Genomic DNA, 57,671 nt, shown 5'->3' with positions numbered 1-57,671 from the left:
GAAATTAAAAGGGAGCTTGAGAAACTTATTGAAGCAAAAAGAGAAGCTAAAGAAGACTATGAGGAAGCAGAAAAGGAACTCGCTGCAATAGAAAGTCATATATCCGTGTTGAATAGCATGTTATCAGATGTGCAGTTAGCTATTGATTGGCTGAGATTAGGACATAATCCAGGACCACGGCGTGGCATACATCGGTTATCAATCGATCAACTAACAATTCCAGTAGATCCACTGCGAATGCAATCTTATGCCCAACCAGCAGCGTGTGGAAGCCCTACGACTTTAACGGATTCAGAACGATTTCAAATAGATGATGCTTTATCCACTTTATCCAAGAGAGAAAAAGAGTGCTATGTTTTAAAACACGGGATGTGTTTTTCTCTTAAACAAATTGCTGAGGAACTATCAATATCTAAGAGCACAGTTCAAGAATATGTAGGAAATGCAGAAAGGAAAGTAAAAGATTCAACGGAAAACAGCCTGTTTCTCATTAGCAGTTAAAAAAGCTAATTTCCCCATCCGGCTGCCACATATATATAGGAGGAACCTATTAACGGTTTGACTCTTATAATGAATGACGTGTAAAACCCACGCCAACCGTTGAGCTCACGGTTAATTGAGCTCAACCACATAAAACATTAAACGGTATGCCGACAATGTCCTACGGGCGTTAGAGCGGCATACTTTTTTAATATTCCCAAGCGGTTGGAAATTGGAGGTGAAATCTATGAATTTCACAGAGGCGATTAGGCTTTCAAAGAAGTATGCTGAGTGCCCAAAGTGTGGGAATGGAAATATTGGAGCAGGTGAAGGAACAATCAATATTGACGAAAACTCATTTGAACGCACCTGTAAGTGTGGCTGGAGCAAAACGATAAAGGTTAATCCAAATTCACAGCGCTTTACATTTTAGTTGTAAGGTTTTTGCCTAAATCATGCTGATTTGTAAAGTGATAATCCTGTATATGGTAGTGTGGTTGTTAAATATCCGGTAATAAGGCGAAATGGTTGTATTGCTGATGGCAGGAAAAAATTTCCTTAGTCGAGAATCGCTGAAAGCGGGAAATTTATTTTTTTTATTGTAAATCAGAAACAGATCACAAATATTAATAATAAAGGATTTATACTAAAATTTGCTATATATCTAAAATATGATAGCATTATACAGATAATAAAATACATTTTAGGAAGTAACAACGAAGAAAAGTGAAATTTCGAGAATTGTTGTCATGACTCTAATGTTTTTATCACTGATTATTTCGGTTGTTCCAAGCGGTGCTTCAGCGGCAGATTGGCCAATGGGTTATGAGGAGGCAAAAGCGAATGGTACGCCTTCACCTTACGGACATTCGGTCCAATCAATAGGGACATCTTTACCGGTAAGGAGTCAAAGTGCATACAGTAGTATGGACTTAGTAGTAAGTGGCGACTTGATTCAAAGAAGATATTTCGATTCTGAAGGAAAAGTTTAAATGGATATTTATTATACTAATCATGGGAATCCGGTGTTACATCCGGTAGTTCCACATAGACATAACTGGACCTTCCCTAATGGAGTATTCGGAAATCCAGTACGAGGACCTTGGTATTAAATAGAATTTATTGTATAATCAATAGATTTTAAGATTGGGGGTGGTTTAATGGATTATGGTATAACTGATTTAGAAAGCGATCTTTCTATTGGCAGGGAAATCGAATTTACTTTTGAGAATGAAAGATATTCAATAAGTAGGGTTAGTACTGGATTTTCTTTTACAAAATACAATGAACCATCTACTATGCAAAATTATACCGACCACACTGAGCTTTTAGGTAATGCAAAGATCGGGAATGAGTTATTAACTGATATTTTTAAGGAAAGGAGAATTAAAATTGAAGTAATATTTTGAACTCGGGGAGTCGCTGAAAAGCGACTCTTTTTGTATTGTAAATAACCCATAATCTAAACCCCAAAAGCTGCAGGGGTGACGGCGAAGTAAGGTACATGGGTATTGAATAGCAGGTGAATTTTCCTTGTGCGTCGATTTATGACGATGAGGGGGGTGATCATTTTGAATTGGGCAGAAAATATACAAAAAGCAATAAAAGCACACGAAATACTGGCTCAAGAAATTGAATTAGCGTTAAACGAAAGCATATCTGAATTAGAAGGTTTAGGCTTGGCTGCTCGTTATGAATATCTTACTCTGCATCCGCTTGAATGGAAGGTCTCTATTAACAATAAAGAAGTTATAATGACTAAAAAGAACGTTCTGGATTACAAGGAACAGCATGAAGCAGGTAGATTTGTTAATTATGATGGAGACACAAAACAAGCAGTTCAAAAATTCTTAGAGAATAGATTTGCATAGGCACCTTCGGGTGCTTTTTTCATGCCTTAAATACGGGGGGGATAATATAATGCCAAGAGCACGTGATCCAAACCGGGACCGCTCACTAGAGATATGGCGTGAACACGGTGGGAAATAACAAACAGGCAGATAGCCGAGCAACTGGACATTGACGAAAAGAAGGTAGTCGTCTGGAAGCAGCGTGATAAATGGAGTGTTGTACAACAATCATCAAATAACGTTGTACAACAGCCAAAGAAAAGTGTTGTACAACAAAAGAAACCGAAATCCAACAAACAGGAAAAAATAGTGGCTCGAGGCGATCCACCAGAAGTAGAAGCTGATCTAACTGACAAGCAAAGAATGTTTGTACTTAAATATATGGATGAAGAGACTAAGCTCCGCGTGAAGAAGATGCAGCTTGAAGTTGCGGGCCATCAGTAAAGAAGTCCAATCTGAGGTTGTATTCATAAAGGATGATCTTCATGAGTAAAGTTATTAGCTTACAGGAGAGCGTCGGCAAGGGATACGCAAAGTTTTGGCATTTTAAAGGGCGTTACCGGGTAGTCAAAGGCGGTAGGGGTTCGAAAAAGAGCACTACAGCCGCTTTATCTATTATTGCAAAGATGATGGAATATCCTTTAGCGAATACTTTAGTTCTGCGTAAGACGTTCAATACTCATAAAGACTCTACCTGGGCACAGCTTAAATGGGCAGCTAATAGGCTAGGAGTGGGTAACAAGTGGCAATTTAAGAAAGTGCCACTAGAAGCTATATATAAGCCAACAGGTCAAAAGATATTGTTCCGAGGTCTAGATGATCCGATGTCAATCATCTCTATTACGGTGGACACCGGATATTTGTGTTGGGCATGGTTTGAAGAAGCCTATCAGATCCTTAATGAGGATGATTTCGATAAGCTGGATATGTCAATTCGTGTTCTGCTGCCGGAAGGATACTATAAGCAGCTAACGATTACTTTTAACCCATGGAATGAAAAACATTGGTTGAAACATCGCTTCTTTGATACCGAGAACCCAGATACATTTGTGGATACTACAACATATCGATGTAATGAGTTCCTGTGAGACGAGGACCGCAAGCTATTTGAGTGGATAAAGAAGCATAAATAAACCAAAGCATCATAGGGTTGAGAGTGACTGAGATTGGGGTATCGCTGAGGGTGCTATATATGAAGACTGGGGGGAAGAAGAGTTTGATTATCGAGTTATTGCCAGGCAGTGATTAATTGAGTGCTACAAAGAAAGTCTTAGAGAGCGATACGGAATTTTTGACAGCAGCTCTATCCCAATCCAAGGTATCCGTATGGTTCGGCTGGAACCTGATCCAATTGGCCATCTTATAGATTATGGTGGGATTGTAGAGGGGGATACACCGGAATCAATAAGATCAGCGGATCTCGTTTATCCATGAAAGGTTCGAGTTTAAAGTGTGCATAAATAAGACCTCCCTATAGTAAAGAGAGGTCTTATTTTGATTATTATTTAACAAGAACTATATAATACATTGTATTTCCATTTCCAAAATCTGCGGCTACAGTGCTTGCCCCCGGAGACAAAGCTGTAATCAATCCGTCTTGCCTTACTTCAATACTACCATCCGTATGGATATACCAAAAGTCATACCCTGTTACCCACATTGTATCCCCGACTTTAAGATTAAGAATAGCCTGATAATATTCTCCCGCAGCAACTACCTCGTTTGCGGAAGGTGATGAATTCGGAACTGTAGAAGTACTGGATGCAAAAGAGGTCGACCCTAACGAAAAACAGGTAGCAACAGTTAATAGACCAGCTAAAATTTTCTTTTTCATAATCCAACCCTCTTTCCTAATTTTGGAACACAAACCAATTATGTAGTATAAATGTATAAAAGTAAACATATATAGTAGATTAATAGACTATTGAATATTAATTTAGGATATATAACAATTAAATGGTTTGTTTTTCGTGGAATTGTCTTATTGTGTGACATAAAGCTTGTTTAAATAATGTTCTAAATAAAGTTAATTTAACAGTTCAGAAACACCTAAACCCTGCGGAGTGGATGGGTATTTTATTGTTTAGGGAGTTGATTAATTGAGTGCTGCATAGGATTATTCAACAGATTCTATTAAGCTCGCTGGAGCTCATTTTGATCGGGGGTGGTTTGAATTCAGAACATACCTAGAATAACCCGCCGGGCTTATGCCTGCGGGTTATTTTATTGAGTTTTATTAATAAAAGATATTTTTTTAATAACTTACATGGAACCTAAAAAGAAATACAACGGCATTGCCCATCTCTGCGCTTACAACGGTAATACCAGGTTCAACCGGAGTAACTACGAAGCGATCTGTTCCTACAATAGTAGAGCCATCATTATAAATTACATTCCAAGTTATACCCGAATATTCAGAACCAAAATCTCCTACTTTTAAGTAAATGTCTTTCTCATAATAAACATAAGGTGTCACTTCAGAAGTTACCGATGGTGAAGAGTTAGTAGGCGTTGGAATTGTGGCATCAGCAGCAAATGAAGTAGATCCTAAAGCAAAACAAGCAGAAATAGTTAAGAGGCCAGCTAAGATTTTCTTTTTCATGATTCAACCATCCTTCCTATATTTGGGATACAATCCAATTATGATGTACTTATATCCAAAAGTAAACATAAAATGTATAATTATATATTATTAAATATTAAAATGGGATAATAGATAGAGAAAGGGTTATTAAATTCATTTAATACATACTATCTTCTAGTAGTACATGAATTTAGGAAATGTCTATCATTAGGTGCAGTCCACGTAGATCCTTACCTTTGTACATTAAGATATCAAAGATGGCATAATACACTGGGAGAGTCCCTGTGAGTTGAGTTATTTTATCAGTTCGTCTCGCTTGAAAGCGACTCATAACAGCTTCGAAATCTGATACTCCAGTTGTAGGGTCAACACAGGCTACTTCTCCATCCAAAACAACATCTTCAGCAAATGGGAGATGTAATTCAGGATACTGCCGAGTGCAATCATTATTGTGCCGTGTATATAGCCGGATTTTTCCGGACTCTTGAGAATAAATAAGACGATGCCCATCTATCTTTGGTTCATATATAAAATCGCTATGACTGAATGGTCCAGCAGTAGTTTGTAATAACATAGGTGATATAAACATAAAAAACCTCCTTCATCCAATTATAGCTTCTGGCTACTAAGGCTGGAGGAGGGAAGTGATAGGAAAAGCTATTTTGTTAAGGTATATTCACTAACTTCAAATGTAAGTATCTTATCGTGTACAACATATTCAGTACGTTTGCTAAAAGGGCCTTTGTTGTTCTCGTGCTTATCTATTCCATACTTAGCAGATCCCGAAGCACCGTCGTACCAATTTAGGAATGTAGTAACTTCTGACATTGGTAGATCAAACTCTTTTTCTAACCCAGTGGTTAGAGTTACTGTCAAAATTGCTCTGTCACTTGTTGGAACTTCCGGAGTAGCAGATGGAGTTGGTACAGGTGTGATAGTTGGTTCTGGAGCAGGAGTGTAGTTCATTTTTATTTCACCAATAGTAACAAAATAAGAGTATCCATTATTTTCTGATATATTTAATCTGTATTTTTTATACTCTTTTTCATTATTAAACGCGAATACTTTGTTCACTGATGTAGTCCAACCAGTAATATTGTTTTGAGTATCAAGAACAACCCAGTTTTCCCCATTCCATCCTTCGAAAGTCCAATTTTTAGGTGATTCTTTTGCTACATTCTCGTTTTTGCCACGACCTGTTAGAGAGTAAGAGTTAACAATTTGTGGACTTTCAAATTCATAAGCTATCCATCCATATGGCACACCTTCTTTAGAAGCCCACCCATAGTCGTTGTTGTTATTGTTAAATGCGTTGAATGCTTGATGGTCAATCCCCCATTCGCTACTTGCACTTACCACTCCAGATGGAGAAGTATTAGATGTCATTACCGGAATTAAACTTGATACTGTTGTGGTATTTGCTTTAGTAATAGAAACAAAACTAAATAGCAGAAGTAAGGATAAAATGATAGGTACGTAAATTTTCTTTTTCATATGTATCTCCTTTAGTATGTTTATAGGAATCAAAGATACATAATGCAACAAGAACCGTCTAAACAATATTTTTTAAATATGTAATAAAAAGAGTGTTATATTTATTAATTCATAATAATTACATTTGGTGATAGGATTTCTATTGATTTAAGAAGATATGTTTGATTATAATGCGAACAAAGGTTCTTGTTTTTTAGGGGGTATCAACATGCAAATAAAGAGTGGTTAAACTGTTGAAATTGTTTACTTAGATAAAGTTGGCAAGATTACTCAGCGTAAAATTAAAATTAAAGGTATGAAGGACGGCAAGATTTGCGCAACTTGCTTAAACACTGGTGTCCCAAGAGTATTTCTAGCGGAAAGTATATTAGCTTGGCAGGCAAGTGATAAAGGAGCAATTGCATGAAACCATTAACGGATAAAAGAAAAAGAAGTCCTTGAAGCGTTGATTAAGATGATCAAAGTCAATCACTATCCACCTACTTTGCGGAGGAGTCGACGAAGACAATGAAACCAAACAGCGTAAGAAACTTGAAGGTAATGCATGACGCTTTACTAGAATCTTAAAACCCTTAACGTCTTTGGCGTTGAGGTTTTTTTTGTGTGTAGGCGTGGGAGTAGTAAGGAATCTCTGTAATGACGGTGCCCACAAAATGCCCACAAAAAATTAGTGGATGCTAATCGAGGATAGATCTTATGTGAGCTTTGTACTTTTCTATACTGCTTACTTCAATCTTCTTGGAAATGTGAGAATAGACATCAGATGTAATTGTAATACTGCCATGTCCGATTCGCTCCTGAACATACTTCATATCATTGTCTGCTTCTAGTAGGAGCACTGCATGAGTGTGTCTTAGTGAGTGAATCGGCATAGGTGGGAGACCGATCCGTTTCTAAATTCGGGAAAATGGATTGAATAAAGAAGAATTAATACACGATAGAATATCCAATAAATAAAGCGCCGAATACTTTCGTTTCAGGAACATCACAAAATGACAGGGTGATGTGGGCAACTGATAAATAACTTTGGATATAAAATCCTGCACAATTATGTATATCTAGATGTCGAATAACAGAAATAGACGTTTTTCATTTTATATTTACACTAAAGGACAGTATTTGCGATATTCTATTAAATAATTTGGAAACTTATGAACTATATGTATATTTTCTAAAGAATGATAATATTAAAATGTAATCGGCCGATTAACTATCTTATCGAAGGATGGAAGCATAGTGAAAATAAAAAAATATCTATCTGTACTTCTTGTTGCAGCAGTAGTTTTGATTCCATCGGCCTCCGCATTTGCTGACGAGAATAGTTCAACGTCCCAAATCACTCCTTATGTTGTTGGAGTTGGCGATAGTAGAGCGAATGCAATAACAATAACACCTAATGAATATGGCGGCCAAATTTTTGATCTGTTCATCCAAAGTGCTACCGATCAAGATTGGTTTAAATGGACAAATACATCAGCAAATTTCAAAAGAATTGTAGTTAATGTGGGAGGGTATAGTGGTAATGGTCCCACAAGAGCAGGTGTGATAGTTAGTTATAACGGCGTCAGTGAACTGGGACCTATATATACTGCTAAAGCGGGAACTTGGGAGACTCAGTCTTTTAGTAATATTATACTTCCACCTGGAGCAAGCATTTATGTTGTTGTAGACAATCCAAACTTTACTTCTATGTCGCAGTATCGTTTGAACTTTTCTCATTACGATTACAGTATTTAATTTTAGCAAAGAAGCATCTCAATAATAGATTGAGGTGCTTCTTTTTTTGATACTAATAATTATATAGACACGCCCATTGAGGCTTTTTTTATTTTGCTCTCTGAACTTAAAATAATAGGTGCCCGAACCGTCCTAGAACAATTTGAATTTCGAGCACAACTCCATAGCTGTAAATAAGAACGAGTCGATTGTTTGAAATTTTTCAATCCGTAGCAATAAAATTGAGAAAAGGTTTGAAGAATAAGAGGACACGTCACTCATGTGGGTAATAACTAATATAGTAATAAGGAGGTGCGTAATGAAAAAAATAATATTAACTACAGTTACTAGTATTCTTCTGTCTTCCTCAATTCTCGGTGCATGTAGTAACAATAAAACAACAGACGAGGCAAAACCTACAGCGTCAAGTGCAGCAACAATGCCAGTTGTTGAAGCTACAAGCACTCCTGAACCTTCTGCTACTCCTTCTATGGAGGCGCAGGAGTCCGCCAGTCCGGAGGCCACTGATCCTCTAACATCCGATCGGCCAAAGACCAAAGCATTTGGTGAACAGGAGGGAGGGGTCTCAGGGCAAGAAGGTACACTTGGGAAAGGTGATGGATATTCCCTGTATGTTTTTCAGGGTTTCACACTAGACTCACAGTCTGGTCGTTTATCATTAACTGAGGATCCAACCTATTATGCCGAAATTAAACACTTACCTGCCGATTACGATCTTACAGCTTTGAAGCAGCAGGGACAAACCGAGCTTTCTGCAATTGGCAAAGCAAACGACCATAGCGGGGAACTAATTGAACATCCTCTAGGTTTTGCTGAACTATATCTGCAGGCAACTGGTGATAAAGGGATAGAAGATTATATGGTCTGGAAGAATCAGGCGGGGGAAGCTTTTCTTTTTCGGATACACAATCCTAAGGGGGATTCGTCGAATAAGTTTGCACCTTGGGTGATGGTTTCACTTGCAACACTTGAACTTGAAGGGAATTAAGTGTAAACAGAACCGAAGGGGTTGTATGGAGTAGAAGAAGTGTGCCATAACCATAATCAAAAAAATGGTTGTTGGCACACTTCTTCTTTTTTGGTACCTTACTTCATTCGAACGCCAATTTCCGTTTGCTGAGGTTGCAAATTTCGCGTATGAGCCCGCTATAGGACCCAGTAGACCTTATATGAAGCTTTACCCTACATTTGGGATAATAAAGGACTCCATAGTCGCCATTGGCATTGAAAACACTCAATATGAGCCTCATCCTTAGGAATAACGTCACTGGAGTCCGAAACCATGCTCCAAAGGCTGAAAATTAGCAAATAGCGTCATCTGGGTCCGAAAGTCATGGCACGTAGTAGAGGGATTTAATGTTAAAATATCTTATATATAGATAACTAATTCTTTCCTGGGAAGGAGTAAGTTCATGCAAATTTTTATTTACATAGGATTGGGCTTTTTTATAATTGCAGGTATATGTGTTGGAGCCTTCACGACAGGTACACAACAAAGAGGTAACTTTTATTCGGAATCCAAGCGAGACCGTAAAGCTAAAAACAAAGTAGCTAATTGGTCCGCTTTAGGTGGTCTTATTTCATTAGCTATAGCTGGGATTCTTTATTTGTTGTAATTGAACGAACAGCATAAGGAGAAGCAGTGTTGCAGATGGTGAAGATTTTTAATGAAAATACGGTCTCATTTACTCAAAAACAGTCTCCGATCCCAGAGTTTGCTTGGCATACGAGTGAAAGATTAGCTGAAATGGTGGGTTCCAAGCATTTGGTTTTTGATATCAGATCTTTAGGTTACTGAAGGGGATGTAATATTTTTTGAAATGGGACCGGAAGGGGCGCACCAGCTTTATAATCATTCCGATGCACCATGCAGGTATCTGGATCTCCGAACGAACCAGGGAATAGATATTTGCGAATATCCAGACTCAGGCAAAATCAACATTTTGCCCTATCAAGAAATCTATCAAGCAGATGAACAGGCGGATTATTGTAAGGGAGAAGAGCATGTAAGGGAAAAATGGAATGGGGGAGCGTAATTGATTAAAGATCGTTGGTTTACAGTAACGGAAATTGATCCGACCACCTATGCAATCAGTGAATATGGACATTGGGAAAAGGTGCATTCTTTTTTACTCTTGGGGCAAAAACAAGCCGCGTTAATTGATACGGGATTAGGTATTGATAATATTAAAAGAATAACGGATCAGTTAACGGATTTACCTATCGCTGTCATAACTACGCATGTGCATGCAGATCATATTGGCAGTCATGGACAAATCGAGACAATCTATGTACATAAAGAGGATGCGGATTGGCTGATTAACGGAATAAAAGGCTTGTCCCTTGCCCAGATTCGTAAAGATATGAGCCGGGACATCAGCCTTCCTGTTCCTGAAACCTTTGATCCTAATACCTACATACCTTTTCAAGGGAAACCAACAGCTTTTTTACAAGAAGGGGATGTGCTCGACATAGGCGGGCGCAAAATAGAAATATACCACACACCAGGTCATTCGCCAGGTCATATCAGCCTTTTTGATCATGCCAACGGATATCTGTTTACAGGTGATTTATTGTATGACGTTACGCCAATCTATGCCTTTTACCCTTCGACTAGTCCGGTTGATTTAGTGGCATCCTTAGAAAAGATTACGGAAATTCCAGGAGTTACCCAAGTATTCGGTTCTCATAATACACTGGGTTTAGATCCATCTATTTTACAAGAGGTCAAAAAGGCGGTTCGTGAGTTACGTGAGCAAAAGGTAGTAGCACATGGTACGGGCATTCACCAGTTTGATGGGTTTAGTGTGCAATTTTAGATTTTTCTATGTCGAAAACAAATGAGAGGTATGGCGATATGGTGTCTACATCAAAGGCTTTTACTAAATCAATAGATTCCTATTTAAACTACATTAAAATGCCTTGGGGGAGATTGTTTTATCATTCCGCTTGGCAGCAAATTGACAATCACTGCAGCTCTGATGAGGCAAAATCTATTTTAGATATCGGCTGTGGTTTTGGGATAACCAGTCGTGAATTCGCAAAAAAAGGTTATACAGTTACAGGGATAGATCCGACTCCAGAGATGATAGTCATTGCGCAAGAGTCTGCATGTAAAGACGGTCTTAACATAGCCTTTAGATCGGCAACGCTACAAGATGCAGATGTATTAGCGGACGGATATGACTGGATTTTTTGCCATAATGTGCTTGAATATCTCGATGATCCAAAACAATTGTTAATGGACATTAGTAAAAAACAAAATGAAAACGGAATGCTTTCTCTTATAACTCATAATCCAGTGGCAAAAGTGATGAAAAAAGCCGTTATGAATAAAGATCCTATGGGGGCTATAGACAGTATTGGAAACACGCAGGAATATAGCGGCATTATTCAAACAGACATTACCATCTATACAAAAGATCAATTAGTGGAATGGCTCGCGGAGTGTGGTTATGAGATTAGAAGTATATACGGAATACATAATATCTACGGATATATCGTGGATAATGAAATAAAAATGGATGAGCAATGGCATGTAGAAATGGTGGAGCTAGAGCTTAAGTTAAGCAGTTTATCTCCATACAAGGACGTTGCTATTTTCACACATCTTATTGCGCAAAAAGCAACTTAATTATTCAGAGACGATTGACCTGAACAGTGCATGCAATTGCTGTACTTGGGAGAAAGCTTCCTTGTACTGGTTGTCGGATTGTCGAATAGGCAATAAACCCGGCAAGAAGGAGATACAATACACAGGCGTTTCTTTGCTGTTCATATATATTTTAAGCGTAAGCTCTTCAATCACATTAGCTTCTTCATCGGTGTCCTTAAGGATGTTAATATCTGCACTTGTTGCAGTAGTTTTGCTGTTTTGATGTCTTTTGGATACTTTTGAAAGGGTGAGTGCGTTAACCACAATCTCGGATCCCATTACATTATCAAAAGAGTATAGCTTTGCTACTGCTTTTTTGTTACTCTTCGGATTTTTGGTACCGATTGCCAATTTTTTATTAGGCTCGTTAAGTGCGATCAAGTGAGATTGATTGGGGGGAATGAATGTTTTGGTGAAGCTGATGTTAAAAGATGAGGTCGCATTAACTAGCTTAGAAATTTCAGATGAAGCAGATAGCGTTTTCAATTTTATAATGGCGGCACTTAGAATTAAAACAACTCCTAAAATAGCAAATAAGTACATCAGGATAATCAGCATATAATCACACCTCCTAGTTATCTCATTAGACTCAAATTGTTGCTTATTGAAAGATATGCCTGAATGATCTCCACTAGTATCTTTTAAAAGGCAAATTCGTGGAATTATAGGATCGACTTCACGATTAACCCAAAAAAAGCACCCAGAGAAACCTTCCGATTCTGCAAATGATGCAAAATTGGGGGTTGCTGCAAGGGTGCTTTTTAAGGTGATTATGTAAACCTATAGAAAATTGAAGGCAGTGATATGATCGGTATAAACAATCAGCTGTTTGTATTCGATCGGAGTCCCATAACTAGCATAAGGTCTTACAGTAACGTCATTGAGGACAACAAAGTTATAGCTGAAATTTTTATCAGGGTGTTCTGCTCCCAAATAAGATATGTATTCGTCTACAATTACATCATCCATCAAAGATTTTAAATCAAATACATCCTCTTTGTTGGAGACGGTTGGAGAGACGATTCCCTGAATGCTGCCAAAAGAGGTGAGCAAATTCACTTTTTTTCCACTAGCTTGTTCATCATTTAAAAGTAAACCGGACAGCTTACCCAGTGCATCGACTTTAAAATCGACGAGGGTTCTAATTTTTGAATTATTCAAACTAAACACATCCTTTTCAATTTGCAATCCTGTTAACAATATTCGACATATAATCACCAAACTCCTAGTATGCTAATGAAAAAATACTTACTTATGTAATGACCCCCATTTTTTAATGTGATTTGGGGGTTGCCGAGCCTCCATTCGAATTTAATTTCTTATCGTTACTTGTGTGCCTATAGGGACAATAGCAGCGAGTGCTAACACATCCTCGTTGTACATCCGGATGCAGCCGTGGGACACCTCTTTCCCAATGGAGGAAGGGTCATTGTTTCCATGAATTCCGTAGTGTGGTTTAGACAGTCCCATCCAAAAAACACCGAAGGGACCCCCTGGGTCGGGTTGTTTGTTAATAATAGTGAATTCACCCACTGGGGATTGGGTTAACATCTTACCGATGCCGACAGGGAAACCTCTAATCACAATATCATTGTCCAGAAGATATAACATTCGTTGGGTCAGATCTACAATAATTCGGTAGTTGGGCATTATACGCAACACTCCTTTCTAATTAGGATATGAGCAGAACGCCTAAAGGGTTATTCATAGAAAATGGCCATTTTAGCCATTGGGAACAATTGTTCGTAAGTGGTTGGAAAGCAAAAAAACGTAGAAAAAAGGCTGTTCCGCATATGCGGAACAGCCTTTTATGTTAGAAGTGCATACTTAGTGGATATCTCGAAACAATCCGATGACTCTTCCGAGAATAGTTACGCGATTAAGGCGAAGCGGCTCATAAGCTGGATTCTCCGGCTGAAGCCGTATATGATCACGTTCCTTGTAAAAGGTCTTAACGGTTGCTTCATCTTCTTCGGTCATGGCTACAACGATATCTCCGTTGTCCGCTGTTTGTTGTTGGCGAACAATCACATAGTCACCATTCATAATGCCTGCGTCCACCATACTATCACCCATGACAGACAGCATAAATACTTTGTTGTCACCTACATAGTGAGTAGGAAGTGGGAAGTAGTCTTCGATATTCTCTGTAGCAGTGATTGGTACCCCGGCGGTAACTTTACCTACGACAGGAATCCGTGAGATGGTCTGCGCGAATTGGTGAACATTCTCTGAATCCTCTTGGCCTAGTAATTCTATTGCACGTGGCTTCGTTGGATCTCGACGAATAAGTCCCTTCTTCTCAAGCCGGTCCAAATGACCGTGAACTGTGGAGCTGGAAGCAAGGCCAACAGCTTCTCCAATTTCCCGGACGGAAGGTGGATAACCCTTGCTGCGGACTTCGCTTCGTATAAATTCCAGGATCGCCAGCTGGCGACTTGAAATCTTTGACATTGGAATCAACCCCATATAGTAATGTTTGGGAAAATTATAACATAGAACTACCGTTCGCACAAACATAAGTTCTAACTATTATAAATATTAATCTGCTAGAGTTAAAAAATGGTAGACAAATGATAATAAAATGAACCGCTTGAGTCTCTCGAAAAAAAGAGAACAATTGTTCTGAAATAGTATTGAACAAAACACATGTTCGTGTTATTATAAATTCGAAAGTAAGAACAAGTGTTTGGAGGATGATGATTATGCTAAAATACAGTACATACCGCAGCATCTACGACAAGGCCCCAGTGGTTGAATCTATAGGACATAATGACGTTGCCCGTAATTCCGCTAAGGTGAAAGAGATAACGGAACGTTTGCTTGGAGGGATGATTTCGTTGTTCCGTCAAGATTTCTTTATTAAGTTAATATTGATTTTCGTGCTAGTATTATCTGGCCTAACAGTAGTGGGAAATGTGTTTGCAGGATCGACGACTATAATGAAGGAAGAGAAGCGGATTGTGGTTGAACGTGGAGATACACTATGGAGTATTGCCCTTAAGAATAAACCAGCTGATATGAAGACAGTTGTTTATATAGAAGGAATTAAACGTTCAAGTGGGATTAAGAGTAGTCAAATTAACGCTGGAGACATACTTACTTTACCTATTTATTAATTTTCTGAGAACATAATAGAATGACCAGTAGAGCTTGCAGGGAGTAGACCTTGACAAGCTCTTTTTCTCATGGCAGAGTTAGAATTAATTTATAGGGGGAGGGAAAGTATTGAATATTGATGAGTTGGTCGCGCGAATTAACGAATTGGCACGCAAACAGAAGAGCGTAGGCCTTAATCAAGAGGAAGTGGCGGAACGCGCCAAGCTTCGTGAAATTTACCTGGGGAATATCCGCAATAACTTCCGAGCACAATTAAATACTATTGAAGTAGTAGATAACGATGAGCATGAACAAGGTAACAAGGGGCTTAAACATTAGCTCGCTGTTCCTTTTCATAGATATTTCAGGATGACTAGGGGGAACGCACATGGCCCGTTCTTGGGAAAGAATGGTTCAACGCAACACACAGCAAATCAACAAGCAAAGAAAGAAACAAGGCAAGGATACGATTTATGCCTCTAAATCTCCTACCCAGAATGCCGAAGTCTTTAAAGGTCGCAACATTGCATTTCCGGTAGTGTTAGTGATACTTGGCACTATGTTTTGGGTAGTTGGTTCTATTGATCAGGCCAAAGGCAATGGCATGCTGGCTAATTGGCTGGGAGTAGTACTGTACTATTTGCTGGCAGCGCTATTGTTCTTCCGTCGTCCGTACTTGAAGGTGGAAAAAGCAAGACTGTCCACTATTAAATTCAATCGCGAACGCGGACTTCCAGCTGCAGATATTGAGAAAATCACCCTTTCGCGTGGAGCTGTAGTCATTAAGCACAAAGGGAAACGTACGAAATGGATTTTCACAAAACTTATGAATCGCTATGATACTAATGCGATGAGTACACGATTAGAAGCATTTGCTAAAGCTCACAACATTGAAGTAGTTCACGAATAGAACTAGACCAGTTAAAGGGAGAGGGAGACCTGTAATGCCAATTTCTGCTGTACTATTTGACCTTGATGATACATTGCTGTGGGATGATCGGAGCGTCGAAGAAGCATTTCGTTCTGCTTGTGAAGCCGCCGGGGATACGATTGATCCACAAGAACTAGAAGTTGCAGTTCGTAAGGAAGCAAGTAGCTTGTATGAATCTTATGAGACGTTCCCATTTACAAAGATGATCGGAATTAATCCTTATGAAGCACTCTGGGCTAACTTTACGGCAGGTGAACAGCCAGAATTCCGTCAATTGGAGCAGCTTGCACCGGTATATCGTAAAGAGTCTTGGCGTCGCGGACTTGCAGTGTTAGGGGTGGAAGACGAAGCACTAGCTGAGACCTTGGCAACTAAATTCGCAGCAGAGCGCAGAAAACGTCCATACATCTATGAAGAAACAATGCATGTACTGGAACAGTTACGGGGTCAAGTGAAGCTTTTGCTACTTACGAACGGCTGTCCTGCACTGCAACAAGAGAAACTAGATGGTGTGCCCGAGTTAATTCCTTTCTTTGATCATATTGTGATTTCCGGAAGCTTTGGTAAAGGCAAACCGGATAAGGAAATTTTCCTGCATGCTTTAGAGCTTCTTGATGTAACGCCTGAGCAAGCGGTTATGGTCGGCGATAAGCTAACAACGGATATCCGTGGGGGGCTGGCAGCAGGGTTGACCACGGTCTGGATTAATAGAAAAGGTAGAGCACCTAGTCTTGATATTCATCCGGATCATGAAATCAATCACCTTGAGGAACTTCTTCCACTAGTTCAATCCTTGTAAGATATACAGAGCTATTAGCTCCAACATAAAGACTTTATAAAAGCAGCGAGTTTCTGAGATCCTAAGAAACTCGCTGCTTTTCTGTACATACATACTAACATAAGGATTTCATTAGATTTTTAAGTAAATGATTTAAGTCACAAGACTAATGCGGAATTGATGCAAAATACTGAAAAACCAATAATAATGTGTATAATAGATGGAGATGTATAACATGAATTGGTAGATTTTTATTATTCGATAATGATTGGGAGGGCTCCAAATGATGAGATCGAAGAAATTAGTCGCTGTATTATTAGGTGCAACACTTCTAGTACTAGGTGGATGTTCTTCAAATGGAACCAAGCATTCAGAAATACATAACATGAATATGAACATGTCTATGGAACCTATCAAAGTCGAACTACAATGGAGTCCTGAAGAAGTTGTTGTAAATCAAAAGGTAACCTTTGAAGCTGTGGTGACCCAAGATAACGAGGCAGTAGATGATGCAAAAGAGGTTCTGTTCGAAATTGTGAATAAAAATGATGAGGGACAGAAAATAGAGCTTAAGGGAAAGCTAATTGGTAAAGGAGTCTATCAAGCAGAAGGGACCCTTGAAAAGGAAGGACAATATAATGTCACTTCACATGTGACAGCCCGGACACAGCACTCTATGCCTAGCAAAGAGCTGTCTGTGAAACCATGATTCAAAGGTTCGCAAAGGTTACTGAGCAATAACAGATAAAGCAGAGTGGAAAGGAAGGCTTTTCGAAATTCCTTTATTCTGCTAAACTTACTCTAATGTTTTACTGGGGGGACTATTAGTTGGCTAAATATACACTTGAGGAAAGCTTACAACAAAGGATTTTGATCCTTGATGGCGCAATGGGCACGATGATCCAACAGGTGCCTCTTACTGGAGAAGATTTTGGAGGCGATGAGCTGGACGGCTGTAATGAAATGCTGGTATTAACACGCCCAGAAGTCATTCAGACGATTCATGAGCAGTACCTCGAAGCAGGGGCTGATCTCATTGAGACTAACACATTTGGTGCAACCTCTGTTGTGCTAGCTGAATATGATATTCCTCAGCGGGCACGTGAGATCAATCTAGCGGCAGCAGAGTTGGCTCGAAGAGCAGTAGACAAATATGACACACCTGACCGTCCGCGATACGTCGTGGGGGCTATGGGTCCAACAACAAAAACGCTCTCAGTAACTGGAGGCGTTACTTTCCAAGAGTTAGTTGATAGCTATGAGGAACAAGCAGTGGCATTGATCGACGGTAAAGTAGATGTTTTGCTGCTGGAGACCTCTCAAGATACACTTAACGTTAAAGCTGGAAGTATTGGTATTCGTAATGCTTTTGAAAAGACTGGCATCACGTTGCCGGTTATGATTTCCGGAACAATTGAACCAATGGGTACTACATTGGCAGGTCAGAATATTGAAGCATTTTATATCTCATTAGAACATCTGAAGCCTATCTCTATGGGCCTCAACTGTGCGACTGGTCCTGAGTTTATGCGGGATCACATTCGTTCGCTTTCGGAGATCTCCTCCGCAGCCGTGAGCTGTTATCCAAACGCAGGATTGCCGGATGAGAACGGACATTATCATGAATCTCCAGATTCTTTAGCTCGCAAGATTGCAGCCTTTGCCGAAAAAGGCTGGCTGAACATTGCAGGGGGTTGCTGTGGAACGACACCAGAGCATATCCGTGCGATGAAGGAAGCACTTTCTGAATATCCTCCACGCCCGCTGACAGGTAATCATCCACCTGCACTTTCAGGCATTGAGCCTATCTATATTGAGAACGACAACCGCCCATACATGGTTGGTGAACGTACGAATGTACTTGGCTCTCGTAAATTTAAACGTCTTATCGTCGAAGGTAAATATGAGGAAGCCTCAGAAATTGCCCGTGCTCAGGTGAAGAGTGGGGCACAGGTTATTGACGTGTGTGTACAAGACCCTGACCGTGATGAGATTGAAGATATTAAGCTTTTCTTAGAACTGGTTGTGAAAAAGGTTAAAGTACCCCTGATGATCGATACTACCGATCCTAAGGTTATCGATTTGGCTTTGCAGTACTGTCAAGGTAAGGCGATAATTAACTCCATTAACCTTGAAGATGGTGAAGAAAAATTCGAGCTGGTGACGCCGATCATTCATAAATATGGTGCAGCTATTGTTGTGGGTACCATCGATGAGACGGGACAAGCCATTAAGGCGACAGATAAACTGGAAGTGGCTAAACGCTCCTATGACTTGCTAGTGAATAAGTACGGTTTAGCAGGAGAAGATCTTATTTTTGACACGTTGGTGTTCCCTGTAGGAACCGGAGATGAACAATATATCGGTTCAGCAAAAGAAACGATTGACGGCATTCGTTTGATCAAGGAAGCACTTCCAGGTGTTCATACGATCTTGGGCATCAGCAACGTCTCCTTTGGATTGCCGGAAGCGGGACGTGAAGTGTTGAACTCCGTATTCCTTTTTGAATGTACAAAAGCTGGGTTGGATTATGCGATCGTAAATACAGAGAAAGTGGAGCGGTATGCTTCCATTCCTGCTGAAGAACGTCATCTTGCTGAGGAACTGATTTATAATACGAATGATGAGACGCTTTCTGCTTTTGTAGCGGCTTTCCGTGGTAAAAAAGTAGAGAAAAAAGAGAAGATTTCCAACCTGTCACTTGAAGAACGTTTAGCTTCCTATGTGGTTGAAGGTACGAAGGAAGGACTCATTCCTGACCTTAATGAAGCATTGACTAAATCTGGTCCGCTGGAGATCATCAATGGACCGCTGATGGCAGGGATGTCGGAAGTCGGCCGGTTATTTAATAATAATGAATTGATCGTTGCTGAGGTGCTGCAAAGCGCTGAAGTGATGAAGGCTTCTGTCAATCATCTAGAGCAGTTTATGCAGAAGGATGAGACAGCAGTTAAAGGAAAAATTATGCTGGCAACCGTAAAAGGGGACGTGCATGATATTGGTAAGAATCTTGTGGAGATCATCCTCTCCAATAATGGTTATCAGATCATTAATTTGGGTATAAAAGTACCACCAGAGACCATTATCGAAGCCTTCCGTCGAGAAAAAGCTGATGCGATAGGATTGTCCGGGCTGCTTGTGAAATCTGCTCAGCAGATGGTCCTCACCGCTCAGGATTTACGTACAGCAGGGATCGATGTTCCGATTATGGTTGGCGGCGCAGCTTTGACCCGTAAATTTACGAAGACCCGTATTCGTCCAGAATATGACGGTCTAGTATTGTATGCTAAGGACGCTATGGACGGGCTGGATATTGCCAATCGGCTTATGAACCCTGAAGAACGGGAGAAGATTGCCGAGGAAATTCGTGTGGAGGCAGAAGCAGCGGTTGCGGTGGCGCCTAAGCAAGAACTGCCGAAACTAACCAGAGCAGTGCGTTCCAAAATATCTCCAGATGCACCTGTATTTGTTCCACCGGATTTAGAACGCCACGTACTGCGTAACTATCCATTGGGGCATATTATCCCCTATGTGAATATGCAAATGCTGCTGGGTCATCATTTGGGGTTACGGGGTTCTGTAGAAGCCCAATTAGCTGCTGGAGATCAGCGGACTGTTGAACTGAAGGGTACCGTAGACGATATTCTCCATCAAGCAATGCTAGAGGGTACCATTACTCCACATGCTATGTATCAATTCTTCCCTGCACAATCGCAAGGGAATGATATTATAGTGTATAATCCACAGAATACGTCCGAGATCCTGCATACCTTTACTTTCCCGAGACAAGGGGTAGAGCCTCATCTGTGCTTGGCGGACTTTTTGAAACCTGTTGACAGTGGTATTATGGACTATGTTGGATTCCTAGTTGTAACAGCAGGTCACGGTGTACGTGAATTGTCTACTCAGCTGAAAGAAAGCGGAGATTATCTGCGTTCACACGCCTTGCAGTCGGTTGCACTTGAAGTGGCAGAAGGACTGGCGGAACGCGTCCATCATATGATGCGCGATACTTGGGGTTTCCCGGATCCGGCGGATATGACGATGAAGCAAAGACATGGGGCAAGATACCAAGGAATCCGTGTTTCATTTGGTTATCCTGCATGCCCGGATTTAGAAGATCAAGGTCCACTGTTTAAGTTGTTATCTCCGGAGGATATCGGTGTTCACCTTACAGAAGGCTTTATGATGGAGCCCGAAGCTTCCGTTTCGGCTATGGTATTTGCCCATCCAGAAGCGCAGTATTTTAATGTAGAGAAGCTGTAATTCTTTCATTTATATACCTGGTCTGTAGGGGATTGTATCCCTTTCAGCGGAACCTCCCGTAACTGGGGGGTTTTTTGCTGGAAGAAGGTCGTTTAGAATTGAAAAGAGATGGTTGAGCCAATAAGCAGAAGGGAGGAAAAAGAATGGATTTATATTTTTTAGGTACTAATGCAGGTGTGCCAACGCTACAACGCAATGTAACGTCCGTTACATTAAGACTGCTGGAAGAACGTCGCAGTATTTGGATGTTCGATTGTGGGGAAGGTACACAACATCAGGTTCTTCGTTCACCGATTCGGCTAGGAAAGCTGGAAAAGCTATTCATTACCCACTTGCATGGTGATCACCTATTTGGTCTTCCAGGTCTATTATCAAGTCGTGGTTATCAGGGAGGGACAGCGCCGTTAACGGTGTACGGACCCCCTGGATTAAAAGCTTACTTAGAGATCTCCTTAGCTGTGAGCCAATCCCGAATTCCTTATAAGATTGAGATTGTAGAGCATACAGGAGGAATTATATTCGAGGATGATAGCTTTAAAGTTGAGGCTGCATTACTTGAGCACCGCATTGACAGCTATGGCTACCGGGTAACGGAAAAGGATAGTCCCGGAAGCCTCAATACGGAATTGCTTAAGAGTTATGGTTTAAAACCGGGACCGATTTATGGGAAATTAAAAAAAGGTGAAGATGTTGTTACGGATGAAGGTGTACGAATCTGTGCTGCTGATGTTGTCAGGGAACCCAAACGAGGACGTATTGTTACTATCCTTGGAGATACAAGACCTTGTTCGGGAGCCTTAGAACTCTCTCTTAATGCAGACCTTATCGTTCATGAAGCAACCTTCGCCCATGATCTGGCTGACATGGCGTATCAATATCATCATAGTACAGCCCGTCAGGCTGCAGAGTTAGCAAAACAAGCCAAAGCAGGACAGCTGTTGCTGACTCATTTCAGTTCTCGTTACAGCTCGCATGAAGAGTTAATTCCTTTGCTTGAGGAAGCTGAACTCCTATTCCCAGAGACATTATTAGCTGAGGAATTTAATGCATATCCGGTACCTCGCAGACTAAATGGGCAACAGGGGGAATGATTATTTTCCGGGAAAGCGCAGGAAATGACAGTGCTATGCTAAAAAATGCTGGATGGGACGGTTGTTCGATTTCATTCGACGAAGTGTGTTAGATTTAAAGTAATCACGGAGTAAAAGACGAACGAATGGCTGGACATATTGCCGAAAATCAGTAGGTGATATCTTCCACCTAAAGGGATTGAGTTTTTCTGTAAATCCAAGCAGGGCAAAGGCTACGAGTTTGTTAATACTATTATTTATTTATTATATTAATTAAATTTATTGTGGAAACTGAGGGGTTAGTGATGGAACAAATTGAAGGATTATTGATTGATCTAGATGGTACATTGTACCATGGGCATAAAATGATTCCCGGTGCTGATCTGCTGATAAAAGCTCTTCGTGAAGCGGATATCCCTTTTTTATTTGTTACTAATAACTCATCGCGTACGGCAGCTAACGTTGCTGCCCACTTAAGTGGAATGGGAATTGAGGCGAAACCTGAGGAGGTATGTACCTCTTCTATGGCAGCCGCACGTTACATAGCTGAGGAATCACCTGGGGCTACAGTGGCGATACTTGGAGAAGAGGGACTGCGTATGGCTTGTGTTGAGGCAGGGCTCCAAATCGTCACAGAATCCCCTGATTATGTGGTGCAAGGTATCGATCGTTCTTTTAATTATGCTTCGTTAGCTCAAGCTTCGCGTTGGATTTTGAGCGGGGCAAAGTTTGTGCTCACCAATCCAGATTTAATGTTACCATCAGATGATGGGGTTATGCCGGGTGCGGGTGCGATTGGTGCAGCAATTGAGGCTGCTAGTGGAGTGAAGCCAGTAGTGATCGGTAAGCCAGAATCCCACCTGATCAAATATGCGACAGATCTTCTGAACATTCAACCTGAACATGCTGCTGTTGTTGGGGATAATATGCGTACGGATATCGCTGCGGGTGTTAATGCGGGCTGTCGTACAATCCTTGTTCTTACCGGTTTAACCACTACAGAGAATCTGGAGCACTATAAAAGCATCACAGGGATCACTCCCGATGAAATATGTGCCGATTTAGCTGAACTTAAAATGTTTCTCGGTGTATAATAGCTAGGGTCTTATTTACTTCACCAACTTAGAGGGGACGATGAGTATGCCAGAATTGCCGGAAATGGAGAATTATAGACAGCTGCTTAGCCAGCGTATTATAAATGTTCCGATAACTAATGTAATTGTGAACAGAGAAAAAACAATTAACATGGAGACAGAAGCTTTCATTAATGCCTTGATCGGTGCGCGTGTTGTTTTTGTAGAGCGGCGTGCCAAGTACATTTTGTTTCATCTCCATGATGGACGAAGATTACTATTACATTTAATGCTGGGTGGATTGCTTTTTTATGGTTCAGAAGAAGAACGGCCGGATCGTAATACCCAAGTAGAAATCGCATTTGGTGATCAGATCCTTTATTTTATGGGCCTGCGGTTAGGGTTCTTACATTTAGTATCCGTGAAGGAAAGCGAAGCAACGATGGGTAAGCTTGGACCTGAGCTGCTGGATCGACGGATGACGCCGGAACGTTTTGCTGGAATATTAAAAGGGCGGCGTGGTGCGTTAAAAAGTCTGTTAGTGAATCAGCATGTAATGGCGGGTATTGGAAATTGTTATGCGGATGAGATAGCTTTTGACGCAGGACTTCTGCCTTCAGTTTTAGTACAAAATTTATCACCTGAAGCCATTTCCCGCCTGTATCAAAGCATTCAAAAAGTATTAACTGATGCGACAGAGATTGGCGGATACATGGAAATGCCATTTATGACCGGTGATACGGTTACGGGTTCTTATAATGATCAATGTAAAGTCTATGACCGTGAGGGCGAGCCTTGCCTACGCGATGGGGGAACGATTATCAAAACAGAGCTGTCTGGACGCAAAGTATTTTATTGCCCAGACTGTCAGCATGAAGCCTAAACCCAAAATAGGGGCTCATGTCAGCATTCGTGGTGGATATGGGAGAGCTGCCCGATTTGCTTGGGAGAGCGGTGCAACAAGTTTTCAATATTTTCCGAAAAATCCGCGCAGTCTGAAGTTAAAGACGGTTGATATTCGAGATACAAGGGATTGTGCACTCTTTTGCCAAGAAAAAGGAATCACCTCTATCGCCCACACTCCTTATGCAATCAATATGGCTGCGAATAGGGATGACACTACCCCTCGAAAGGTGTATGTAGACTCCCTACTTAATGATCTGGAAATTGCTGAAGCCTGCGGTTCCTTAGGTATTGTTGTTCATTTTGGACATTTTGCTGGAATGGAGCCGTTACAAGGCTATCAAAATATTATACAATGTATGAATGAGACGCTGGAGTCATGGGAAGGTAACGCCAAGCTGCTAATCGAGAATCAAGCGGGCAACCATGGTACCGAAGGGATTACACTTGAAGAATTGGTGAAGGTTCGTGAGCTTAGCCAGTTTCCCGAGAAGATTGGATTTTGTCTGGATACCTGTCATGCTTTTGCAGCGGGAATTTGGAATCCTGAGCATACGGAAGACTTGCTTGAACGAGGAAACCAGCTTGGATTTTGGCCACATCTTGTAGCTGTTCATCTAAATGATTCTAAGTTTCCCTTTGATTCGAGACGGGACCGGCATGCTGGAATAGGAAAAGGTTATATCGGCGAAGAGGGTCTTAAGCGCTTAATAACTTCTGATCCATTACGTAAAAAATCTGTTGTTTTGGAAACTGAAAAGGGTTCAGATGGCAGTCATCGGAATGAAATAGCTACTGTTCGCAGTTGGTTTGAAGCGGGGGCTAGAAAGTGACTCATATCTATATGGACGATCTCCGTAAAGGTCCGCTTGGATTTGCTTTAGCCAGGACAACAGAAGAATGTCTTCTGATGTTGCGTGAGTGTGAGGTTGGTATTTTATCGTTAGATTATGATATGGGACCGGATGATTATTCTGGTGGGGAAGTGGCTAGACGGATTGTTCTGGAAGGACTGTACCCCCGTGAAATCTATCTACACACCTCCAGTGTTTTAGGGAGAAAAGAAATGTATGAAATCTTATACGCGGCTAAACCTGAGGGGATGATCTTGTTTAATGGTCCCCTAAGTTCTGATAAGCTTTATGATATCGCTGGGGAGACGGGTCTGAAATGAAGGAAATGAATGAAGCGGATTTACTGGAGATACTCACGAGACCGGGAGAACCGCTGGTAGTATTTTTGCATACTCCGCTGTGTGGTACCTGTAAGGCTACAGAACGCATGTTGGAAGTAGCGGCACATCTATTGCCTGCTGAACTCCAAATGGTTGCCGGAAATGTAAACATGTTGCCTAATCTGGTCCAACAATACCGTATTACCAGTGTCCCTGCTCTACTTGTGGCTTCTGCTGACCGGATAGAGAATCCGCATATTTATTATTCAATGGTTTCAGTTGAGCGGATTCTGGAATACATAAGGAGTGTTATATCATGATCATTTCATTACAACATTTATCTCTGCGCAGAGAAGAAAGCCTAATCTTGGACGATGTATCGTTAGAAGTGAAGGAAGGCGAAAACTGGGTCATTTTGGGACGAAATGGTTCGGGCAAAACAACCATTTTGGAGATTATGACAGGTTATATATTCCCTAGCAAAGGAACTGTTGAGGTATTGGGGAATAAATATGGTCAATGTGATTTACGCGAGGTTCGTAAAGAGATTGGTTATATTGGTCCTTCCTTAATGGAGAAGATGTCTTTAAATGATCCGGTGTGGGAGGTTGTCGCTACAGGAGCTTACGCTTATTTGCGTTTCTACGAGAGCATTCCACACGATGTGAAGGAGAAGGCAATCCGCTTGCTAGAGGATATGAATCTGGGCAATATGGCACTTCATCCTTTTGGAACCTTGTCACAGGGAGAGCGAAAAAAAGCAATGCTGGCAAGATGTCTTATGGCTGACCCCAAACTACTGATTATGGACGAGCCTTGTGCAGGTCTTGATCTGTACGAAAGAGAAAAAATGCTGGCTGAAGTAGACAAGCTGAGACAACGTAATGTCTCCGTTGTATATGTAACTCATCATGTGGAAGAAATTGTCCCGCTTTTTACACATGTTGCTTTAATTCGCGACGGTAAGCTAGCTGGTTCCGGACCGAAAGAAGAAGTATTAACCAAAGAAATGATCTTGGCCACCTATGATATTCCTGTTGATGTAGAATGGGATAGCGGTCGTCCCTGGATTAAAATTAGACCTGGAGGCAAAACGATTTGAACGAATTAAGACATGATAACGAAGAGCAGACCACTGCTCCGGAAGAAATGGTGTACTCCCGATATATTTGTACAGCTAATCACGGCTTTGCGCCATATGCTCAGGAAGAGCTTCGGCGCTTGTTCGGCGCAGTGAAGAGTACGCTGCTGCTGCCGGGAGAAATCTTTCTAGCCACCTTGCAGTCTGAACCCGAGGAAGTATCACGATTGCTCACACAGAATCTGCCCATTTTCCTTCGTCATATACAGCCTGTGCAGTTTCAGGATGAAGGAACCATGGATGCGTTACAGCGTTTGGCTGTGTATTTAAGCCGCCGCAGTGAGCTAGAGGGGGAGAAAGTATCCCTAAATGTTCGTAAAGGGGATCCTTCCTTCTGGCAGGAAAGTCCGGGCGAACTTCGTGAATGGCTGCAGGAGCAATTGCAGAGCTTGGGTGCAGAATTTACAGTACAAGATCCGGCATGGGTCATTTCTGTCTACGCAGACGGGAATGCCTTATATGCAGGAGTGTCCAGACCAGAAGAGAATCTATCCGGCTGGAATGGCGGTGCAATCCGTTTCCGCAAGGAAGACGGACAAATCTCACGTGCTAAGTTCAAGCTGATGGAAGCGGAGAAGGAGTTCGCTATTCCTTTTTACAGCTTCCGTAATGCGCTTGATATCGGTGCCTCTCCAGGGGGCTGGACTTCTTTCTTGCTGGAGCGTGGAATGAAGGTAACAGCGGTTGACCCTGCTTTGATGCATGAATCGCTGCGTAATTACCCGGGTCTGAAGATCCTGCGCAAAAATGCCGGAGAAGTGAAATTCCGCGATAATGAATTTGATCTGCTTGTATGTGATATGAGCTGGAGTCCTAAGCTGATGGCGAAGCTTGTAACCGGGCTGCTGCACAGCCTGTCCCCAGGTGGAACAGCGATTGTGACTGTGAAGCTGATGCATAAGAAACCACTAGCGATGATCAAAGAGATCATTGCAATGTTTGAGGGCGAACGTATGCAGATTCAACGGGCCAAGCAGCTGTTTCATAATCGTGATGAGATCACACTTTATATGATTAAATACTAAGTTAGATCCTAATTTAAAAATCTTAAGGGAAAGCATCCCGTTATTAACGTTATCGTAATCTGCGGTAACAACGTTAATGGCGGAAGCTTTCTCTTTTTTTTATGTAAAAAAGGGGGTATGTTTAGTTGAATTTTGCATCGAAGCTTGGGATAGGGCAGATAATGGACGCCAGATACAGAATTATTGAACAGATTGGAACAGGTGGAATGAGTATTGTTTATCTTGCGGAGGATCTGCGTTTAAAGGGGAAACGCTGGGCTGTAAAAGAAAGTGTAAGCTCAGAAGAACTACCTTCAGACATTGAGGCGGAAGCGGAGATGCTAATGTGTCTGGATCACCCGCGGCTTCCACGTATTGTTGATTACTATCTTTCGGATCAAGAAGGGTATTCTTATTTAGTTATGGATTATATTGAAGGGATAACTTTAAGTCAGCTGATGAAGGATAATCCCGGACCATTGCCTTGTGAATTCATCCTACAAATAGCTAAACAGCTTTTAGAAGTCCTGCAATATTTGCATGGTCATCATCCGCCCATTGTTTATCGTGATTTAAAGCCCTCCAATCTTATGTTAACTAAGCAAAAAGAATTGATGTTAATCGACTTCGGAATCGCGCGGAATTTTAGAAAAGGAATCGTTGAAGATACGGTGAAGCTTGGTACAGTAGGATTTGCGGCTCCTGAGCAGTATGGGAATGGGCAGAGTCAGCCGGTTTCTGATTTATATGGTCTTGGTGCATTACTTTTGTATATGGCTACCGGAGGCTTATGCAGCCACTGGGAGTCTGGAATGGAAAATAAGTTGCGTGACCATGTTCCCGAAGCTTTTATTCCTATAATTAGACGTTTATTACGGCCTCATCCGGAGGAAAGATATCAGGAGGCAACAGCTGTTATTCAAGCGCTGGTTCGTGTGGAGAATGATATGGATGAAGGTAATCCTTTAGCAGTGTCTGTGCCCCTAGCGATTGATAAACGGAAGGCTAAAGTGATCGCCTTACTTGGAGTAGGGCCGGGACTTGGAACAACACATACTTCATTTGCAATTAGCAGTTATCTGGCACAGATCGGTTCAACAGCTTGGGTTGATCTATCACCGGATTCATCGGTTTATGAGCGCATGCGCAATATGGTTGATGTGCAGAGCGCTTCAGTTCCTGCTAAGAGCCCTGAGCTTGCATTTTCCTGGAGGAAGGTTCATTACTGGAAGCGACCTCACCATGGGGATGTAGCAGAGCTTATGAGAGGAGCTTATCAATTTGTGGTATTAGATCTGGGCACGGGTGGATTTGATGGAGCGCTGGAAGAAATCAAGCATAGCGATATTCCCATTCTAATTGCTTCTGGCGCCGATTGGCGATTGGAGGAATCTTTATTATGGATTAAACGGAGTGGGCTGCAGCCTGAACGGGAATGGAGAGTGGGGTTACCACTTGCTGAATACCAATCTGTTGAACTATTGCGAAATTCTTTAGGTATAGATAGAGTTTATAATCTACCGTGTCAGCAAGATCCATTTTTACAAAAAGGGAAGTTGGCAGATGTAATTGCTGAGCTGTTAGGGGACATTGAGGGCGATCGGAACGTTGGAAAACGCCGTGGTTTTTTCTTAAGATAGGCTATTGGGACTAACATTTAATTCAGTGTTCCGCTAAAGTATGATAAAATATATATTTATACGTGATTTGATTTACGCATTATTTAAGTATAGACAGGAGCTTGCGGAGAATTTATGAGTTTACTTACTGTAGAAGACGTTTCCCACAATTTTGGGGATCGGACATTGTTCAAGAACGTGTCTTTCCGGTTGTTACCAGGAGAACATGTTGGAATTGTTGGAGCAAATGGCGTTGGTAAATCGACGCTAATGAATATTTTGACAGGAAAGCTTTTGAAGGATAATGGTAAAGTAGAGTGGACCCCTCGGGTGCGTTACGGTTATTTGGACCAACATACGATTCTTACACCGGGCAAAACGATTCGCGATGTTCTAAAGGACGCTTTTTTGCCATTGCTTGAGTTGGAGCAGGAAATGCTGAAGATCACAGAGCAGATGGGTGATGCTTCGCCTGAGGAACTAGAAGTACTACTGGAGCAGATGGGAGACATTCAGGAACAACTGGATATCGGAGATTTCTATCTGATTGATGTAAAAGTAGAGGAAATGGCCAATGGTTTAGGCCTGTCCGTGATTGGGCTAGATCGTGATGTTGCTTCTCTCAGCGGTGGTCAAAGAACCAAAGTGCTGCTGGCGAAGCTGCTACTGGAGAAACCCAATGTACTATTGCTTGATGAGCCTACCAACTATTTGGATGTTGAACATATCGATTGGCTGACCAACTATTTGAAACAGTACCCTTATGCGTTTATATTGATTTCCCATGACACTGAGTTCATGAATAAAGTTGTTAATGTCGTTTATCACTTAGAGTTCGGTAAATTGACCCGTTATACGGCGAACTATGAGAAATTCCTTGATATGGCGGAGATGAACAAAAACCAACATATCGATGCCTATGAGAAGCAACAAGATTTTATCAAAAAACAAGAGGACTTTATCCAGCGGAATAAAGCGCGTGCTTCAACTTCAGGCCGGGCAAAAAGCCGTGAGAAGCAGCTTGATCGTATGGACCGAATTGATCGTCCTGAAGAAGCTGCTAAGCCGACCTTTAAGTTTAAAGAGAGCCGGGCAAGCGGGAAAACCGTCTTCGAGGGAATTGATTTCGAGATCGGTTATGATCGTCCGCTGCTGCCACAGCTAAATATGGTCATTGAACGTGGTGAGAAGATTGCTATTGTTGGCTGCAATGGTGTGGGTAAATCGACACTGCTGAAGACAATTCTGGGAGTGATCCCAACATACAGCGGCAAAACCTATCTTGGGGATTATCTGAACCCTGCATATTTCCAACAAGAAGTGAAAGCAGCTAGTCTTACACCCATTGAGGATGTCTGGAATGAATTCTCCAGTTTAACTCAGAACGAAGTTCGTGGGCATCTGGCACGCTGTGGTCTAAAAAATGAACATATTACACGTCCGCTTAGTATGCTGAGTGGTGGGGAGCAAGCGAAGGTGCGTCTTTGTAAGCTTTTGATGCGCGAAAGCAACTGGGTACTGTTCGATGAACCTACCAATCACCTTGACGTTATTGCTAAAGCAGAGTTGAAGCGCGCTTTGCAAGAATATAAAGGCACAGTCCTGCTTGTATCTCATGAACCTGATTTTTATGAAGATTGGGTTACGAAAATTTGGGATGTTGAGCAGTGGTCAGCTGTACAGGTATAGAATAATCATAAATCCGGAGAATAGCAGACATCCTGCTGTTCTCCGCTTTTTGGATATGGGGAGGAGATAATGTATGTTTCATAACGCTGGGCGAGCAGATCGATACTCACGACAGATACGTTTCGCGCCGTTTGGAACTGAAGGACAGCAGGGTCTCGTAAAATCAAAAGTGCTTGTAGTTGGTGCGGGTGCGTTAGGTACAGGGATTGCAGAGACATTAGTCCGCTGTGGGGTTGGGCATGTTCTTATCGTTGACCGCGATTATGTAGAGTGGAGTAACCTGCAGCGCCAACAGCTATATACCGAGATGGATGCGCAGGAGCGAGCTCCAAAAGCCATTGCAGCCCAGAACAGACTGCAGCAGATTAATTCTGAGGTTGTCATAGAAGCGCATGTTATGGATGTGCGGAAGGAAGAGCTGGAAGGACTCATCTCTGGGGTGGACCTGATTATGGATGGGACTGATAATTTCGATACACGTCTCATCATTAATGATATTGCCCAAAAGAATAATATCCCTTGGATTTATGGAGCATGTGTAGGAAGCTATGGAATTACATATACGATTTTGCCTGGAGAAACGCCATGTCTTCATTGTCTTTTAGGTACAGTCCCACTAGGGGGAGATACCTGTGATACAGCGGGTATTCTCCCACAGGCCGTGCAATTGGTTACTGCAAATGCTACAGCTGAGGCGTTAAAGCTTCTCGGTAACCGTAAGGACCAATTACGAAATAAACTGCTGACTTTCGATGTATGGCGTAATGAACATCAAGAAATTGGCGTGAAAAGTGCTAAAAAGGAGAATTGTCCATCTTGTGGGACTCATCCGATCTACCCTTATCTAACAGCCTTAAATACGGAACGAAGTGATGTGCTTTGTGGCAGGGATACCGTACAGATCCGCCCTGCCCGGCTGCAGAAACTTAACTTGCAGGAAACAGCCAGTCGTCTGTCTCGTTTAGGAGACGGTGAGGTAGAGAGCAATCCTTATCTAATTTCCTTTAAGGAAGGTCCTTACCGGATGGTGATCTTCGCAGATGGCCGGGCATTGATCCATGGAACGAAGGATATTGCCGCTGCCCGTAGCTTTTATCATCGATATTTTGGATAAAAAGCATAATAAACAGATCCTCAGGCCATTTCATAGGAATGGTCTCTTTGTTTTCCGGGGATTCTATATCTATTAATGGGATGCTGATGCATGTCTGATGGATACGGGGGATCTTCGTGAGTGAGCAAATGATATGGTATATGTCTGCGGGAAACGGAAGAGGAGAGGAAGAACTAGACGCTATTGCGAAAGTGTTTAATGATATCGGTCTGCAAATAACAAAAAGCGAAGATCCCGAAGATCTTCGCTTATCCATTTCTGAAGTAGAACCGGTATTGCTGCTTGCTGATTTAGGCGAGGTGGGAACATGGGAAGGATGGAAAATCATTTCCGCAGTAAGAGATGAGGGAATGATTCTTCCGGTCATGGTGATTTCCGAAGAATTATCTGGTAACGGAGCAGTTGCGGCCTTTTTAGCCGGAGGGAATGATTTCATGACAAAACCACTACATACCGGTGAATTTAAATGTAGAATTCTAAATTTATTAACCCTCACGGGTCGGCGTCGAAATTTAAAACATCTGTTAAAGGTAGATGGTTTAATGCTCGATCCCAGCCGCAGGCTGGTCACCCGTGAAGGGATCGAGCTTAAGATGACGCATAAAGAATTCGATCTTCTATATTATCTCGCTGCGAATCGAGGGATTATATGTTCCCGCGAGGAAATACTCAAACAAGTATGGGGATATCAATTCCATGCAGATACCAATGTTGTAGATGTATACATCAGGCATATCCGCTTAAAAATTGATAAAGGGTACCGGAACAAGTTGATTCATACTGTTCGCGGAACAGGATATGTAATGAGGGTGCCCGAAGGCAGCACCACATCCTGAGACTAATTCTCTTTTATAGAAAAGACTCTACTATAGAGCTGTTGTTTACAGTACGCGGCGAGCCTTTAGATAAGTCTTTTTCCATGTACCAGAATTAAGATCAGAAACCGTAACACCTGGTTTACCGTAAGTGTGCAGAATTTTACCGTTTCCAGCGTAAACAGCTACGTGAGTTACATTTTTACCAGTTGCTCTGCTGCCGCTGGAGAAGAATACAAGATCGCCGACACGAAGGTTAGCTTTGGATACAGCAGTTCCTACTTTTGATTGAGCCGCAGCTGTGCGGGGTAATGATACATTATATTTATTAAAGATATGTTTCATAAAGGAAGAGCAGTCAAAAACCTTAGTAGTAGAAGTAGAGGCTCCGAATTTGTATGGAGTTCCCATAAAGTTTTTTCCGAAATTGACAACGCTTTGTCCTTTGGACACCGTAGCGGCTTCAACTTTAGTTGCACCTACACCAGTTGCCATCATTGTTCCTAAGCCCATTGTAGTAACCATTCCTATAACAATCGCTTTTTTTATCCATTGTTGTTTATTCATGTTGTAAGTACCTCCAAAGTTAGTATATCAATCTGTCTTGCTTGGCATGTCTTGCTTGCCTGATTCGTAGTATAGCAGGTTATCTATGTCATAAAATTTGGTAGAGCAGCAATAAAGTGAGGCTGGGCCTGGGTTGTAAACGTTTTATTAAAAATTCATTAAAAGTTACAAAAAATTAATAACTTGATATTTTGGGCAATAAAATAAGCCGTAAACCCCTTGATATATAAAGGATTTAACGGCTTTTTAATTTTGAAACAAAAGTTACAAGGATGTTTCTATATCACTATGTATTTAGTCTTTGCTCTGAATAATCAGCAATAATCCACTACGTATTCTAACTGTTCCAGTGGAGGAAATCAGTTTGTTGCTTACACCTAGAGATTGCCCTAGCTTTAAAGTAGCATCATTCAAAGGATATTGAAATCCTTCTAATGTAATCCCTGTTACTTCAGGAGTTAATGGAAGCAAAGATACATAGGTGTAGCCCAAATCTTCAATGACTGTTTGGGATCCGGTAAGTGTCACATAGTTATTAGAATCCATCACGTAGCAATTGATTTGACGTTGCAGAGCCCTTGTCATCATTTGAATGCTGGCTAAGGAGTGATCAATTCGAGTGCCTGTAACTCCTAATAGTAAAATAGAATCAGGTTGCTGATTCATTGCAATATCGAGTGCCATCTCACTGTCGGTTAAATCCTTGTTCACGGCGTCACAAGTGATTGTTTTTTTACTTTTGGATTGAATATCCTGAAAAGCCTCAGGCGATACAGAATCAAAATCACCTACCGCAATATCTGGTATATATCCATGTGAGATGAGGAATAATGCACCCCGGTCCGCACCGATAATAAAATCTTCTTCATCTAATAGAGCGAAATAATCCGGAGATAGTTCTCCACCGGCAAAAATAACAACTCGTTTGGATGGCATAACATCCATTCCTCCTCTAAAACTCTAGTTGGTTATCCTGTCCCAGTATAATGCAGATCGAAAAGTTGCACAATTGACCAAGACAACGCTAAAATGATAGTGTGCGATTTTTTATGTGCATAAATTCATATTTACTAATGTTTTAACAATTGGGAGGTGAATGAAATCGTAAACGTGCTATTTGTCTGTCTGGGTAATATTTGTCGCTCACCAATGGCGGAGGCCGTTCTGCGCCATAAGATTGATGAACGAGAGCTTTCACATAAGATTCTGGTTGACTCTGCAGGAACTGGAGATTGGCATATAGGTAAGGAACCGCATGAAGGGACTAGACGTATACTTGATCAAAACAAGATTAGTTATGCAAATATGGCAGCGCGTTTGGTCAGTAGCGAGGATTTTCAGAAGTTTGATTATATCGTCTGCATGGACAAGTCTAATGGAGAGAATGTTCGAAAGGTTCCTGGTGGAGAAGAGGCTAAGCTTTTGTTCTTCATGGATTTATTGCCTGAGGAAGAATTGAGAGAAGTACCAGACCCTTATTTTACAGGTAATTTTGAACAGGTATATGATTTGATCAATGCAGGCTGTGACGTGTTGCTAGAAATGGTGATAAGAGAAAAGCTGTAACCCGGTTGGGTTCCAGCCTCTCTGATTAGTATTAAAGTAAATTAAGGAAATTTGCTGGATTAAACTGTAAGCGTAAACACGGCTGAAATCTACATACGTTCTTTAGATGTTCATTTTTTGCTTCTATCAATAAGGCATTATGTGTTTAAAAAATAGAGTAGAGATTCAGGGAGTTCCTTTTGCCAAAAGCCCCAGAGATGACGACCGTCTTTCTCGCGGTAGGATACGGTAGCTCCACGTGCTTCAAGCAATGCTTTTGTTTCTCTGTTCATCTGAACAAAATCATAGGTCCCTGTATCAGTCTGGTAATCTGTTTCCTGCAGTCCAACGACCATATTAATGTTGAGCCAGGAGAGATCTTCTTCTTTAGCCAGCATGGCTTGTGATTCGGGATAGAATGCACCGGATAGGCTGATGATACGTGTGAAGATAGCTGGATAAGCAAGAGCGAGATGGAGGGAGACGCTGCCTCCAAGGGAATCACCGGCTAAGATTCGTTCGTCGGGTGTACGGCGTACGGGATAATTTTTTTCAATGAAGGGAATAATCTCTTCGGAAAAGCAAGATAGGTACTCCTTGAATCGGCTGCCGAACGGAGCGTATTCTTGAGTCCGAACAGCGACGTTAACTTCTACACCAACGATAATGAAGGGCTCGACATCTTCTTCTATAATAAGTTGTCCAGCAAGTGTAGCAATGCGTCCAAAGTTGAAAAATTCTTCTCCGTCTTGGCAGTACACCACGGGGTAACTCAGAACTTCATTGTAGCCTGGGGGCAGATAGATACGTAATTTACGTTCCTCCTGCAGATGTTCACTCCAAAGCGTTTCTTTTACAATTGTGCGTTTCAGAAAAACAGAATCGCTCATCGTTGTCACGTCACCTTTCTTGTCGAATTTTGCAATACACACAGGGTTACGCTAAAATTATTAAATGTGTAACTGTGTTATTAATCATTTACTTGTTGGAAAAGTGTTAAACTGTTATATAAAATTTTCTCACCTGTTATACATACAAAATTTGAAGGAATATAAATTTTATAAGTATTTCTTTGACGAAAGTAACTAAACAGGTGTATAATAATATTATAACAGAGGCAGCTGATATTCAAATTTTTTTATTGAGGTGAAGATAATGAGTAAAGTTCCTTATGAAGTGTATACAGAGGACGTCGAGGCTCTATCGGTACTTTCCCCGGATGGAGAAATTATCAATAAGGATAAGATGCCCGATTTAACCGACGATCAACTGAAAGAAATTATGTATCGTATGGTATTTACCCGTACTTGGGATGATCGTGCAGTAAACCTTGGCCGTCAAGGTCGCCTTGGTTTCTACGCACCGGTATCCGGTCAAGAAGCTACCATGATTGGTAGTGAGTTCGCTTTGGAGAAAGAAGACTTCTTATGCCCAGGCTACCGTGATATTCCGCAGCTAGTATGGCACGGACTTCCATTGTACCAAGCTTTCTTATATTCCCGCGGTCACCAACATGGTGGAGCTATTCCTGACGGGGTTAATGTATTGATGCCACAAATTATCATCGGTGCGCAAATCCTGCACGCTACTGGTATTGCTATGGGCTTCAAATTGAAAAAACAAAAGAATGTTGCAATTACTTACACTGGTGATGGCGGTTCTTCAGAAGGTGACTTCTACGAAGGCTTGAACTTTGCTGGTCGTTTTAAACTGCCTGTAATCTTCTTTGTTCAAAACAACGGTTATGCGATTACGACTCCGTTCGCTAAACAAACGGCTTCCAAATCGATCGCTCACAAAGCGGTTGCAGCTGGTATTCCAGGGATTAAGGTTGACGGTATGGACATCTTTGCAGTAATCAGTGCTGTACGTGATGCTGCAGAACGTGCACGTAACGGCGAAGGTGCTACATTGATCGAAGCTGTAACTTACCGTTTCCGTCCACACTCCCTTTCTGACGATGCAAGTAAATATCGTTCGAAAGAAGAAGAAGGACAATGGAGTGAAAAGGATCCAATCGCCCGTCTTGCCAAGTATTTGGAGAAGAAAGGTCTTTGGACTGAAGAAGATACTCTGCGCGTGAAGGATGAAGCGAAAGCTACTGTTAACGAGCAGATCAAAAAAGCTGAACAAACCGAAAAAATGACAATACCTGGCTTGATCGACAGCATGTTCGAAGTAACACCTAAACATCTGGAAGAGCAAAAAGCCGATTTTGAATAAGGGGGATATCAGGCAATGGCACAAATGAATATGAAAGAAGCGATTCGCGACGCGATGCGCGTTGAACTGAATCGTGACCCTAACGTTCTTATCTTCGGAGAGGATGTTGGTAATGTAGGTGGCGTTTTCCGTGTAACTGAAGGTCTGCAAAAGGAATTTGGCGAAGATCGTATTTTTGATACACCACTAGCTGAGTCCGCTATCGGCGGTCTGGCATTTGGTCTTGGTGTACAAGGCTTCCGTCCGATTGCTGAAATTCAATTCGTAGGTTTTATCTTTGAAGCACTGGATCAAATCGTTGTTCAAGCAGCGCGTTTGCGCTGGCGTTCTGGCGGTAAATATAACGCTCCAGTAGTATTCCGTACTCCTTTTGGTGGCGGAGTTAAGGCTGCTGAGCTTCACACTGACTCACTCGAAGGTTTGATCGCACAAAGCCCAGGGATTAAAGTTGTAATTCCTTCAAACCCATATGATGCTAAGGGACTTCTAATCGCGTCTATCCGCGACAATGACCCTGTCTTCTTCATGGAGCACTTGAACCTTTATCATGCATTCCGTGCTGAAGTGCCAGAAGGTGAATATACAGTTGAACTTGGTAAAGCGAACGTAGTACGTGAAGGTTCTGACGTTTCGATCATTACTTACGGGCTGATGGTACATACAGCTACCAAAGCAGCCGAGCAACTCGAAAAAGAAGGCGTTAATGTTGAAATTATCGACCTTCGTACTGTAAGTCCAATCGACATCGATACTATTGTAGCGTCTGTGAAGAAGACTAACCGTGCTATCGTGGTGCAAGAAGCACAAAAGAGTGCGGGTGTAGCTGCTGAAGTTATCGCACAAATCAATGAAAAAGCACTACTGCACTTGGAAGCACCTGTGCTTCGTATCGCAGGTCCTGATACTGTGTATCCATTCGCACAAATAGAAGATACATGGCTTCCAAACCCTGCACGTATTATTGCAGGCGTGAAGAAAGTTTTGGAATTCTAAATATTTTTACGAGAAACAGTTGTCATCCATATGGATGACAACGTTGTTTCATCTTATAAAGTTTAAATCATAAGGTTAGTCCCAATTTCACGAGGAGGTTTTCAAAGTGGCAAAGTTTGAATACCGATTTCCTGAACTAGGTGAAGGTCTGCATGAAGGTGAAATCATCAAAATGCATATCAAAGCCGGTGACAAGGTAACGGATGATGATATCGTAATGGAAGTTCAAAATGACAAGGCGGTAGTTGAGGTGCCTTGCCCAGTAAACGGTACTGTATTGGAAGTTCTGACAAAAGACGGTCAAGTATGCCGTGTCGGTGAAGTAGTGGCTATTATCGAAGCAGAAGGTGACGTGCCTGATCAAGAGGGTGCTGCTACTGAAGCTCCTGCTGCTCAAGCGCCAGCTGCACCAGCTGCTCCAGCTGCTCCAGCATCTAACAAAGCATCGAATTTTGAATATCGCTTCCCTGAGCTGGGTGAAGGTCTGCATGAAGGTGAAATCATCAAAATGCATATCAAAGCCGGTGACAAGGTAACGGATGATGACATCATCATGGAAGTTCAAAATGACAAGGCGGTAGTTGAGGTTCCATGTCCAGTGAATGGTACTGTATTGGAAGTTCTGACTAAAGATGGCCAAGTTTGCCGCGTAGGCGAAGTTGTAGCTATTATCGCTGCTGAAGGCGACGTTCCTGAACAAGAAGGTCATGCATCTGCTGAAGCCGATGCAGCAAAAGGAAGTGCAAACACTACTTCTTCCCCTGCAGCAACAAGCCCTGCTGAGGCTAAAGAAGGCGGATCTGCAAGTGTAACACCAGCTCCTGACCGCGATGTTTTGGCTACACCAAGCGTTCGCAAATTTGCTCGTGAGCAAAAAGTGGATATTTCCAAAGTGAACGGAACTGGTAAAGGTGGTAAAATCACTCGTGAAGACGTAGAAGCCTTCTTGAAAGGTGGTTCTACACCAGCAGCTCCTGCAGCAGCAGCGTCGTCTGAAGCTCCTAAGGCTGCTAAAACCGAAGCTAAAGCAGCACCTGCAGCAGCTAGCGGTAACGTTAGTCTTGAAGAAGAACGTGTACCATTCAAGGGTATTCGTAAGGCGATCTCCAACGCAATGGTTAAATCGGCTTACACGGCTCCACACGTAACCATCATGGATGAAGTAGATGTTACTGAACTGGTAGCATTCCGTACACGTATGAAACCTATTGCTGAGAAAAAAGGCGTTAAGGTTACTTACCTTCCATTCATCGTTAAGGCACTTGTTGCAGCTTCCCGTCAATTCCCAGCACTCAATGCTATGATTGATGAAGAAGCAGGCGAAATTGTCTACAAGAAATACTACAATATCGGTATCGCTACTGATACACCAAACGGTTTGATCGTTCCAGTTATCAAAGACGCTGACCGTAAGAGCATTTGGATGATTGCTAGCAGCATCACTGACTTGGCCGTTCGTGGCCGTGACGGTAAATTGTCTGCTAACGAAATGAAGGGCAGCACGATCTCCATCAGTAACATCGGTTCTGCTGGCGGTATGTTCTTTACTCCAATCATCAACTTCCCTGAAGTGGCTATCCTCGGAACTGGCCGTATCAGTGAAAAAGCAGTTGTGAAAAATGGTGAAATCGTAGTTGCTCCAGTAATGGCGTTGTCACTCAGCTTTGACCACCGTATTATCGATGGTGCGACTGCTCAAAACTTTATGAACTACATTAAATCGCTGCTCAATAATCCTGAGCTGCTGGTTATGGAGGTATAATTATGGTAGTAGGAGACGCTTCACTAGATATTGATACATTGGTCATTGGTGCAGGTCCTGGTGGGTATGTGGCGGCAATTCGTGCCGCCCAGCTCGGCCAAAAAGTCCTCATCGTGGATAAATCGGAACTCGGCGGTGTATGTTTGAACCGTGGATGTATTCCTTCTAAAGCCTTGATCGCTGCTGCGCATCAATTTGAATCCGCACAGCATGGTGAAGTTTTCGGCGTTACAGCTGAGAATGTTAAAGTGGATTTTGCCAAAACTCAAGAATTCAAGAACAGCGTAGTTAAAAAAATGACTAGCGGTGTGACTAGCTTGATGAAGGGCAACAAAATTGAAGTATTTAACGGCGAGTGCATGTTTATCAGCGACACAGAAGCACGTGTGTTCAATGATCATGAATCTCCACGTTACCGCTTCAAACACTGCATCATTGCTACAGGTTCCCGTCCAATTGAACTTAAACCTTTCCCATTCGGCGGACGTATTCTGTCTTCGACTGAAGCTCTGGAACTTCCAGAAATTCCGAAGAGCATGATCGTAATCGGTGGTGGATACATCGGTGCCGAGCTTGGTCAAATGTACTCTAAATTTGGCACTAAAGTAACAATCATCGAAGGTTTGGATACTGTACTTCCAGGCTTCGATAAAGATATGACTCGTCTTGTTGCGAAAAACATGGCTAAAACTGGCATCGAAATCGTAACTAACGCTAAAGCTGAAAGTGCTGTTCAGAACGACAAAGAAGTAACCGTGAAATACTCTGTTGGTGGCGAGTCCAAAGAAGTTACAGCAGATTACTTGCTTGTTACTGTAGGTCGTCGTCCTAACACTGACGGTGAACTTGGTCTGGACCTGATCGGTCTTGAGCTCGACGAGCGCGGATTGATCAAAGTTGATCACCAAGGACGCACAAGCATTCCTACCATCTTCGCTATCGGCGACGTTGTTCCAGGTCTTGCTTTGGCTCACAAGGCTTCTTACGAAGGTAAAATCGCTGCTGAAGCAATCGCAGGACTTACATCTGTTGTTGACTACAAAGTCATCCCAGCTGTTGTATTTACAGATCCTGAGTGTTCAAGCGTTGGTTTGACTGAAAAAGAAGCAAAAGACAAAGGCTACAAAGTGAAAAGTGGCAAATTCCCGTTCGCAGGAAATGGTCGCGCAGTATCTTTGAACAGCCCAGAAGGTTTCATCAAAATTGTTGCTAACTCCGAGAACAATTTGGTACTGGGAGCTCAAATCGTTGGTATCGAAGCTTCTAACTTGATCGCTGAACTTGGTTTGGCAATCGAAATGGGCGCAACGCTTGAAGATATCGCTTTGACTATTCATGCGCATCCAACCCTTGGCGAAATCGTCATGGAAGCTGCTGAATTGGTTGAAGGTCACCCAATTCATGTAATGAAATAATTTTTCTCCAAAAATTGCTCTAGCAGGCAACAGAAAGGCGGACGCAAATGCGTTCCGCCTTTTTTTGTGTTTTCCACTTTTTTGAAAAGAGATATACTGGGAGGAAGAGCAATTACTTAATCTGTATTTTATAAATATAGGGAGGTTCAATGATGAGAGCTGATAAATTAAAGCCTGGAGATGAGCTGCGTATTATCTCTCCTTCCAGAAGTTTGTCATTAATCGATGCTCAGCAAAGAAAAATCGCTAAAGAGCAGCTTGAACGGTTAGGTTTTCGGATATCCATTTCAACAAATTCTTTTGAGACGGATGATTTTGTTTCCTCTTCTATCGATTCAAGAATTGAGGATTTGCACGAAGCCTTTTTAGACCCCAAAGTGAAAGGAATATTAACGACCATTGGGGGCTTCAATAGTAACCAGCTGCTGCGTTATATAGATTATTCAATCATTGCAGAGAATCCAAAGCGTTTATGTGGTTATTCGGATATTACTGCACTAAGTAATGCGATTTATGCTCAAACAGGATTAGTTACATACTCCGGACCGCATTTTTCCACATTTGCGATGCTCCACGATAATGAATATACTATCGAATATTTCCGCAAGCTGATGATGGAGAATAAAGAAATTCTAGTGCAGCCTTCCAGGCATTGGAGTGATGATGAGTGGTATCTGGATCAGGAAAACCGGATATTTATTAAAAATGAAGGTTCGTTCATTATCAATGATGGGGAAGCGAAAGGAACGATTATTGGTGGCAATTTATGCACTTTAAATCTTTTGCAGGGAACAGAGTATATGCCAAGTTTTAAAAATTCTATCTTGTTCATTGAGGATGATTATGAGTCAGCACCTGCAACCTTTGATCGAGATCTGCAATCCCTAATTCATCAGCCTGAGTTTGAAGAGGTCAAAGGGTTGGTGATCGGCAGGTTCCAAAAAGAATCGCGTATGTCAAAGAAGCTGCTGACCACAATTATCCGCTCAAAAGAAGAATTATCCGATATTCCTGTGATTGCAGACGTGGACTTTGGACATACATCGCCGATGATTACCTTTCCTGTGGGTGGACAAGCAAGCCTTCGGGCTTATGGGGCAAGAGTGGAGCTTAGGATAGCGGAGTAGAGATACAATTGCTGAATCAATCCTTTATAATTGAATAGGTAACCCGATTATTAAATATATTTAAAAATTATCTTACCTTCTACAAAAATCGGATTTTTCAGATATAATATATGAGGTGAAATATTACGGAGGTGCAATACTTTGACGAATGAGTTAGAACAAACCTATTTGAATTTTTTACAATATATTTTGGATCATGGTGTGAAAAAAGAAGATCGTACAGGAACTGGTACAATTAGTGTATTTGGTTATCAGATGCGATTTGATTTATCAAAAGGCTTCCCGCTGTTTACAACAAAACGTACACCGTTTCGTTTAATTGCAAGCGAGCTATTGTGGTTTATTAAAGGTGATACCAACATTCGTTATTTATTGATAAATAATAATCATATTTGGGATGAATGGGCTTTTAAAAGATGGGTTGATTCGGACGAATATGCTGGCCCGGATATGACAGACTTCGGGAATCGTTGTTTAGTTGATGAAGATTTTAATCAATTATATCAAGCAGAGATGAAAGCATTCTGTGATCGTGTCTTAGAAGATGATGAGTTTGCTGCCAAATATGGCGAGCTAGGAAACGTTTACGGTAAGCAATGGCGGAATTGGACATCTTCTACTGGCGAATCAATTGACCAATTACAAGATGTTATTCATCAGATCAAAACAAATCCTGATTCTCGGCGTTTAATTGTCAGCGCATGGAACCCGGAAGATGTTATAAATGCTGGGACGAAAGGAAGCAAAGCAGCGTTACCGCCCTGCCACGTTATGTTCCAGTTCTACGTTGCAAATGGTAAACTAAGCTGTCACTTGCTGCAACGCAGTGCGGACTCTTTTCTCGGGGCAAACTTCAATATTCCATCTTACTCTTTGCTTACGCATTTAATCGCATACGAATGTGGGCTAGAAGTAGGCGAGTTTGTATACAGCATTAGTGATGCGCATATCTATTCAAACCATGTTGAGCAAGTGAAAGAGCAATTATCAAGAGAATTAAGAGCATTGCCTACACTGGTTATTAATTCACAGAAGAAATCAATTTTTGATATTGAACTGGAAGATCTGGTCATTGAGGGGTACAATCCGCATCCTTCGATAAAAGCGCCGATCGCAGTATAACGTAATTGTAAATGAAGATTCGCAAATATTATTTCTGGCAGTATAGTTTTTTACTTTAGTATGGAGGAAGGAGAGAACTTCATGAGTATTAGCTTAATATGGGCAATGGGTGCCAATCATGTCATAGGAAAAGATAACGATATGCCTTGGCATTTGCCGCTGGATTTTGCTTATTTCAAAGCAGAAACATTAGGCAAAAGAATCCTAATGGGCCGCAAAACATGGGATTCGCTCGGAGGCAAGCCCTTGAAGGGCAGAACGAGCCTAATTCTAACTAGGGATACTGATTATTCAGCTGAAGGTGCAGAGGTTCTACACACGCTTGAAGAGGCTCTCAGCGAGGGTAGAAAAGAAGATGAGCTGATGGTAATCGGTGGTGCGGAAATTTACCGGTTGATGTTGCCGTATGCTGACAAGTTGATGTTGACGCAGATCGAACAGGATTTTGAAGGAGATACCCGGTTTCCTGAGATTGACTGGAGGATGTGGAAAGAGGTCTCCAATATCAAGGGAATTCGTGATGAGAAGAATCCGTATGATTACCGTTTCCTTGTTTATGAACGTACGGAATAGCAATAAAACGTTTTCTCTGACATAACATGTGAAATAGTACAAATAATCAGTAGATTTATCCATTACTGTGCAAAAGTGATGAATGTTACTATAATTAAAATTAGAAATGATTATGTATAGGTATAGAATAGAATGTGCAGGTACTTCATTGCGTTGCTGACAACCATACGAAGCCGCAATATGCTACAATGTACTATACTTCAACACGAAGAGAACGGATGGGGGAAACGTAAACATGTCTACACCTACAGGTTTTATGGAGTATAAACGACAGCTCCCAGGTGATCGGGATCCTGAGCAGCGGGTAAAGGACTGGGAAGAATTCCACCATCATTTATCCGAGGACGAGCTTCGGACACAGGGCGCACGTTGTATGGATTGCGGAACCCCCTATTGCCATACAGGTATTGATATGGCTGGCGGGACCTCAGGTTGTCCAGTACACAATTTAATTCCGGAATGGAATAACTTGGTGTATCGCGGACTCTGGAAAGAAGCACTGGAACGTCTGCATAAGACAAACAACTTTCCTGAATTCACAGGCAGTATTTGTCCCGCTCCCTGTGAAGGCTCTTGCACAGTGGGCCTGATCGGACAGCCGGTAACCATCAAAACAATTGAACTTGCGATCGTTGATAAGGGTTTTGAAGAGGGCTGGGTTGTACCTAATCCTCCGGAGAAACGGACTGGCAAAAAAATTGCAATCGTAGGCTCTGGACCTGCTGGACTTGCCGCAGCAGCACAGCTTAACAAGGCTGGACATTCTGTAACTGTATTTGAGCGCAGTGACCGCATTGGCGGACTGCTGACATATGGAATACCTACTATGAAGCTTGATAAAAAAGTTGTACAACGTCGTGTAGATTTGCTGGCTGCTGAAGGGATTAACTTCGTAGTGAACACTGAGATTGGTAAAGACATTCCGGCTCAGCAGCTTGTTGATGAGTATGATGCGGTCGTTCTGTGTGGTGGAGCAACTAAGGCACGCCGTTTCAACATTGAAGGCAGTGAGCTTAAGGGCGTTATGTATGCCATGGATTATTTAAATGGCACGATCAAGAGTTACTTGAATTCCAATCTGGAGGATGGTAACTATGTATCCGCTGAAGGTAAAGATGTAATCGTCTTGGGTGGCGGGGATACAGGATCTGACTGTGTTGCCACAGCGCTTCGTCATGGCTGCGGCAGTATCACTCAATTTGGTACACATGAAAAAGCGCCTCTGCAACGGGATCCGATTGCTAATCCTTGGCCGCAATTTCCGAATGTGTACAGCTTGGATTATGCGCAAGAAGAAGCGAAAGCTATTTTTGGCGATGATCCGCGTGAATTCTCTATCATGACCACTAAATTTGTTGGGGATGAAGAGGGGAACTTGAAGGAGCTTCATACGGTGCAGATCCGCCGGATCGTGGATGAGACAGGTCGTAAAATCTACCAGCCCGTTCCTGGAACGGAAGCTGTATATCCTGCTCAACTCGCTCTCATCGCTATTGGTTTCGATGGACCGGAGCAAGATATTGTTGAGGAGCTTAACCTGGAGACTGATCGTCGTACCAATGTGAAAGCACGTTACGGCAAATTCAATACGAACGTGGATAAAGTGTTTGCTGCTGGCGATATGCGTCGTGGTCAAAGCTTGGTGGTCTGGGCCATCAATGAAGGTCGCGAAGCTGCACGTGAAGTGGATAAATACCTGATGGGCTCAAGCGTTCTTGTCTAGGCATTAATTCAAGAAGCCGTTTCAAAAGCAGTTTACCTGCTGGAGAAGCGGCTTCTTTTTGGAGCCGACGCTTGACGGAAATATTATTTTCATATAGATTTAATACAATATTTAAATGACAAAAGCATTGACCAAGGACTTACGATCCTAGTAGCGTTAGAACAGAGAGGGAACTCACCGGCTGAAAGGTTCCTCAAATACGTGTGGATGGTATCCTGCCTGGGTAGCTGCAGCGTATAACCGCTGCCGGAATCGGCCGTTATTCGATCGAGGATCGCCAAATCAAGTGTAGACTATGTACGGGCTGGCGGTTAAATAAGGGTGGTATCACGACACATTCGTCCCTGACGAATGTGTCTTTTTGCGTTTAGAGCGTTCATTTTTTAGGGAGGGTATAAATATGCGTCAAAGTAATCTTTTATTAACAACTCTGCGTGAGGCACCTTCAGAGGCGGAGACAAGCAGTCATCAACTACTGCTGCGTGCGGGATATATACGCCAATTAGCAGCGGGTGTGTATACTTATTTACCGCTTGGAAGACGTGTTTTACGGAAAATAGAAGCGATTGTGCGGCATGAGATGGATGTCTCTGGAGCTCAGGAGGTATTGATGCCATCTATGCAGCCTGCGGAGCTCTGGAAAGAATCAGGCCGGTATGAGGTATACGGTAAGGAGCTGATGACGCTGCGGGATCGTCATGAGCGGGAATTCATACTAGGTCCTACACATGAGGAAGTAGTAACCACACTCGTACGGAATGAGATCAGCTCCTATCGAAAGCTTCCTATTACCGTATATCAGATTCAGACCAAGTTCCGAGATGAACGCCGACCACGTTTTGGACTGCTGAGAGGCAGAGAGTTTTTGATGAAGGATGCTTACTCTTTTGACACAAACCTGGAAGGTCTAGATAAATCATATATCCCAATGTTCGAGGCTTATCACCGGATATTTGAGCGATGTGGATTGAAATTCCGTGCTGTCCATGCGGATTCCGGTGCGATTGGAGGCGAGGGCGGCAGTCATGAATTTATGGCGCTGGCTGATATTGGGGAGGATACGATTGCTGCATGCACCGTTTGTGATTATGCGGCCAATCTGGAACAGGCAGAGTCCGTGCGGCCTGTAAAAAATGAAGTTGTCATACAAGTACCGGAGATAGAGAAATTCCTCACTCCTGATTTGCGCACAATTGAGCAACTAGAGCAGGAGCTAGATATCCGGCCAGACCAGATTATCAAAACATTAATCTATGAAGGTGACGGACAGATTTTTGCTGTACTGGTCCGGGGTGATCATGAAGTCAATGAAATAAAGGTAAGTAAATATTTAGGAACGAATGAGATTAAGCTTGCTGACTACGAGTCTGTGAAATCCTTAGCGGGCGTTGAAAGTGGATTTGTAGGACCTGTAGGCTTAACGCTTACTGTCCTAGCAGATGCGGCAGTAGCTGATATGACTCAAGGGATTACAGGGGCGGGAGAAAAAGATTATCACTTCCGTAATGTAGTACCCGGCAGAGATTTTTCGCTTGGGCATGTGGGGGATTTTCGGAATGTAGCAGAAGGTGAAGTTTGTCCGCATTGTTTGGAGGGTATTTTGCATTTTCATCAAGGGATTGAAGTGGGTCATGTCTTCAAATTAGGTACTAAATACAGTGAAAAGCTAGGCGCTTCTTACTTAGATTCTTCAGGCAAAAGTCAACCTATGATTATGGGCTGTTACGGAATTGGTATCTCACGGCTTTTATCCGCTATTGCTGAACAGCATCATGATGAGGATGGATTAATGTGGCCAGCAGCATTGGCACCTTATCAGGTTCATATCTTGATAATGTCCGTCAAGGATAGTGAGCAGCGGACGGTTGCCGAAGGTCTCTATGATCAACTAACCAAGCTTGGCATTGAGACGCTGATTGATGATAGGGATGAACGCGCTGGTGTGAAATTTAAAGATTCAAGCTTGATCGGGATACCTCTATCAATAGTTGTGGGCAAGGAAGCATCACAGGGAAGAGTAGAGTATCTGAACCGAAACACAGCGGGGAAAGAAGTCTTAGAAATTATGGAAGCTGTGTCTCGGATCAAACAATTCAATTCACAGCTGATATAAATGATCTTTTTTCATTTAATGGGAATGCCAATGATCAGGGCAGGAGAGTGTTGCTGGTAATTTTGTGAGAGTATTTCCTTTTGCCGCATTGATCTGTGCCTGAGTGAGAAAGAGAGCTTCTGCTAAATTAGCACCTCTGAGGTCAGTATCGCGAAAGTCTGCCCCAATAAGGTCTGCACCTCTGAGATTAGCGTCCCTAAGGTCTGCGGCTATTAAATAGGCTCCTCTCAAATTGGCGCCTCTGAGATCGGCTCCTTTGAGCTTAGCTCCCATAAGGTCGGCACCTCGACTGAAATTCTTCGCTGATTTCTTTAGTTTACGGCGAGCCTCAGTTCGTACAAGCTCACTGACCTGCAACAGTAACATATTGATTTTTGCTCGATGAGCGGCAACATCCACTTTTACAAGTGCTTCAGGATTAAGTAAAGTGAGCTGTTCCGTTTCATCGAGAGCTGTTTGCAGCTCCGTATGGATTGTACGGGTTATTTCTAAGTTTAAAGATTCATGTAAATACCAAAGCAGCTCGTGCAAATGCCACATGATCGGAAATACCTCGAACATTTGCTTCGCAGTTTTCGGCTTTTTCCTCCAGTCTTCTCCAGCATAAGTGACTTGAGAAATCTTTTGCCCAGCTCCAAAACAGTCATAGACCGTACAACCACGGTAGCCTAATTCTCTTAGCTCTGTATGTACACCACAGCGAAAGTCCGACTGTAGATTGTGACATGGCTGTCCAGCGTCTTTGTCTCTAGCGAAATCTATGGAAGCAGCAAAAGGCAATGCGGCACAACACAAGCCAAAGCACTGCTCACAATCCGCCTTTAGGGCAGAGAGGTTTCGATCAGAAAAAGGTTCTGTAAATCTGTGATTCTCATACAAGGTTTGTTTCCCTCCGATATATGAATACGCTTATACCAACTTATTTTAAATCAAACGAAAGATTATGAAAAGTCCGGTCGATTAAAAAAAACCGAGGTTAATGTTATAATAGAGTACTGGACCTATTTTGGACTTAAGAACGAGAAGGTAAGGAGCGAATGTTTTTGAAGACACTTATTATTGCGGAGAAACCGGACATGGGGCGGAATATCGCCGCCGCAATAGAACCAAAGGCTAAAAATTACCGTTCCTATCTTGAAGGGGAGCAGTACATTATTACATGGGCAATAGGGCATCTAATCGGATTGGCTGAGCCGGATGCATATGATGTGAAATACAAAAAATGGAATATTAATGATCTTCCCATTATTCCGGACCCATTCAAGCTAGTTCCTAATGCGCGGACCATTGATCAGCTGAAGGTAATCGGAGAGCTGGCTAAACGAAGCGATCTGCTAGTAAATTCTTGTGATGCCGGGCGAGAAGGCCAGCATATATTTTCGCTCATTCAGCGGCATTTGAAGCTTGAACATCCTGTGAAGCGGCTGTGGATTTCCGATTTGACACCAGAGACAATCCGCAAAGGCTTTCAAGAGCTAAAGGATGGGGCGGAGTACGAGAATCTAACCAAAGCAGCAAAAGCGCGCAGTGAAGCCGATTGGTTAATCGGTATGAACGGATCACGTGCATTTACTACGAAACATAATGTGCTGCTGTCGGTGGGGAGAGTTCAGACCCCAGTACTTGCACTTATTTATGATCGCCAGAAGACGATTGAGGCGTTCTCATCCCTTAAGTTTTTTGAGGTAGAGGGCCATTTTACACAAAATGAAATGACTTATAAAGGTATGTGGCAGGGTGACCGGCTCACTGATGGTGAGAAGGCGGAGGCGCTGGCTGCCAAGGTCAAAGGAAAACCGGGACGTATTGACTCTTATGAGGTTAAGGAAACGAAAGAGTATCCGAATAAACTGTATGATTTAACGCTGCTGCAGCGGGAGGCGAACGGGAAGTACGCTTTTTCCGCTAAAAAAACACTCGATATCGCACAAGCATTATATGAAAAGCATAAGGTGATATCCTATCCGCGGACGAATTCTAACTATGTTACAGAACAAAATATTCCGGAGATGCATAAGACTTTATCTGCGCTCCAAGGGACGGCTTATGATGAATGGGTGAAGGGCGCGAATCGTAATCTCGTTCATAAAGGAAACAAATTTATCTGCAATCCCTCCAAGGTAGAGGATCACCATGCGATTTTGCCTACATATCGGAAAGCAACAGGGCTTAGTGCGGATGAGGGAAAGCTGTATGATTTGATTGTGCGGCGCTTTTTGTCACAGTTCTATCCGGCTGCGGAATATAAAGTGCATACGGTTATGACTGATGTAGAGGACGAAAAGTTCAAAACTACTGTTAAGGAATTATTAAGTCTCGGTTGGAAGGTAATTTACGCGGACCAGAAGAAAGATAAAACGAAGTCGTCCAAAGGAAAAAACAAGGATGATGAGGAAGACGAAGAGATTGAAGTGAATGAACCATTCGCAATCGCTCCGGTCGATGAGGTGATCTGTAGTGACGCTATCGTTAAAGAGAAAGATACACAGCCGCCAAAACACTATACGGAAGGCACGCTGCTTAGAGCGATGGAAAGTGCCGGAAAGCAGATTGAGGACGAAGAGCTTCGGGATGCTATGAAGGATTCAGGGCTGGGTACTCCAGCCACACGAGCAGCAACCATTGAACGGCTTAAGAATGTCGGATACATTGAAATGCAAGGCAAAAAAATCGCCATCACGCAAAAAGGACGAACGGCTATTGAACTGATACGTGGAGCGGGCATCGAGCTGTTGACTTCACCTGAAATGACCGGCCAGTGGGAACGTCGCTTGAACGAGATATCCAGAGGTACGGCGTCGGACGGACAATTTATGGAGAATGTAAAAAGATTTGCCTGTATGATCGTGGACAAGGTTCGTGTGCAGTCTCGGGCGTCCAAAACTTCTTTTGAAGGGGAAACTCCTTCTGTGAATACAGGGGCTAAAGGTCGGAGTGGTGGAGGTACATCTCGTAAAAGTAGCGATAAACCTGCCGCGCCAAGAAAACGTAAACCAGCTAACGAAGAAGAATCAGCAAATTCAGGTCCGAAAATTATCGGAAACTGCCCGCGTCCTGGCTGTGGCGGGATGATTTTTATGGGTAAAAAAGGCTACGGCTGCTCTCATTACAAAGAAGGCTGCAAGTTCGTGATCTGGAAAGAGAACCACGGGCGTACCCTTACAGATACACAAGTAAAGGCATTGATTGAAAAGGGCCGTACGGGTAAGCTGAAGCTTGCGAGCGAAGATGGCACCCCGCTGGAAGGGAAACTTGTGCTTAATAATATGGATACGGGTCAATTAACAGTGGAGTCATAGTCTAACTGGAAGTTTGTATGGATCATGGGTGATTACATCACATTTGCATGTACGAAGCCGCTAGCGGACACAGATGACCCTAAACGCGGGAATACGTCCTTTTTGGACTGCTATCGGACCGCATAGTCGTTATTTGCATGAAAAGGGCTATATATGCACCGCTTGCGGGAGAATAGCAGCGCTGGAGTCCGCAAACTTGCTCCAAGGGCTATAAATTCGCCAATAGCGTCAGCTGGGTCCGTAGTCAAGACTATTAGTCGGACTCGCCGTATATGGGATATGGTTTCGGTGACAGCTGTGGGAGACTATATATTTTACACATAAAATTCATTAGTTAAAGAGTGTAGGACATACCTATCTTAAACGGGATGTAGTAACTTGTGCGCACAAGATATTATGATTACGTAGGGGGCTGATCTTCACTCTTTTTCTATCCTGCGGGATAAATCCAGAGGTTACATTATGATAGGGCAGTATAGTCACTACTAGAATGGAAGGAAGGGTGACAACATGGGAATGCGTGGATATTACTTTGCTATGGATGACAACCTAGTGCAGCAAATTGTTACAGGCGACATTGCATTGAATAGCTTGAAAATAGACGATTATCCCGGACTGGACATTGATAGATCCTGGGAGGCGATTCACTACTTGCTTTGTGGAGTTATTTCCGATGGAGATGCCCCTCTTAGTTATGTTGTTCCGCTGACATCAGACAAAGGCATCGATTTTGGCTCATTCGGGGCGTTTTCCTTACGTGCCAAGCAAGTTGCAGAAGCGCATCAGGTTATTTCTGAGCTGGATGAAGCGCAGCTCCGCTTGCGGTATGATTTCCCGGCCATGGTTAAGGAAGAAGTATATCCTCTTGAACCTGATATTGTTTCAGACGAGGATAAGGATGCGTTCTTTGCCTACCTGCTACAGCATTTTAACGAAATCCGGCGTTTCTACAGCCAAACTGTAGCCGAGGGCAAAGGTCTCATCTTTTATATTTTCTGATTCTAACCAAAAGACGACACACGTCTCCTGATTCCATTGAGCGCGATAAAAAATAGAACCTTTGACTGATGAAGATTATGATTATTTGTGAAATAAATGACCAATTACGGGAAACGGTAGGTTCAATTAATCCAATGAGGCGAAGAGGGGGAAACGAAAATGAAGACGATCAAGTGTATGATGGACCACCTGTACTGGGCGGACGCACAAATCTTAGAAGCGCTCGAGGAGAGTGAGATGAAGAACAAGAACCTTCTGAAGCTGGTTCGGCATGTCGCGGTTGCGGAACGAGTCTGGCTGTCCCGATTGCAGGGCAAGGGTAGTGCGCAATATTCGTTGTGGGAGGAAGCAGAGGACCTGACGGCGATCCGAACGGAGTTCGAAGAAAACGCCGAGAAATATCGTGTGTATATCGAAGGGCTCGAGGAATCTGATTTGGACGTGAGGGTCGATTATGCGAACCAGAACGGAGTCCCGTTCCAAACGTCCGTCCGGGATATCTTGTCGCAGGTCATTTTACATGGGCAATATCACCGGGGACAGATCAACCGGGCACTTCGGATGGAATTGGCAGAACCTGTCCAAGTCGATTACATCACGTTCGCCAGACTCTAACAGGGCCTAATCATCACCATTACCCGGAATGAGATGGGCATTGAACTCCTCCGAAATGATTTAGTTTACTCATGCAGGCTCATGAATTCGTAGGATTTTACCCTTTAGCTAAATGTGAGATAAGAAGGAAATTGAGGAGGCGGTGGCTTGGAACAACTGTAGGGGCATGTCATTTTCACTCCCATGTCTCAACGGGTCCGAGCCCTTTTGTTTAATGCCTCCCGATACTCCATGCTTCTTGTCCATCCTGCGAATGCATGACACGCTTAAGCTGCTTGCGGAAATAACTTTGACAGAACGATAGGGTTATACACCGACCACTAAATGCAAAGGGGAAATCTGAGATTCAATATGTATTCCTTAACGATACAAACGAAATAGTGGTACCGTTTCATGATGAGATTCCGAAATAGTAGGACCAAAACGTTTGAATTGTCATCTCTTTTCCGCAAGTAGAATCAAGCAATGCAAATTCCATTACTCTACAATGACTATAGAGTGGTTGAAACGAGGTGAACAGACCAATTGTACGAGTGGCACAAGCAAATCCAAATAATCGTTAATGAAATTGACGAGTGTATTAAGAATCGTAACAGTGAAGCAATAACGCTACGATTTCTTTCTCACAAGTTAGGTTATTCCGAATTTCATACTACGAGAAAATTTAAGGAAATATCGGGAATGCAATTTAGGGATTATCTACGGCATAGAAAATTAGCCTTTGCACTAAAAGAGGTTCGGGATAGTGAAAAGAGCATTTTGGATATTGCTTTTGATTATGGTTTTTCATCACATGAAGCTTTTACCAGGGCTTTCAAGGGAACATATGGTGTAACTCCAAGTGAATACCGGAAAAAGCCTATGCCTGTCGCCCTTCGTACAAAAATAAACTCTTTCGACCGCTACTTTTTCGGATTTGGAGAGATTGGTATGATGAAATCTACAGATGATCTTAACATTTATTTTGTAACCATTCCCACTCACAAATTTTTGCACATTAAAAACTATGAGAGTAATGGGTATTGGGATTTTTGGCAAAAGCAAAGTCTTATTACAGGACAGGACTGCGAAACAATTTGCGGCTTACTCGATAGTATCAAGGGCAAATTGGATGACGATGGCGGGAGTGAATCTAACGGTGGCAGCGGTCAGATTATGGCTTACATTAATGACCCGGATGGCAGACTCTGCGATTGGGGTATTCCACGTACAGAGTGTTTTGGTGTACGTCTTCCTTTTGATTATAAAGGTGAAGTACCTCCACAAATGCTTATGATTGATGTTCTCGAAGCCGAGTATATTGTTTTTGAACATGGGCCATTCAATTATGAGCAGGAAAATCGTAGTGTAGAGGAAAAGATGGAAAGGGCAATGGCAACTTTTAGTTTTGCAGACACTGGTTACTGCTTTGATACTTCCGCTGGGAGAATCATTTACGTTTATCACGATCCGGAGCGGTTTTTGAAGTATATCAGGCCAGTAGTGAAGTTGACCTCCAAGCTAATCGAAACAGATTAAGCAGGTAAGTAAAAGGTTGGTGCTATGTGCTGATGAAGAAAATAAGCAGACTGGAGTGTAGTCTCCACAATCATATAGTCGCATGATTAGTTGGATTATCTGCTTTAGAAGCAATATAAGTTTAAAGGTCTTTATTGTTGTTTGAATTATTGACAGAAAATTCCTATTGTCTTATATTAAACTTAATTAATAATTACCAAATGGGATGAAGAGGACAAGTAGATCTGGAAAAGCCGTTCAGAGAACTGCCGGTTGGTGCGAGGCAGCGGATATCCGAATCCAAAAATCACCTCAGAGCAGTCCCCCGAATTATAGTAGATGGGACCGGGATTCTACCGTTACAAAGAAGCATCGTTGTTGGACGATGGCAAAGAGGGCGTTTATTATAAACGTCAATCAGGGTGGTAACGCGGAGCAACTCCGTCCCTAATGGGATGGGGTTTTTTGCGTCTTCATAAATTAATTATTAAATTGGCAGGCGAAAAATGAACAAACCGTAAGAAGAACGATTAGTTCGAAAAATCCGGAAAAACGTTGACCAGATGAAAGGGGGATATTGCAATGCAATTCAAGTTGTATACGGATGTGTATGAGTTTTACAATGATACCTATGGTATGCTGATGCGTCATGAAGCACAAAATTTGATTCCTCTTGGCAATATCATAATTGGACATGAAGGAAAAGACAAAACAGACTGGCGTGACCCTGTAAATTGGCTTATGGTAACGATTTCGGATGCTAAGGGCATACAACTTACCGCCATAATGACACCGCCACACAATATTACGCTTTATGCAACAGACAACATAATTAACCCAGAAGCTATAAACTGTCTTGTAGATGGGCTGAAAGACCGTGAAATTCCAGGTGTGATGACCGAAAAAACCTTGGCAGAGTATTTTGCCAAAGAATATACTTTGCGCAAGGGAACAACCTTTAAAACAATCATGACCCAACGTATATATGAACTTACGGCAGTAAACCCAGACATTCAAAAGGTTGGTATCGTTCGATTGCTAGATAAAAAGGATATTCACTTTTTCCCATACTGGGCTGAAGCATTTTATGCAGCGGGGAGTTATGGTAAAACAGAAATGTCCATCCCGCAAGATGCAGACCCTTACCTCTACCGAATAGCATCGAAAAAACTATATATTTTAGAGGACAACGGGATACCCGTTTCTATGGCAGGATATACAAGGGAGATGCAGACGGCTATTGGCGTAGCATTTGTATATACCCCTCCATATGAGCGCGGAAAGGGTTACGCAACTTCAATTGTGGCGCAAATAAGCCAACTTGCATTGGATAAAGGGTTTACTAGATGCGTCTTATATACCGACTTAGCAAATCCCACATCTAATAGCATTTATCAAAAGATAGGCTATATGCCAATCTGTGATTCGCTTCAGTTAAAATTTGAATAGTAGAATGATGCGGACAGAACTTCTACTACTTTTGAAAATAAGAGCAGAATATTCACTACGGATTGAAGATCTTGAAGGTCGATTGATCAAGCTTTGGGAGAAATATAGAGTTACAACCAAATCCAACTGTTTAACTCCGGGGTTGACGAGGTATAAAAAAATGTGTTGACACAAAAGTAGTTAGGGACCATACTACAAATATGAACAACAATAATAAAAAAATAAACGACATTGAGGCTATTCCCTCGCTTGTACAATCCAAGCGTCAGATTGATCGCTATAACCTAGACATAGACGCACAGGCTATACTCGTCGCGTCTAGGCTAATGGCAGCGGGAGCCATGCTTGGACACGCCTCGGAGATTCATTTCTCTAGATTCGGTTTATCAACAGGGCGTTATCGTTTATTGGCAGATCTTGAAGATAACGAAGGAGAAGAGTTGCCTTCGCAATTAGCGGAGCATCTAGGAGTTACACGTGCTACAGTGACTGGTCTTATCGACATTCTTGAACGAGATGGGCTAGTATCTCGGCGATTAAGCTCAGACGATGGCCGTCAGAAATCAGTCGTTTTAACGGAAGAAGGAGCGAAGAAGCTCCGTGAAATGGCTCCTGAGCATTTCGCTCGGCTGGAAGCAATGGTGGGGTTGCTCAACATCGAAGAACGGAGCGTATTTCTCGACTTGCTAGGTCGAGTTACACAAGGCATTTCAGCACTTACGGGCGAATTAGGCTCGAAACCAAAGGGAAACATCAGTAATGAGTAGAATTGGGCTAGTGAAGCTAGCCTATTTTTACTCTTATATAGTTAGGCACCTAATTATAATTCGCTGAAATCAATCGTTGAACTATTTCAAAGAAGAAGGGAGCAAGTAAATGAACCAGATAAAATACCCGAATCAGACAGATGATGTTTACGGCATCAAGGCTGTTGGTTCCAAGAAAAAGACTTTTGTACTATGGCGTGAAGTTGTAATGGCCTATGCTGCTCCTGCCATTATGGCAGGTATCGGGGGATTGGTTACTGTAGATAGTGGGCTTCAAATAGCGGCATTGACCACTATTGGCGGTGCATCCGCCTTGATGGCCTTGATGATTGGACTTTTGTTGCATAGTCGAGTGGGCCATTTGCGATGGGTCATCGGTGCACCTCACTTGGTTGTGGTAGGGGTATTCGCAATGGCCGGGTCATCATTTGGGCTATACGCTGCATGGGTGACATCTGTTGTAGTAGAAATTATGATTCCGAGTAATCACTTGGTCTGGGTAAATCGTGTCTGGATCGATTTCCCGTTGTCTGGATTCATAGCGAGCACGATAGTGACATGGCGGTGGCGAGTTGCCGTCACAACTAATTTTTCATCCAAAAGGAGAAGATAAAATTGATAGTTGTTATGGGAGCAACAGGTACGATTGGAAGTGTGCTTTTGGAACGTTTGGTTGATCTTGGCGTACCTGTCAGGGCGCTGAGCAGAGAGCCAGAGAAGTTGCGTGATCAGATCGGAGAAAAAGGCCGATCGACTACTGAGGTCGCAAGGGTAGATGCTTCCGATCCTGAATCGCTGCGACGCGTGTTTACAGGTGCTAGCCAGCTCTTCCTTGCCATGTCCAACAGTCCAAGACAAATCGAATTGGAAACCTCAATCATTCAGATTGCTACCGAATCTGGAATCAAACATATCGTAAAAATATCCAGTCCAGCCTTTGAGCAGAGCGCTCCAGTGGCAGTGGCGGGCTGGCATCAAGAAATTGAGAACACGTTGAGGGTATCGGGTATCACCCATACCGTATTGCGCCCTTATGCGTTCATGCAAAATTTAATGCGCTTTGCACCAACGATCACAACCCAAAATGTTTTCTTCGGCTCTATGGGCGTTTCACCGTGTAACTTTATTGACTGTCGCGATATTGCAGACGTTGCCGCAGAAGTTCTGACCAACGACAAGGTATCAGGCCATATATATACGCTTACTGGTTCGGAGATTTTCAGTTATCCCCAGATCGCGAGTCGACTATCTGCCCTGCTTGATCGGCCGATAAGTTACATCAACATGGACCCTCAAGTACTACTCCGTAATCTTATTGAGCATGGGAATCTGCCTCCTTGGCTCGCGAACCACGTTGTGGAAATTCAAACCATGTCTAGGATGGTGCCAGAAAGTCCAAATGACAC

At 42.4% G+C, this 57,671-nt stretch carries 60 protein-coding genes, 1 pseudogene and 1 other annotated feature (2 of these 62 only partly in view); of the genes and pseudogenes, 48 read left to right on the top strand and 13 right to left on the bottom strand.

Annotated elements, in window-relative coordinates:
* From MHI51_RS17440 to MHI51_RS17410, 7 genes and pseudogenes are all read left to right on the top strand, one after another.
* Positions 1-501, top strand: partial view of a sigma factor-like helix-turn-helix DNA-binding protein gene (locus tag MHI51_RS17440; RefSeq protein WP_256719023.1) — the 3' portion only. It extends 60 nt beyond the left edge of the window; only the last 501 of its 561 coding nucleotides appear in the window; its start codon lies off the left edge, out of view; its stop codon occupies positions 499-501.
* Positions 502-727: 226 nt separating this feature from the next.
* Positions 728-913 (top strand): DUF3797 domain-containing protein, encoded by a 186-nt coding sequence (locus tag MHI51_RS17435; protein WP_076218001.1) that lies wholly within the window; start codon positions 728-730, stop codon positions 911-913.
* Positions 914-1,640: 727 nt separating this feature from the next.
* Positions 1,641-1,889, top strand: a complete 249-nt coding sequence (locus tag MHI51_RS17430) for a hypothetical protein (RefSeq protein ID WP_076218000.1) — start codon at positions 1,641-1,643, stop codon at positions 1,887-1,889.
* Positions 1,890-2,051: 162 nt separating this feature from the next.
* Positions 2,052-2,351 (top strand): hypothetical protein, encoded by a 300-nt coding sequence (locus MHI51_RS17425; protein ID WP_076217999.1) that lies wholly within the window; start codon positions 2,052-2,054, stop codon positions 2,349-2,351.
* Positions 2,352-2,465: 114 nt separating this feature from the next.
* Positions 2,466-2,516 (top strand): annotated as a pseudogene (locus MHI51_RS17420) (hypothetical protein); the annotation flags it as partial.
* Positions 2,517-2,639: 123 nt separating this feature from the next.
* Positions 2,640-2,774 (top strand): hypothetical protein, encoded by a 135-nt coding sequence (locus MHI51_RS17415; RefSeq protein ID WP_256719019.1) that lies wholly within the window; start codon positions 2,640-2,642, stop codon positions 2,772-2,774.
* Positions 2,775-2,815: 41 nt separating this feature from the next.
* Positions 2,816-3,418 (top strand): PBSX family phage terminase large subunit, encoded by a 603-nt coding sequence (locus MHI51_RS17410; protein WP_076217998.1) that lies wholly within the window; start codon positions 2,816-2,818, stop codon positions 3,416-3,418.
* A gap of 413 nt (positions 3,419-3,831) precedes the next feature.
* Here the strand turns inward: MHI51_RS17410 and MHI51_RS17405 are convergent, their stop codons facing one another.
* The 5 genes from MHI51_RS17405 to MHI51_RS17385 all read right to left on the bottom strand — a co-directional run bounded on the left by MHI51_RS17405 (position 3,832) and on the right by MHI51_RS17385 (position 7,280).
* Entirely contained in the window at positions 3,832-4,164 is a 333-nt protein-coding gene (locus MHI51_RS17405; RefSeq protein WP_076217997.1) for a hypothetical protein, read from the bottom strand.
* Between the two features lie 420 nt (positions 4,165-4,584).
* On the bottom strand, positions 4,585-4,932 hold the full coding sequence (locus tag MHI51_RS17400; protein WP_076217996.1) for a hypothetical protein: 348 nt from the start codon (positions 4,930-4,932) through the stop codon (positions 4,585-4,587).
* Positions 4,933-5,104: 172 nt separating this feature from the next.
* Positions 5,105-5,503: a hypothetical protein gene (locus tag MHI51_RS17395; RefSeq protein WP_081387530.1), complete on the bottom strand. Its 399-nt coding sequence runs from the start codon at positions 5,501-5,503 to the stop codon at positions 5,105-5,107.
* A gap of 68 nt (positions 5,504-5,571) precedes the next feature.
* Positions 5,572-6,408, bottom strand: a complete 837-nt coding sequence (locus MHI51_RS17390; protein ID WP_076217995.1) for a discoidin domain-containing protein — start codon at positions 6,406-6,408, stop codon at positions 5,572-5,574.
* A 677-nt stretch (positions 6,409-7,085) separates the two neighbouring features.
* Entirely contained in the window at positions 7,086-7,280 is a 195-nt protein-coding gene (locus MHI51_RS17385; protein WP_076217994.1) for a tyrosine-type recombinase/integrase, read from the bottom strand.
* A gap of 364 nt (positions 7,281-7,644) precedes the next feature.
* Here MHI51_RS17385 and MHI51_RS17380 point away from each other — a divergent pair, with 364 nt between their 5' ends.
* From MHI51_RS17380 to MHI51_RS17360, 5 genes are all read left to right on the top strand, one after another.
* The gene (locus tag MHI51_RS17380; RefSeq protein ID WP_076217993.1) at positions 7,645-8,145 is read left to right on the top strand and encodes a hypothetical protein; all 501 of its coding nucleotides are present in this window, start codon (positions 7,645-7,647) and stop codon (positions 8,143-8,145) included.
* Between the two features lie 298 nt (positions 8,146-8,443).
* A complete protein-coding gene (locus tag MHI51_RS17375) occupies positions 8,444-9,133 on the top strand; it encodes a hypothetical protein (protein ID WP_076217992.1) in 690 nt (229 codons plus the stop codon).
* Positions 9,134-9,557: 424 nt separating this feature from the next.
* Positions 9,558-9,761 carry a DUF5316 domain-containing protein gene (locus MHI51_RS17370; RefSeq protein WP_076217990.1) on the top strand — a complete coding sequence of 68 codons (204 nt, stop codon included), beginning with the start codon at positions 9,558-9,560 and terminating at the stop codon, positions 9,759-9,761.
* A gap of 420 nt (positions 9,762-10,181) precedes the next feature.
* Entirely contained in the window at positions 10,182-10,964 is a 783-nt protein-coding gene (locus MHI51_RS17365; protein ID WP_076217988.1) for an MBL fold metallo-hydrolase, read from the top strand.
* A 38-nt stretch (positions 10,965-11,002) separates the two neighbouring features.
* Entirely contained in the window at positions 11,003-11,779 is a 777-nt protein-coding gene (locus tag MHI51_RS17360; protein WP_076277055.1) for a methyltransferase domain-containing protein, read from the top strand.
* On the opposite strand, the gene MHI51_RS17355 is transcribed toward MHI51_RS17360, so the two are convergent.
* From MHI51_RS17355 to lexA, 4 genes are all read right to left on the bottom strand, one after another.
* A complete protein-coding gene (locus MHI51_RS17355; protein WP_076277054.1) occupies positions 11,780-12,358 on the bottom strand; it encodes a hypothetical protein in 579 nt (192 codons plus the stop codon).
* Positions 12,359-12,580: 222 nt separating this feature from the next.
* Positions 12,581-12,961: a hypothetical protein gene (locus tag MHI51_RS17350; protein ID WP_139329870.1), complete on the bottom strand. Its 381-nt coding sequence runs from the start codon at positions 12,959-12,961 to the stop codon at positions 12,581-12,583.
* Between the two features lie 150 nt (positions 12,962-13,111).
* Positions 13,112-13,450 (bottom strand): L,D-transpeptidase, encoded by a 339-nt coding sequence (locus MHI51_RS17345; RefSeq protein WP_405173125.1) that lies wholly within the window; start codon positions 13,448-13,450, stop codon positions 13,112-13,114.
* 177 nt (positions 13,451-13,627) lie between these two features.
* Positions 13,628-14,254: a transcriptional repressor LexA gene (gene lexA / locus MHI51_RS17340; RefSeq protein WP_036687720.1), complete on the bottom strand. Its 627-nt coding sequence runs from the start codon at positions 14,252-14,254 to the stop codon at positions 13,628-13,630.
* A 251-nt stretch (positions 14,255-14,505) separates the two neighbouring features.
* Here lexA and MHI51_RS17335 point away from each other — a divergent pair, with 251 nt between their 5' ends.
* The 18 genes from MHI51_RS17335 to MHI51_RS17250 all read left to right on the top strand — a co-directional run bounded on the left by MHI51_RS17335 (position 14,506) and on the right by MHI51_RS17250 (position 32,497).
* Complete coding sequence (locus MHI51_RS17335) at positions 14,506-14,919, top strand: LysM peptidoglycan-binding domain-containing protein (protein WP_076128409.1); 414 nt, start codon at positions 14,506-14,508, stop codon at positions 14,917-14,919.
* 109 nt (positions 14,920-15,028) lie between these two features.
* Positions 15,029-15,238, top strand: coding sequence for a DUF896 domain-containing protein (locus MHI51_RS17330; protein WP_036687717.1), 210 nt, complete (start codon positions 15,029-15,031; stop codon positions 15,236-15,238).
* Positions 15,239-15,287: 49 nt separating this feature from the next.
* The gene (locus MHI51_RS17325; RefSeq protein ID WP_076128411.1) at positions 15,288-15,809 is read left to right on the top strand and encodes a hypothetical protein; all 522 of its coding nucleotides are present in this window, start codon (positions 15,288-15,290) and stop codon (positions 15,807-15,809) included.
* 34 nt (positions 15,810-15,843) lie between these two features.
* Positions 15,844-16,629 (top strand): HAD family hydrolase, encoded by a 786-nt coding sequence (locus MHI51_RS17320; RefSeq protein WP_076217984.1) that lies wholly within the window; start codon positions 15,844-15,846, stop codon positions 16,627-16,629.
* A gap of 262 nt (positions 16,630-16,891) precedes the next feature.
* Positions 16,892-17,317, top strand: coding sequence for a FixH family protein (locus tag MHI51_RS17315; RefSeq protein WP_038571571.1), 426 nt, complete (start codon positions 16,892-16,894; stop codon positions 17,315-17,317).
* 179 nt (positions 17,318-17,496) lie between these two features.
* On the top strand, positions 17,497-20,874 hold the full coding sequence (metH, locus tag MHI51_RS17310; RefSeq protein WP_405174065.1) for a methionine synthase: 3,378 nt from the start codon (positions 17,497-17,499) through the stop codon (positions 20,872-20,874).
* 143 nt (positions 20,875-21,017) lie between these two features.
* Positions 21,018-21,965 (top strand): ribonuclease Z, encoded by a 948-nt coding sequence (gene rnz / locus MHI51_RS17305; RefSeq protein WP_076277053.1) that lies wholly within the window; start codon positions 21,018-21,020, stop codon positions 21,963-21,965.
* 284 nt (positions 21,966-22,249) lie between these two features.
* A complete protein-coding gene (locus MHI51_RS17300; protein WP_076217983.1) occupies positions 22,250-23,038 on the top strand; it encodes a TIGR01457 family HAD-type hydrolase in 789 nt (262 codons plus the stop codon).
* 46 nt (positions 23,039-23,084) lie between these two features.
* The gene (locus MHI51_RS17295; protein WP_076133771.1) at positions 23,085-23,900 is read left to right on the top strand and encodes an Fpg/Nei family DNA glycosylase; all 816 of its coding nucleotides are present in this window, start codon (positions 23,085-23,087) and stop codon (positions 23,898-23,900) included.
* Positions 23,890-24,753: a deoxyribonuclease IV gene (locus tag MHI51_RS17290; protein WP_341002945.1), complete on the top strand. Its 864-nt coding sequence runs from the start codon at positions 23,890-23,892 to the stop codon at positions 24,751-24,753. The genes MHI51_RS17295 and MHI51_RS17290 overlap by 11 nt, the downstream gene beginning before the upstream one ends.
* Positions 24,750-25,094: a cyclic-phosphate processing receiver domain-containing protein gene (locus MHI51_RS17285; RefSeq protein WP_076184432.1), complete on the top strand. Its 345-nt coding sequence runs from the start codon at positions 24,750-24,752 to the stop codon at positions 25,092-25,094. Before MHI51_RS17290 ends, MHI51_RS17285 begins: the two co-directional genes overlap by 4 nt.
* Positions 25,091-25,414: a co-chaperone YbbN gene (locus MHI51_RS17280; RefSeq protein WP_076128425.1), complete on the top strand. Its 324-nt coding sequence runs from the start codon at positions 25,091-25,093 to the stop codon at positions 25,412-25,414. The genes MHI51_RS17285 and MHI51_RS17280 overlap by 4 nt, the downstream gene beginning before the upstream one ends.
* Positions 25,414-26,196: an ABC transporter ATP-binding protein gene (locus tag MHI51_RS17275; RefSeq protein ID WP_076218008.1), complete on the top strand. Its 783-nt coding sequence runs from the start codon at positions 25,414-25,416 to the stop codon at positions 26,194-26,196. The genes MHI51_RS17280 and MHI51_RS17275 overlap by 1 nt, the downstream gene beginning before the upstream one ends.
* Before the next feature lie 47 nt (positions 26,197-26,243).
* Entirely contained in the window at positions 26,244-27,260 is a 1,017-nt protein-coding gene (locus tag MHI51_RS17270; RefSeq protein WP_076184506.1) for an SAM-dependent methyltransferase, read from the top strand.
* Between the two features lie 125 nt (positions 27,261-27,385).
* Entirely contained in the window at positions 27,386-28,879 is a 1,494-nt protein-coding gene (locus MHI51_RS17265) for a serine/threonine protein kinase (protein WP_405173124.1), read from the top strand.
* Positions 28,880-28,993: 114 nt separating this feature from the next.
* Complete coding sequence (locus MHI51_RS17260) at positions 28,994-30,547, top strand: ABC-F family ATP-binding cassette domain-containing protein (protein ID WP_036687697.1); 1,554 nt, start codon at positions 28,994-28,996, stop codon at positions 30,545-30,547.
* Between the two features lie 73 nt (positions 30,548-30,620).
* Positions 30,621-31,661 (top strand): ThiF family adenylyltransferase, encoded by a 1,041-nt coding sequence (locus tag MHI51_RS17255; protein ID WP_076217980.1) that lies wholly within the window; start codon positions 30,621-30,623, stop codon positions 31,659-31,661.
* 116 nt (positions 31,662-31,777) lie between these two features.
* Complete coding sequence (locus MHI51_RS17250) at positions 31,778-32,497, top strand: response regulator transcription factor (RefSeq protein WP_076128431.1); 720 nt, start codon at positions 31,778-31,780, stop codon at positions 32,495-32,497.
* A 45-nt stretch (positions 32,498-32,542) separates the two neighbouring features.
* On the opposite strand, the gene MHI51_RS17245 is transcribed toward MHI51_RS17250, so the two are convergent.
* Positions 32,543-33,043, bottom strand: coding sequence for a C40 family peptidase (locus MHI51_RS17245; protein ID WP_076128433.1), 501 nt, complete (start codon positions 33,041-33,043; stop codon positions 32,543-32,545).
* Between the two features lie 294 nt (positions 33,044-33,337).
* On the bottom strand, positions 33,338-33,979 hold the full coding sequence (locus tag MHI51_RS17240; RefSeq protein ID WP_036687693.1) for a thiamine diphosphokinase: 642 nt from the start codon (positions 33,977-33,979) through the stop codon (positions 33,338-33,340).
* A gap of 165 nt (positions 33,980-34,144) precedes the next feature.
* On the opposite strand from MHI51_RS17240, the gene MHI51_RS17235 reads away from it, so the two are divergent.
* Complete coding sequence (locus MHI51_RS17235; RefSeq protein WP_076184504.1) at positions 34,145-34,609, top strand: low molecular weight protein-tyrosine-phosphatase; 465 nt, start codon at positions 34,145-34,147, stop codon at positions 34,607-34,609.
* A gap of 137 nt (positions 34,610-34,746) precedes the next feature.
* Here MHI51_RS17235 and MHI51_RS17230 read toward each other — a convergent pair whose 3' ends face one another.
* Positions 34,747-35,478 (bottom strand): esterase family protein, encoded by a 732-nt coding sequence (locus tag MHI51_RS17230; protein WP_076279314.1) that lies wholly within the window; start codon positions 35,476-35,478, stop codon positions 34,747-34,749.
* Between the two features lie 265 nt (positions 35,479-35,743).
* Here MHI51_RS17230 and pdhA point away from each other — a divergent pair, with 265 nt between their 5' ends.
* The 9 genes from pdhA (at position 35,744) to MHI51_RS17185 (ending at position 47,639) form a co-directional block, all read left to right on the top strand.
* Positions 35,744-36,811 (top strand): pyruvate dehydrogenase (acetyl-transferring) E1 component subunit alpha, encoded by a 1,068-nt coding sequence (gene pdhA / locus MHI51_RS17225; RefSeq protein ID WP_038571556.1) that lies wholly within the window; start codon positions 35,744-35,746, stop codon positions 36,809-36,811.
* A 15-nt stretch (positions 36,812-36,826) separates the two neighbouring features.
* The gene (locus MHI51_RS17220; RefSeq protein WP_038571553.1) at positions 36,827-37,804 is read left to right on the top strand and encodes an alpha-ketoacid dehydrogenase subunit beta; all 978 of its coding nucleotides are present in this window, start codon (positions 36,827-36,829) and stop codon (positions 37,802-37,804) included.
* A gap of 106 nt (positions 37,805-37,910) precedes the next feature.
* The gene (locus MHI51_RS17215) at positions 37,911-39,566 is read left to right on the top strand and encodes a 2-oxo acid dehydrogenase subunit E2 (protein ID WP_405173123.1); all 1,656 of its coding nucleotides are present in this window, start codon (positions 37,911-37,913) and stop codon (positions 39,564-39,566) included.
* A gap of 2 nt (positions 39,567-39,568) precedes the next feature.
* Positions 39,569-40,981 carry a dihydrolipoyl dehydrogenase gene (gene lpdA, locus MHI51_RS17210; protein WP_036687684.1) on the top strand — a complete coding sequence of 471 codons (1,413 nt, stop codon included), beginning with the start codon at positions 39,569-39,571 and terminating at the stop codon, positions 40,979-40,981.
* A gap of 152 nt (positions 40,982-41,133) precedes the next feature.
* Positions 41,134-42,108, top strand: coding sequence for a S66 peptidase family protein (locus MHI51_RS17205; RefSeq protein ID WP_076277048.1), 975 nt, complete (start codon positions 41,134-41,136; stop codon positions 42,106-42,108).
* A gap of 141 nt (positions 42,109-42,249) precedes the next feature.
* The gene (locus tag MHI51_RS17200; protein ID WP_076277047.1) at positions 42,250-43,230 is read left to right on the top strand and encodes a thymidylate synthase; all 981 of its coding nucleotides are present in this window, start codon (positions 42,250-42,252) and stop codon (positions 43,228-43,230) included.
* Between the two features lie 81 nt (positions 43,231-43,311).
* Positions 43,312-43,803, top strand: coding sequence for a dihydrofolate reductase (locus MHI51_RS17195; RefSeq protein ID WP_341002940.1), 492 nt, complete (start codon positions 43,312-43,314; stop codon positions 43,801-43,803).
* Positions 43,804-44,038: 235 nt separating this feature from the next.
* Entirely contained in the window at positions 44,039-45,526 is a 1,488-nt protein-coding gene (locus MHI51_RS17190; RefSeq protein WP_076130028.1) for a glutamate synthase subunit beta, read from the top strand.
* A 400-nt stretch (positions 45,527-45,926) separates the two neighbouring features.
* On the top strand, positions 45,927-47,639 hold the full coding sequence (locus MHI51_RS17185) for a proline--tRNA ligase (RefSeq protein WP_405173122.1): 1,713 nt from the start codon (positions 45,927-45,929) through the stop codon (positions 47,637-47,639).
* 15 nt (positions 47,640-47,654) lie between these two features.
* On the opposite strand, the gene MHI51_RS17180 is transcribed toward MHI51_RS17185, so the two are convergent.
* Positions 47,655-48,518: a pentapeptide repeat-containing protein gene (locus MHI51_RS17180; RefSeq protein WP_076277044.1), complete on the bottom strand. Its 864-nt coding sequence runs from the start codon at positions 48,516-48,518 to the stop codon at positions 47,655-47,657.
* A 164-nt stretch (positions 48,519-48,682) separates the two neighbouring features.
* Here MHI51_RS17180 and MHI51_RS17175 point away from each other — a divergent pair, with 164 nt between their 5' ends.
* From MHI51_RS17175 to MHI51_RS17140, 8 genes are all read left to right on the top strand, one after another.
* Complete coding sequence (locus tag MHI51_RS17175; RefSeq protein ID WP_076218007.1) at positions 48,683-50,938, top strand: type IA DNA topoisomerase; 2,256 nt, start codon at positions 48,683-48,685, stop codon at positions 50,936-50,938.
* A 510-nt stretch (positions 50,939-51,448) separates the two neighbouring features.
* On the top strand, positions 51,449-51,937 hold the full coding sequence (locus MHI51_RS17170) for a YfbM family protein (protein WP_076130031.1): 489 nt from the start codon (positions 51,449-51,451) through the stop codon (positions 51,935-51,937).
* A 159-nt stretch (positions 51,938-52,096) separates the two neighbouring features.
* Positions 52,097-52,552: a DinB family protein gene (locus MHI51_RS17165; RefSeq protein ID WP_076277043.1), complete on the top strand. Its 456-nt coding sequence runs from the start codon at positions 52,097-52,099 to the stop codon at positions 52,550-52,552.
* 525 nt (positions 52,553-53,077) lie between these two features.
* The gene (locus MHI51_RS17160) at positions 53,078-54,070 is read left to right on the top strand and encodes a helix-turn-helix transcriptional regulator (protein WP_405173121.1); all 993 of its coding nucleotides are present in this window, start codon (positions 53,078-53,080) and stop codon (positions 54,068-54,070) included.
* Positions 54,071-54,266: 196 nt separating this feature from the next.
* Positions 54,267-54,501, top strand: a binding site (T-box leader).
* A gap of 130 nt (positions 54,502-54,631) precedes the next feature.
* A complete protein-coding gene (locus MHI51_RS17155; protein ID WP_076218224.1) occupies positions 54,632-55,498 on the top strand; it encodes a GNAT family N-acetyltransferase in 867 nt (288 codons plus the stop codon).
* A gap of 200 nt (positions 55,499-55,698) precedes the next feature.
* Positions 55,699-56,265: a MarR family winged helix-turn-helix transcriptional regulator gene (locus tag MHI51_RS17150; RefSeq protein WP_036687664.1), complete on the top strand. Its 567-nt coding sequence runs from the start codon at positions 55,699-55,701 to the stop codon at positions 56,263-56,265.
* A gap of 109 nt (positions 56,266-56,374) precedes the next feature.
* The gene (locus tag MHI51_RS17145; RefSeq protein WP_076304101.1) at positions 56,375-56,878 is read left to right on the top strand and encodes a hypothetical protein; all 504 of its coding nucleotides are present in this window, start codon (positions 56,375-56,377) and stop codon (positions 56,876-56,878) included.
* A 2-nt stretch (positions 56,879-56,880) separates the two neighbouring features.
* Positions 56,881-57,671, top strand: the 5' portion of a protein-coding gene (locus MHI51_RS17140) for an SDR family oxidoreductase (protein ID WP_405173120.1). Its footprint extends 76 nt past the window's final position; only the first 791 of its 867 coding nucleotides appear in the window; it begins with the start codon at positions 56,881-56,883; its stop codon lies off the right edge, out of view.

This window comes from Paenibacillus sp. FSL H8-0260, assembly GCF_045040625.1.
Classification (GTDB): domain Bacteria; phylum Bacillota; class Bacilli; order Paenibacillales; family Paenibacillaceae; genus Paenibacillus_AQ; species Paenibacillus_AQ odorifer.
This window is presented reverse-complemented; position numbering and strand designations above follow the sequence as displayed.

Coding starts and splice junctions, on each gene's coding strand:
- lexA (WP_036687720.1), bottom strand. CDS start 14,254: ATGTCAAAGATTTCAAGTCGCCAGCTGGCGATCCTGGAATTTATACGA.
- MHI51_RS17370 (WP_076217990.1), top strand. CDS start 9,558: ATGCAAATTTTTATTTACATAGGATTGGGCTTTTTTATAATTGCAGGT.
- MHI51_RS17300 (WP_076217983.1), top strand. CDS start 22,250: ATGGAACAAATTGAAGGATTATTGATTGATCTAGATGGTACATTGTAC.
- MHI51_RS17290 (WP_341002945.1), top strand. CDS start 23,890: ATGAAGCCTAAACCCAAAATAGGGGCTCATGTCAGCATTCGTGGTGGA.
- MHI51_RS17400 (WP_076217996.1), bottom strand. CDS start 4,932: ATGAAAAAGAAAATCTTAGCTGGCCTCTTAACTATTTCTGCTTGTTTT.
- MHI51_RS17390 (WP_076217995.1), bottom strand. CDS start 6,408: ATGAAAAAGAAAATTTACGTACCTATCATTTTATCCTTACTTCTGCTA.
- MHI51_RS17375 (WP_076217992.1), top strand. CDS start 8,444: ATGAAAAAAATAATATTAACTACAGTTACTAGTATTCTTCTGTCTTCC.
- MHI51_RS17395 (WP_081387530.1), bottom strand. CDS start 5,503: ATGTTTATATCACCTATGTTATTACAAACTACTGCTGGACCATTCAGT.
- metH (WP_405174065.1), top strand. CDS start 17,497: ATGGGCACGATGATCCAACAGGTGCCTCTTACTGGAGAAGATTTTGGA.
- MHI51_RS17405 (WP_076217997.1), bottom strand. CDS start 4,164: ATGAAAAAGAAAATTTTAGCTGGTCTATTAACTGTTGCTACCTGTTTT.
- MHI51_RS17190 (WP_076130028.1), top strand. CDS start 44,039: ATGTCTACACCTACAGGTTTTATGGAGTATAAACGACAGCTCCCAGGT.
- MHI51_RS17220 (WP_038571553.1), top strand. CDS start 36,827: ATGGCACAAATGAATATGAAAGAAGCGATTCGCGACGCGATGCGCGTT.
- MHI51_RS17430 (WP_076218000.1), top strand. CDS start 1,641: ATGGATTATGGTATAACTGATTTAGAAAGCGATCTTTCTATTGGCAGG.
- MHI51_RS17360 (WP_076277055.1), top strand. CDS start 11,003: ATGGTGTCTACATCAAAGGCTTTTACTAAATCAATAGATTCCTATTTA.
- MHI51_RS17240 (WP_036687693.1), bottom strand. CDS start 33,979: ATGCCATCCAAACGAGTTGTTATTTTTGCCGGTGGAGAACTATCTCCG.
- MHI51_RS17435 (WP_076218001.1), top strand. CDS start 728: ATGAATTTCACAGAGGCGATTAGGCTTTCAAAGAAGTATGCTGAGTGC.
- MHI51_RS17355 (WP_076277054.1), bottom strand. CDS start 12,358: ATGCTGATTATCCTGATGTACTTATTTGCTATTTTAGGAGTTGTTTTA.
- MHI51_RS17245 (WP_076128433.1), bottom strand. CDS start 33,043: ATGAATAAACAACAATGGATAAAAAAAGCGATTGTTATAGGAATGGTT.
- rnz (WP_076277053.1), top strand. CDS start 21,018: ATGGATTTATATTTTTTAGGTACTAATGCAGGTGTGCCAACGCTACAA.
- MHI51_RS17165 (WP_076277043.1), top strand. CDS start 52,097: ATGAAGACGATCAAGTGTATGATGGACCACCTGTACTGGGCGGACGCA.
- pdhA (WP_038571556.1), top strand. CDS start 35,744: ATGAGTAAAGTTCCTTATGAAGTGTATACAGAGGACGTCGAGGCTCTA.
- MHI51_RS17230 (WP_076279314.1), bottom strand. CDS start 35,478: ATGAGCGATTCTGTTTTTCTGAAACGCACAATTGTAAAAGAAACGCTT.
- MHI51_RS17170 (WP_076130031.1), top strand. CDS start 51,449: ATGGGAATGCGTGGATATTACTTTGCTATGGATGACAACCTAGTGCAG.
- MHI51_RS17195 (WP_341002940.1), top strand. CDS start 43,312: ATGAGTATTAGCTTAATATGGGCAATGGGTGCCAATCATGTCATAGGA.
- MHI51_RS17325 (WP_076128411.1), top strand. CDS start 15,288: ATGGCCCGTTCTTGGGAAAGAATGGTTCAACGCAACACACAGCAAATC.
- MHI51_RS17280 (WP_076128425.1), top strand. CDS start 25,091: ATGAAGGAAATGAATGAAGCGGATTTACTGGAGATACTCACGAGACCG.
- MHI51_RS17335 (WP_076128409.1), top strand. CDS start 14,506: ATGCTAAAATACAGTACATACCGCAGCATCTACGACAAGGCCCCAGTG.
- MHI51_RS17295 (WP_076133771.1), top strand. CDS start 23,085: ATGCCAGAATTGCCGGAAATGGAGAATTATAGACAGCTGCTTAGCCAG.
- MHI51_RS17410 (WP_076217998.1), top strand. CDS start 2,816: ATGAGTAAAGTTATTAGCTTACAGGAGAGCGTCGGCAAGGGATACGCA.
- MHI51_RS17270 (WP_076184506.1), top strand. CDS start 26,244: ATGGTGTACTCCCGATATATTTGTACAGCTAATCACGGCTTTGCGCCA.
- MHI51_RS17260 (WP_036687697.1), top strand. CDS start 28,994: ATGAGTTTACTTACTGTAGAAGACGTTTCCCACAATTTTGGGGATCGG.
- MHI51_RS17185 (WP_405173122.1), top strand. CDS start 45,927: ATGCGTCAAAGTAATCTTTTATTAACAACTCTGCGTGAGGCACCTTCA.
- MHI51_RS17155 (WP_076218224.1), top strand. CDS start 54,632: ATGCAATTCAAGTTGTATACGGATGTGTATGAGTTTTACAATGATACC.
- MHI51_RS17205 (WP_076277048.1), top strand. CDS start 41,134: ATGAGAGCTGATAAATTAAAGCCTGGAGATGAGCTGCGTATTATCTCT.
- MHI51_RS17255 (WP_076217980.1), top strand. CDS start 30,621: ATGTTTCATAACGCTGGGCGAGCAGATCGATACTCACGACAGATACGT.
- MHI51_RS17320 (WP_076217984.1), top strand. CDS start 15,844: ATGCCAATTTCTGCTGTACTATTTGACCTTGATGATACATTGCTGTGG.
- MHI51_RS17385 (WP_076217994.1), bottom strand. CDS start 7,280: ATGCCGATTCACTCACTAAGACACACTCATGCAGTGCTCCTACTAGAA.
- MHI51_RS17315 (WP_038571571.1), top strand. CDS start 16,892: ATGATGAGATCGAAGAAATTAGTCGCTGTATTATTAGGTGCAACACTT.
- MHI51_RS17150 (WP_036687664.1), top strand. CDS start 55,699: ATGAACAACAATAATAAAAAAATAAACGACATTGAGGCTATTCCCTCG.
- MHI51_RS17145 (WP_076304101.1), top strand. CDS start 56,375: ATGAACCAGATAAAATACCCGAATCAGACAGATGATGTTTACGGCATC.
- lpdA (WP_036687684.1), top strand. CDS start 39,569: ATGGTAGTAGGAGACGCTTCACTAGATATTGATACATTGGTCATTGGT.
- MHI51_RS17345 (WP_405173125.1), bottom strand. CDS start 13,450: ATGCCCAACTACCGAATTATTGTAGATCTGACCCAACGAATGTTATAT.